The following is a 57,671-nucleotide window of genomic DNA, read 5'->3' on the forward strand; positions in this document are numbered from 1 at the left end:
TGCTTGAATATTTTAGTGTCAATATCTACTCATCTTCTCTTCTGAATGACGAACGCTTGCTGTCTCCGCTTGCCAAGAACGGGCAGAAATACTACAAATACCGGATAGACAGTGTGATGGGCGATCCCAATAATCTCGACTACCGGATACGTTTCATTCCCCGTACCAAGAGCGACCAGCTGGTGGGCGGCTATATGATTGTCAGCAGCAATGTATGGAGCGTGCGTGAAATACGTTTTTCGGGACGGTCGGAACTGATTACGTTTACTTGCTGGATCAAGATGGGGGAAGTTGGAAAGAAAGATGAGTTTCTCCCGGTGCGTTATGATGTGGAGGCCCTTTTTAAGTTCCTGGGCAATAAGGTGGACGGCAATTATACCGCTTCGTTGGACTATAAATCAATAGAACTGAAAGAAAGAAAGGTTCGGAAGAAGGAGAAGAAAAAGTATAATTTGTCGGAATCATTCTCCTTGCAGTGTGATACGAATGCCTATAAAACAGATGCTTCCACGTTTGGCGTATTACGTCCCATTCCTTTGAGTGACAGAGAAAAACAACTTTATAAGGATTACGCATACAGACGGGATACCGTGTCGGTGCAACGAAAATCCAAGAGTCAGGCTTTCTGGGGAACGATGGGCGACCTGATGGTGGAAGATTATAAATTCAACCTGTCCAATATCGGAAGTGTCCGCTTCTCGCCGTTTATCAATCCGCTTTTGTTCAGTTATAGCGGAAGCAACGGATTATCATACCGACAGGATTTCCGTTACAACCGGATTTTCAGAGGCGACAAGTGGCTCCGCATCGTACCCAAACTGGGTTATAACTTTACACGGAAAGAGTTCTACTGGTCGCTGAATGCTGACTTTGAGTACTGGCCGCAGAAACGGGGCTTTTTCCGGTTGAGTGTGGGTAATGGTAACCGTATCTATAGCAGCAAGATGCTGGACGAACTGAAAGCGATGCCGGACAGTATCTTTAACTTCGACCTCATCCATCTGGATTATTTCAAGGACTTGTATTTCAACTTCCGTCATAGTTTTGAAATTACCAACGGACTGGATATCAGCCTCGGTTTCTCGGCACACAAGAGAACAGCTGTCGAGAAATCCCGTTTTGTGATTACGGGTGACTATCCAATGCCTCCGCCGGAATTTATGGAACGCTTCAGAAATACCTATATCAGCTTTGCCCCGCGCATCCGGGTGGAATGGACTCCGGCGCTTTATTATTATATGAACGGAAAGCGTAAGATCAATCTCCGCTCTGACTATCCGACATTTTCGGTGGACTATGAACGGGGAATAGAAGGAGTATTTAAAAGTACCGGAGAATATGAACGGATAGAATTCGACCTTCAACATAAGATTCAGCTGGGGCTGATGCGAAATATTTATTATCGTTTCGGCTTCGGGGCGTTTACCAATCAGGATGAACTGTACTTTGTGGACTTTGCCAATTTTGCCCGTCATAATCTGCCGGTAGGGTGGAATGATGAAATCGGTGGTGTGTTTCAGGTGCTCGACGGACGTTGGTACAACTCCTCCCGCCGCTATGTACGCGGACATTTCACTTACGAGGCTCCTTTCCTTATTCTCCGGCATTTGATGAAATATACCCGCTATGTGCAGAACGAACGTCTTTATATCAGTGCGCTCTCTATGCCGCATCTCCAGCCATATCTGGAAGTGGGTTATGGTATCGGTACGCATGTCTTTGATGTGGGAGTATTCGTCAGCAGTGAGAACTGGAAGTTCAGCGGGATCGGATGTAAATTTACTTTCGAGTTGTTTAACCGATAGTTTTTTCTTCATAACAGTTGCATAATGTATAGAAAATACATATCTTTGTGAGGAAGAGGATGAGGAAAAATTTAGCAGAAAAGAGGTGTAGTCGCCTCGCAGGCACAGGTATTTTCCTGGAAAATAAATCTCTGGTATAAATACCTCTATTTATTTTAGTAAAATCTCATCCTCTTCTTCTCCTTTTTATATATGTAACAACAAGATGGACGGAATTTTAATTACGATACTTATTGTTACCGGTTTTCTGATTTATAAATTGATTTCTTCGAGCCGGAAACAGGAAGGATACAAGAGATGGAAAGCAACAGGCAGCGGTAATACTACTAACGAAGAGACTTCCAAAAACAAATGGGAACATGGAGCCTGGCTCAGGCATGCTTTAGGAGTAGTCACTCCTAAAATGAGAACATGTCCTGTATTTGATGAAGAGGCGGTGGTGTGGTGTGCCAATCTGTTGGGAATAGAGGTGATGAGGTTGAAAGAGATACTACAGGATGTCTCTTCGCATTATCGGGAGTTCTGGATCAGAAAGCGGAGAGAAGGATACCGTATGATCTCTGCTCCGGACAAGGAACTGAAAGCCATTCAGGATACTATTTATCATCGTATATTACTGTCTGTAAATGTGCATCCTGCCGCTACGGGATTCCGGCGTCAGCATTCCATCGTCGATAACGTCCGTCCTCATCTGGGAAAACGCTGTGTCTTGAAGACGGATATCCATGATTTCTTTATTTCCATACGTAGTCCGAGGGTGAAAAAGACTTTCGAAAAGATCGGCTATCCGAAGAATATATCGAAAGTGCTGGGCGAGTTGTGTTGTATGCGTCGGCATTTGCCGCAAGGAGCGTCTACCAGTCCGGTACTGAGTAACATCATCGCTTATGAGATGGACCGGAAACTGGCGGCGATGGCGGAAGAATTCGGGCTGACTTATAGTCGTTATGCCGACGACCTCACCTTTTCGGGCGATGTCTTTCCGAAAGAGCAGGTGCTTGCGCGGGTAAAGGAAATCATCAGGGAAGAGAAGTTTGAACCGAATCATCAGAAAACTCGTTTTCTGAATGAGAATGACAGGAAGATAATCACGGGCGTATCCGTCAGCTCCGGTGTGAAGCTGACCATTCCTAAAGCCCGAAAGAGAGAGATTCGCAAGAATGTCTATTTCATTTTGACAAAGGGGCTGGCGGAACATCAACGCAGAATCGGCTCCCATGATCCTGCCTATCTGAAACGGTTGATAGGGTCGCTTTGTTATTGGCGTTCCATAGAACCGGATAATACGTATGTAGCTGATTCTATTGCTGCTCTGAAACGTTTGCAGAAGGGGTATTGACGGGTGGCGGCTGTTTGTGTCTGCCTTACCGTGTTAATCGATGATCGTTGCCCTTCCGTTTTCAACTTTGGCATAATTCCTTTTTACCGCTTCCTGAATCCCTCTGAGCATGGATGCTTCGATGTTTGACCCCATGTGTGTGAAGCCGAATACTTGTGCGCATGCTTTTGCCAAATCGGGTAAAGGCAGGCTGATGGAATTGATTAATATTTGTTGGATGGCATTGGCTATTTCTTCGGGTGGCAGATCCGCTGCATCTCGGTCGGAATCGGGACGGTACTCTGAATAAGAACGGTATTGCGCTTCATCTTTCCAGCAGAAGATAAGCCCGTCATGTTCTATGCGGTAAAGATGTAATGTGTCGAATATTATTTCCAATTGAGCATCTATTCGTGGTCCTACACGGTTGACTCCCCATTCGGATATGATTTTCTTTCCAAGTAAGGTTTTGCTGATCGGGGCTTCATTTTCTATTATCTTTTGGACTTGGGAGACAATAATAGGATTATTTCTTTTAGCGAAGATGTCGTCGGCAGCGTACAGGAACGGACGTATTTTAGTATTATTATAATTTTGTACGGAGATAAAAGAAAAGTTTGTGTATACGCATGCAGATTTTAGCTGCATCGGCGTTTCCTGCACATTCTTTTCTCTTTTTTCTTGTTCCTTTTTTACTATAACCGGTTTCTCCGCTTTCATATCCTGAGCAATCGCTGCTTGTATAGACGCCATCACTTCATCCGGCTTTTCCCACCAGTCCATCGTCCATATACGGCAGATATTCCATCCCAGTGCTTTGAGTACATTGTTTTGAACAATTTCCCGGTCACGGACAGTCTTGGTACGTCTGTAGTTCTTTCCGTCACAGATAATACCTAATTGGTAGTTGGACGGGGTTTGAGTATCGACAATGCCAATATCGATCTTATATCCGGAACAGCCTATATCAGTATGTACGGTATATCCCAAAGAACGTAACTTGTCGGCAATAATCTTTTCGATAGAAGTTTCTTCTTCCGAGGTCCGAATATTAGTCGAGGTATTCAGTATGCGCTTGGTTCCTTTCTCCGCATATTCAAGGAAGCGTTTCAGCCCGGCTACTCCGATAGAAGAAGTTCGGTTCAGATCAATCATGTCCGATCTCAGCGTAGAAAAGATGATCATTTCGTATCGGGCACGGGAGACGGCTACGTTTAACCGTCTTTCACCTCCCGCACGGTTCAACGGACCGAAGTTCATGCTGACGCGCCCTTCGGCATCGGGACCATAGCCGACGGAGAACAGTATCACATCCCGTTCGTCTCCTTGCACATTTTCAAGGTTCTTGATGAACAGGGGTTCTTCACATTCCAGCGCAAAGGTTTCCAGTTCAGGATGAAAGGCGAAGAGATCGGATAGCAAATCTTCTATCAACGCCTGCTGAACCACGTTGAAAGTAACTACCCCCATACTTTTTCTCCTTAATTTTTCGCTCCTCAGCCTTCTCGCTATTTCGTCTACTATGGCTTGCGCTTCCGCTTGGTTCTGACGGGATTTTCCTTTGTCATAATAACCGTCTACGGCGACCATTCTGACTTTCGATTCAATATTGTCCGGTGACGGGAAAGTCATCAGCTTATTATCGTAATATTCGGAGTTACTGAAAGCGATAAGACTTTCGTGTTTGCTTCGGTAATGCCACAGCAGGTATTTGGAAGGGATAGAGAGAGCGAGGCAATCGTCAAGGATACTTTCCAGATCTTCCATCTCGATGTTGTCTTCGTCAATGGTATTAACGGAGAAGAAGCTGGTAGGCGGCATCTGTTTGGGGTCGCCTACGATAACTACATTCTTGCCTCGGGCGATGGCACCTACCGCTTCGTAAGTCGGCATCTGTGAAGCTTCGTCGAAGACGATCAAGTCAAATTTCTCTGCATCGGCATCGATATATTGGGCAACCGATATAGGACTCATCAACATACACGGACACATACGGGACAGTAGGATAGGTATTTGATCGAATAGCTTGCGGATGGATATTCCGCGTGCATTATTGCGTATATTCTTTTGTAATATTCCGACTTCTGAACTTTGAATGGCTTCGTGGGTGAAGGACGGAATGTTGGAAGCCAGTCTGGCGAACAGTTCCTTTTTGGTAATGTCCTCGAAGTTGGCGGATACCTGCTTGTATTTGGTTATAATATCATTGAATATCTTGCCGTTGAATAATTCCAGCGTCGGTTCTTTGGCGATGATATAGTGAATAACGGCTTGGTAGAAACTCTTGCGGAAGCTGCTGGTGAGTAAATCCGTAGGAATATTCTTTTCCTTATATTCTTCTGCGATAAATCCGAGACCCAGCTCGTTCAGTTTGTTGTAGGATTGAAGCCATTGATACCAGTCTTTGAGTTTGTCCAGATTTTCTTTCCATATTCCGGCTTGCTGTAGGGCGATGCCGATCCAGTCGGCGGAGTTTGTATAAAGCGTCTCTACGGTTATGCCCAGAGTGGTGGAAAGCCGTTGCTCGGTTGCCGTAAGCGTGTCGACCAGCTGATACAATTCATTCAGAGAATGAGAATGGATATCTCTGAATGTCCGGATACCTTCTGTCAGTTGTAACGCTAAGTTCTGTTTGATTCGGGATGTTTTCGCCACATCTTTTGAATAACTCAGTAACAGGGAATGAAGCGAAGATACCTCATGGATGATCTGATCGATGATGGGCCACTCTTCATCTCTTCCGAATCTTCCGAATAAAGAAGGCAGCTTGGCGGCGTATCTGTCTGTAAAATCAAGCTCTTCCTGATACCGGATGACCTGATGGAGCAAAGGCTGGACTGTCTCTGGCTTTACCGGTTGCAGAGCGTAAGGACGAATCACCTTTTTTATTTTTCTTTGTCCGAAATATCGTGGGAGAAACCATTGGGCGGATACCCGATTCCATTCGGCCAGCATGGGGCCGGCGTTTATCTTCAGTACCTCTTTGGTGAATCCGTTTTCTATTTCTGCTTTGATTTCATCGCGTTTCCTGCCGTGTTCCGTCACTTTCCGGTACTCTTCTAGCGTTTCATTTAATAAAGGAGTGGTCAGCAGTTCGGGCGTCAGTTCCGGAATATCGAGTATTTTTCGGATAATGGCGCTGATTATATTGAAATCCTTGCGGGTGGGATGAATGTCCGTATTTTCCAGTAAAGCGGAAAAGACAGGCTGTTTCGATTGTATGGCAGTCAATAAGCCGATGAAAGTGGCGAGCGTTTGTAAGGCTTCCTCTTTGATGGCGGACGAATATTCCCGAATGAAAATCCCTGTCAATGGGTGAAGATACGGGTGGCCGCAAGCATTGGCGGTACTGACCAAAGATTCGATGGCATCTTCCCAATGTGAGAATCGGTCTTTGTCCAGATTGTCCAGATAAGATGACGGGATATCGAAGCAGGGTTCAACGTCTGTTAACTGGTAGTGGATGATCGCATCATAGAGGGAAAGTCCGAAAGGATATTCCTTGTGTAAGGCTTCGATGTATTTGTTTAGTTCCGTTCGTAACTTCAGCAGGCGTTCGGCTTCCTTCCTGAACTCTTCGGGAGGAGTTCGTCTGATGATTTCGGTTGTCTCCTTTAGTTGCGAGATGACAGTGGATTTCTTTGTCTTGTTGGAGTGAATCTCCAGACAGAACGGGGCAAGCCCTATGGCCGCCAGTCTGTTTTGGACGACGGAGAGGGCTGCCATCTTCTCGGCAACAAATAAGACTCGTTTACCTTTATAAAGCGCGTTGGCGATGATATTCGTTATCGTTTGGGACTTTCCGGTTCCCGGAGGGCCGTGCAGGATAAAAGTCTTGTCGTGCACCGCTTCATAAATCGCTTCCAGCTGAGATGAATCGGCAATGATGGGCAGCACAATATCTGCCGGAGATAACTGCCTGTCCATGTAGGCGGCATCCACTTCTTCCGCAGTTACGTCCCATTCGATCTTTCCGTTGATGAGGCTGGAGACCACCTTGTTTTGAGTCAGTTTGTGAGCATTGTTGTGGATGTCGTTCCACATGATAAACTTGTTGAAGGAGAAGATACCTAGAATAGCCTGTTCCTCCACATCCCATTTGCGCTGATTCTTGATGCAGTGCCGGATGATGGAATAAATCAGTTTTACGTTGATTCCGCTTTCGTCCGTCGGAAGCGGATCAAGTCCCGGTACGGAAATGCCGAAATTCTGACGAAGCATTTCTAATAAGGTGATATTCATCATCGTTTCTTCTTCCCGCGAACGAATCACATACCCCTTGGCGGCTGACTTGCGGATGATTTCGACCGGCAGCAGCAATATCGGTGCATAACGGGGACGCTCGCTGGAAGGCGTTTCGTACCATTTCAGAAGTCCGAGAGCCAGATAAAGCGTGTTCGCTCCGTTCTCTTCGATAGAAGTACGGGACGAACGGTACAGGTGAGTCAGTGCTTTGCCCAAGTCATTCTCCGGCAAGTAAAAACGTAACCTTTTCTGTGAAAGCTCCGAATTAACGAAGTCGGCTATCGGATCCGATTCCGGTATGGAAGAATAAATGCCAAACTCCATCGCCGGATTCTCCCATTCGGCGGGACGGTGGAGGATACGAAACTCATCTCCTTCCGCCAAGGCGTCTTCCAGACAGGCAAGGTTTGCCGGAATCAGCTGAAGAGTATTCTTTGTAATCCGGATATTCAGCAAGTTGTTGCGCAGACTCAAATCCAGCAGTCTTCTTTCCCAAAGCAACTGTTTGGTGAGGACTGTCTGAGTTTCGCTGCCCGACAAATCATATGGATTCACGCTTTGCGGAGTGGCGTGCGTGGTATTTCTGTTCATATCCTCATCTTCCTTTATTTCCCATACTTGTCCGTTCAGTACGCGCTGCGGGATCGGGCGGACTCCCGAATGCCTGGCCCTTCTGATGTCGATGGCGAGGATGAAACTGCCCGGATCGCTCAGTTTGCCGTTAGCGCTTTTCACAGCGTTGTCGAAGTCGACATTATGTCCCATATTCATGCAGGTGGTTTCTACCAGTGTAATGTCGTAGATTCCTTCGGCGGTTCGTTTGGTCAGTAAGGATACATCGTCGATGGCAGGGTCCGGAAAGGTTTCCGGCACCAGCCAGCCGCCTGCGAAAGCATGCCCTTTGGTGATGACGATGAGGGCATTCAGTCCGATGGATTCGAGGCAGGAAGCATAAAGCAGTGCCATATCCAGACAAGTTCCGAGCTTTTGTGCCAGTACGGAATCTATCAGACGGACACGCTGCCCGTGCTCTTCGAAGCTGGCGGGAATGGTGCTGTAAATAATCTGCTGTTCGGTGAGGGCGGTGTAGATAGCTGCCATCTGCTTTCTCACACGGTCCGGATTGCGGCTTTGGTATTCGTCCAGTGAAGGAGTACCGGTCCACTGTTCCAGAATGGCGGCGGCTCTCTTGATAATAGGAGTGAGCACGGCATGATTCGGGGTGATGAATGCTGCCAGCATCTCGGGGAATATATTGATTCCGCCCCATTGGTCGTATGCCAGAATGTCGATGGGGTAGGTCTGGGCAAAGATCGTTTCCGCCTCGGAGCGGATTTCTATTTTCAGACTTCCCGACATACGCTCGGTCAGCTGGGCGAAATAATTGGCGGACAAGACCAGGCTGAACGATTGCAGACACACGGAATTATTGGCGGGAATCGCTTCCATCATCACAGGAGTGATACTGCCGAAGTCGGGCTCGGCCGTGATTTGTACCTGAATGTTTCTGAAGGGTTCGGACGTCATATTTTCAATCGAAAGCTGATGGATGACCGATACTTTGTTTTGCTGCATCGCGAAATTAATAAGTGGCAGATAATCAAACTGCACCCTGATTTTGTCCAATGTTCCGTTCATGTTGAAAGTCGTATAATATTAGTTTTGCAATATTACAAAAAATACGGATATCACCATCTTTTCTTTGGGTATTCTTTTGTCGGTCAAGAAAATATTCCTACCTTTGCGCCCGATTTATAGATAATATAATGTCTTATTCAATTAAAGTATTAAACAATTTATTTATTAATGGAAAACTTAAAGAACGTAGCTCCTATTGAGGACTTCAACTGGGATGCTTATGAAAACGGCGAAGCTGTAACAAGCGCAAGCCACGAAGAACTAGAAAAAGCTTACGACGGTACGCTTAACAAAGTGAACGACCGTGAGGTTGTTGACGGAACCGTAATCGCAATGAACAAGCGTGAAGTAGTTGTGAACATCGGTTACAAATCAGACGGTATCATTCCTTTGAATGAGTTCCGTTACAATCCGGACCTGAAGGTAGGTGATACTGTAGAAGTATACATCGAAAACCAGGAAGACAAAAAAGGACAACTCGTTCTGTCACACAGAAAAGCCCGCGCTACTCGTTCTTGGGATCGCGTTAACGCTGCTCTGGAAAATGAAGAAATTATCAAGGGATTCATCAAGTGCCGCACAAAGGGTGGTATGATCGTAGACGTATTCGGAATCGAAGCATTCTTGCCGGGTTCTCAGATCGACGTTAAACCGATCCGTGACTATGATGTATTCGTTGGCAAAACAATGGAATTCAAAGTGGTTAAGATCAACCAGGAATTCAAAAACGTTGTTGTATCTCACAAGGCTCTTATCGAAGCTGAACTGGAACAACAGAAGAAAGAAATTATCGGCAAGCTCGAAAAAGGACAGGTTCTTGAAGGAACTGTTAAGAATATCACCTCTTACGGTGTGTTCATCGACTTGGGTGGCGTAGACGGTTTGATCCACATCACAGACCTTTCTTGGGGCCGCGTTAGTGATCCGAAAGAAGTGGTTGAACTGGATCAGAAGCTCAACGTTGTTATCCTTGACTTCGATGACGAAAAAGAAACGTATCGCTCTTGGCTTGAAGCAACTGACTCCGCACCCATGGGATGCTCTTGACACTGACTTGAAGGTAGGTGACAAGGTGAAAGGTAAAGTGGTTGTTATGGCTGACTACGGTGCATTCATCGAAATCGCTACAGGTGTAGAAGGTCTGATCCACGTATCAGAAATGTCTTGGAGCCAGCACCTGCGTTCTGCTCAGGACTTCATGAAGGTGGGCGACGAAGTAGAAAGCTGTAGTTCTGACTTTGGACCGCGAAGAACGTAAGATGTCTTTGGGTATCAAACAACTGAAACAAGATCCATGGGAAACTATCGAAGAAAAGTATCCTGTAGGTTCCAAGCATACTGCAAAAGTACGTAACTTCACTAACTTCGGTGTATTCGTAGAAATCGAAGAAGGTGTTGACGGCTTGATCCACATCTCTGACCTTTCTTGGACTAAGAAAGTAAAACACCCGTCAGAATTTACTCAGATTGGTGCTGACATCGAAGTTCAGGTATTGGAAATCGACAAAGAAAACCGTCGTTTGAGCCTTGGTCACAAGCAACTCGAAGAAAATCCTTGGGATGTATTCGAAACAGTATTCACTGTAGGTTCTGTACACGAAGGTACTATCATCGAAATGTTGGATAAGGGTGCTGTTGTAGCTCTTCCTTACGGTGTAGAAGGTTTCGCAACTCCGAAACACCTTGTAAAAGAAGACGGTTCACAAGCTCAGTTGGATGAGAAACTTGAATTCAAAGTGATCGAGTTCAACAAGGACGCTAAGAGAATCATCCTGTCTCACAGTCGTATCTTCGAAGATGTAGCTAAGGCTGAAGAAAGAGCAGAAAAGAAAGCTGCTTCCGGTGCTAAAAAGTCTTCTAACAACAAGAGAGAAGATGCTCCGATGATCCAAAACCAGGCTGCTTCAACTACGCTGGGCGACATCGACGCTTTGGCTGCTTTGAAAGAACAGTTGGAAGGAAAGAAATAATCGTTATTTCTATATAATGGAAAAGCGCTCCGATTATCGGGGCGCTTTTTTTGTTTTGCCATGATAGCGCAAATACCAAAAAACTTGTGTACATTTGTGCCGCTATGGAGAAATTCGAACTACATATACTTGGATGCGGTTCTGCTTTGCCCACCACTCGCCATTTTGCGACATCGCAGGTTGTGAACTTGCGTGAAAAGCTTTTTATGATTGACTGTGGGGAAGGAGCGCAGATGCAGTTGCGTCGTTCCCGCTTGAAGTTTTCCCGCTTGAATCATATCTTTATTTCCCATCTTCATGGCGATCATTGCTTTGGACTGTTAGGACTGATTTCTACCTTCGGTCTGTTGGGACGAACGGCAGACTTGCATATCCATTCACCCAAAGGACTGGAAGAACTGTTTGCTCCCTTACTTTCTTTCTTTTGCAAAACGCTGGCCTATAAAGTCTTTTTCCATGAATTTGAGACGAAGGAGCCGACGCTGATCTATGACGACCGCTCGGTGGCTGTGACCACCATTCCTCTGAGACACCGTATTCCTTGCTGTGGTTTTCTTTTTGAAGAAAAGCAGCGTCCCAATCATATCATCAGAGATATGGTGGATTTCTATAAAGTACCCGTTTACGAACTGAACCGGATCAAGAACGGAGCGGATTTTGTAACTCCCGAAGGAGAAGTCATTCCGAATCATCGTCTGACCCGTCCTTCTGCCCCTGCACGAAAATATGCTTATTGCTCCGATACGATTTACCGACCTGAGATCGTGGAGCAGATAAAGGGGGTAGACCTTCTTTTCCACGAAGCCACCTTTGCTCAGACCGAACAGGTGCGGGCAAGGGAAACTCATCATACAACTGCTGCACAGGCCGCACAGATTGCTTTGAATGCTGAAGTGAAACAATTAGTCATCGGACATTTTTCCGCCCGTTATGAGGACGAGTCTGTATTGTTGAATGAAGCGGCGGCTATCTTCCCCCAAACGGTTTTGGCAAGAGAGAATATGTGCATAACCATAAATAACTATACAGATACGAGAGACTATGACCCCTTATAACGAACGTGAGGTTCTGAAACTCCTTCAGGAGGAGAGTACACAGCGGAAAGGATTTGAGTTGATTGTGGCGCAATACAGCGAGCAGTTATACTGGCAGATCCGCCGGATGGTACTGTCGCATGAAGATGCGAACGACCTTCTGCAAAACACCTTCATCAAGGCATGGACAAATATTGACTATTTCCGTGCCGAGGCGAAGTTGTCTACGTGGCTCTACCGTATTGCGCTGAATGAATGTCTTACTTTTCTGAACAGGCAGCGTGCTACAACGACGGTGGCTATCGACGATCCCGAAGCGGCGATTGTGCAGAAGCTGGAGAGTGATCCCTACTATTCGGGCGATCAGGTGCAGATGTTATTGCAAAAAGCATTGCTTACCTTGCCCGAAAAACAACGAATGGTGTTCAATCTGAAGTATTATCAGGAAATGAAGTACGAAGAGATGTCAGAAATCTTTGGAACTTCAGTCGGAGCGCTGAAAGCCTCCTATCACCATGCGGTAAAGAAAATAGAGAAGTTTTTGGAAGAAGTAGATTAAACCTTTTAAAGCAGACATCGTCTAATCAAAAGAGAGGAGAAAAACGTATGAAAGAAGAAGATACCCTATTGAAGAAAATCGGAAAGGAGCATTCCTTCAAAGTGCCCGACGGTTACTTTGAAAATCTGACTTCAGAGGTGATGAACAAACTTCCTGAAAAAGAGAAAGTCGCTTTCAAGGAAGAGCATGTTTCGACATGGACGAGATTGAAACCATTATTCTATATGGCGGCTATGTTTGTAGGAGCTGCCCTGATTATCCGGGTAGCGTCATCAGACCATAAACCGGTGGCAGATGATATAGCGGTGGCAGTAACGGCTATGGAAGCGGATACGGAACAGGTATCCGACGAGATGATTGATGTTGCGTTAGACCGTGCGATGTTGGATGATTATTCGTTATATGTCTATCTGAGTGACGCGAGTGTAGAATGATTTATTAAAACAGATTGAATAAGAAAATGAAGAAACTAATCGCTTTAGTCGTTTTGTTATGTGGCTTTATGCCTGTTCTTTGGGCTGCCGATGGATGTGACCAGCATTTGTCCCGTGAGGAATTCCGGAATAAACAGAAAGCGTTTATTATTGAGCAGGCCGGATTGACCAAAGAAGAGGCTGCCAAATTCTTCCCGGTTTATTTTGAACTGCAGGAGAAGAAGAAGAAACTGAACGATGAATCGTGGAGTTTAATGCGTCAAGGTAAAGACGACAAAACAACAGAAGCCCAGTACGAAGAAATTGTAGCAAAGGTATGTGACAACCGTATCGCTGCCGACCGTCTTGATAAGTCTTATCTGGACCGGTTTAAAAAGATACTTTCCAATAAGAAGATATTCCTTGTTCAACGTGCGGAGATGCGTTTCCATCGGGAAATGCTGAAAGGCATGAACCGCAAGGACGGAGGAAATGATCCGAAAAGGAAGAAATAAAACGGAGGCTCTGTTTGGATGAAACGGACGTTCTGTCAGAGTAAATCAGAGGCTCTATCCGCATAGGATAGAGCCTCTGATTTTTGTTTCCGGATGTATCTTTGTTGCTTTACTAAAAGAGTAGACCATTGGAAGTGGGAATAACAGAGTTTGGACAGGTATTATATCCATTCCATAAGGAAGGAGGATGGTGTTACAGTCCTTTTCTCTTAGCTTCGTTCCAAATAGCGTCCATCTCCTCAAGAGACATATCTTTGAGGTTTTTCCCTTCTTTAATCGTATGTTCCTCCAGGTAGTTGAAACGGCGGATGAACTTTTGATTGGTTAGTTCCAAAGCATTGTCCGGATTGATTTTGTAGAGGCGTGCCGCATTGATGAGGCTGAACATGACGTCACCGAATTCGGCTTCTGCTTTCTCTTTGTCCATGTTGGCTACCTCTGCTTGGAATTCTCCGATTTCTTCTTTTACCTTATCCCATACCTGTTCCCGTTCTTCCCAGTCGAAGCCTACATTGCGGGCTTTGTCCTGAATGCGGTAAGCCTTGATGAGTGAAGGGAGTGCAGCGGGAACACCGCTTAATACACTTTTGTTTCCGTCTTTTTCTTTCAGTTTCAGCTGTTCCCAGTTTTCGGATACCTGTCCGGCAGTCTCAGCTTTTACTTCTCCGAATACGTGAGGATGGCGGAAAATCAGTTTGTCGCACAACTTGTCACAGACATCTTTGATGTCGAAGTCTCCTGTCTCCGAACCGATCTTTGCATAGAATGCTACGTGTAGCAGCACATCTCCCAACTCCTTGCAAATATCTTTTTTGTCATCCCTCATCAAGGCATCACAAAGCTCGTAAGTCTCTTCTATAGTGTTGGGGCGCAGACTTTCATTCGTCTGCTTGCGGTCCCACGGACATTTGACCCGAAGCTCGTCGAGGATGTCCAGAAAGCGGCCGAAGGCTTCCATTTGTTCTTCTCTTGTATGTATCATTCCTTTGATTTTTTTTATAAATAATGTTGCAAAGATAATGCTTCCTTGTCTTTTATAGCCTTAATCGGTACGAAAACAGAAGCAAGGGCGCTAATAAAAGTCTTTTTATTGGTCTGATGCGGTTTTCGCTTTCCATACTTGATACGAAATCAACAGCCCGATCACTTCCGAATAGTTTTTTCTTCCGCTTTCTATTTTGTTTCCTTTCAGGTAGAGGTCGTATATCCAGTTTTGAACATCACCGATCAACGGACTGTATTTAGCCATCCAGTATTCCTGATTCTTTTTCGCCAGTTCTATAATCTCCGGTCGGATACGGTTGATTATATCGGCGTATTCTTTTTCACTCAACAGTCGTCGGGCATTCCCCAGTACATGATTCAGAATCGAGAAGTAGCCGCTGAAACGGATTCCCTTTATTTGTGAACGGGTACAAACCTGATAGGCATAGAAATTGGCCTCTGCCTCGCTCGAAATTCCCAGCAGATGAGCCAGTTCGTGAGTGTACGTTGCCGGATAGTTGATGGGGAGCAAGTCTCCGTTTAAGGTGAATTCGCAGAAGAAAGGCCCCATGCTTCCTGTCACTCCGACCATTGATATGAATGGGGTGAAAACCATCGTCTTGACCCGTGGGTTGGGAAATGGAGGGTGGTGTACTCCCAGGCTGTCGCTTAATTGATTGTAAAGTTTGACAGCTTCGTCACGTACCTGTTCCTCATGGATTCCTTTTACGGGAACAAACGAACTGTTCAGTGAGTCGATATAGTTATCCACAAACTCTTGAAAAATCTCCGGTGTGTAAGCTGTATAAGGAATATGCGTACGCTGGTAAAAGTTTGGCTGCGAATAGTTTAACCCCCACGCGAGGTAGAACCATACGTAAACCCATAACAGATATTCCCCGTCACGTAGCAGAATCCTTTTCCACGGCAGTTTCTTGCGGATACGGGCATAAAAAGGATAAACGATGACTCCCGTGATACTCCCGAAAATAAATAGATCCCCTATGGCAAAAGGGAATAAGTTGGAGAAGAATGACAAAACGCGGGAGATGACAGGATAAACGGTTTGTGAATACAGGTTTCCCAACGCGGGAATCGACTGTGTCATCCATACCAGAAGCAGCAGTACTCCCAGGAGTATATATCTAATTATCAGTTTCCGTTTCATCATCCGTTCAGATTTTAGTCAACAAAAATATGCATTAAATAAACGTCACGCGAAAAAATACCTCTATATTTGCAAAAAAACTGTTAAACGAAAGATGGCTACCGTAGAAGAAATTGAAAAGTATTGCCGGAATTGCGTGTCACGTGATTTCGTGAATGGGAAAGGGCTTGTTTGCAAACGTACCAGAGAGCTTCCTGACTTTGACGAAGAATGCGAAAACTTCGAGAAGGATGAAGAACTGTTGAAGATGGCTCCTCCCAAGCCCGACGACTTTCCGGTGTCAATGACGGAAGAAGAACTTCTCGCCGAAGAAAATCTTCCCAAAGGAGTGCTGTATGCATCCGTCGCGTGTATCTTGGGGGCGGTGGCATGGAGTCTTATCTCCGTTTCTACAGGTCTTCAGATGGGATATATGGCTATCGGAGTCGGATTCATGGTCGGTTTCGCCATGCGGCAGGGGAAGGGGATACGTCCCGTCTTCGGTATTTTGGGAGCGGTATTGGCATTGATCAGTTGTGTGTTGGGTGATTTCTTATCCATCATCGGCTTTGCTGCCAAGGATTATGATATGACGTTTTTCGAAGTGCTGACGGGAGTCGATTATGGCGAAATCTTTTCTGTCATGGTGAAGAATGTGGTGTCGATGTCCGCCTTATTTTATGGAATTGCTGTTTATGAGGGATATAAATTATCTTTCCGGGCACAGAAACATCCTGTGGGTGGTAAGATTTGAATTAAAATTATTAATTTTGCAGCCGTTATTTTTTGAATATACATTATCATATACATAAAGAAACATGGAATTAGCAAGTAAGTACAATCCCGCTGACGTGGAGGGAAAGTGGTACCAGTATTGGCTGGAACACCGTTTATTCAGTTCGAAACCCGATGGTCGTGAACCTTACACCATCGTCATTCCGCCCCCGAACGTCACCGGTGTGTTGCACATGGGACACATGCTTAATAATACCATTCAGGATATTTTGGTTCGTCGTGCCCGTATGGAAGGCAAGAATGCCTGCTGGGTGCCGGGAACTGACCACGCTTCCATCGCTACCGAAGCAAAAGTTGTAAACAAACTCGCTGCCCAGGGCATCAAGAAGACAGACCTGACCCGTGATGAGTTCCTGAAACATGCCTGGGACTGGACAGAAGAGCACGGAGGCATTATCCTGAAGCAGCTCCGCAAACTGGGTGCATCCTGTGACTGGGACCGCACCGCCTTCACTATGGACGAGGAACGCAGCGAAAGCGTATTGAAAGTATTTGTAGACCTGTACAACAAAGGATTGATTTACCGTGGTGTCCGCATGGTAAACTGGGATCCGAAAGCGTTGACTGCCCTTTCCGACGAAGAAGTGATCTACAAGGAAGAGCACGGAAAACTGTTCTATCTCCGCTATAAGGTGGAAGGTGATCCGGAAGGCCGCTATGCAGTAGTAGCAACGACCCGCCCCGAAACAATCATGGGCGATACGGCAATGTGCATCAACCCCAACGACCCCAAGAACGCATGGCTGAAAGGAAAGAAAGTCATCGTTCCGTTGGTAAACCGTGTTATCCCTGTCATCGAGGACGATTATGTGGATATTGAGTTCGGTACCGGTTGTCTGAAAGTAACTCCGGCCCACGACGTAAATGACTATATGTTGGGTGAAAAGTATAATCTGCCCAGCATCGACATCTTCAACGATAACGGAACATTGAGCGAAGCTGCCGGATTGTATATCGGTATGGATCGTTTCGACGTCCGCAAGCAGATAGAGAAGGACCTCGATGCTGCCGGATTGCTCGAAAAGACAGAAGCCTACACAAATAAAGTAGGTTACTCGGAACGTACCAATGTAGTGATCGAACCGAAATTGTCTATGCAGTGGTTCCTCAAAATGCAGCATTTTGCCGATATGGCATTGCCTCCGGTAATGAACGATGAGTTGAAATTCTATCCTGCCAAATATAAGAATACATACCGCCACTGGATGGAGAACATCAAAGACTGGTGTATCAGCCGCCAGTTGTGGTGGGGACATCGTATTCCTGCTTACTTCCTGCCGGAAGGTGGCTATGTGGTAGCCGTCACTCCCGAAGAAGCGCTGGCAAAAGCCAAAGAGAAAACAGGAAACGCCGCTTTGGCGATGGATGATCTTCGTCAGGACGAAGATTGTCTGGATACTTGGTTCTCTTCCTGGTTGTGGCCTATCTCCCTGTTTGACGGAATCAATCATCCGGGTAACGAGGAAATCAGCTATTACTATCCGACCAGCGACTTGGTGACCGGACCGGATATCATCTTCTTCTGGGTGGCACGTATGATCATGGCGGGCTACGAATATGAAGGAAAGATGCCGTTCAAGAACGTTTACTTTACAGGGATCGTTCGTGACAAACTGGGACGTAAGATGTCCAAGTCACTCGGCAACTCACCCGACCCGTTGGAACTGATCGACAAATATGGTGCCGATGGTGTCCGTATGGGAATGATGCTGGCAGCTCCCGCCGGAAACGATATTCTTTTCGACGACGCACTCTGCGAACAGGGACGTAACTTCTGCAGCAAGATATGGAACGCTTTCCGTCTGATCAAGGGCTGGACGATTGACGATAATATTCAAGCTCCGGATGCCGCTAAACTGGCTGTCCACTGGTTTGAATCCAAGCAGAACGAAGTAGCTGCCGAAGTAGCGGACTTGTTCAGCAAATACCGTCTGAGCGAAGCATTGATGGCTGTTTATAAATTATTCTGGGATGAATTCTCTTCCTGGTATCTGGAAATGATTAAACCGGCTTACGGACAGGGAATTGACCGTACCACTTATAGCGCTACTCTCTGCTTCCTCGATAACCTGTTGCATCTGCTTCATCCGTTTATGCCGTTCATCACAGAAGAATTGTGGCAACAGATGTACGAACGTAATGCGGAAGAAGGAGAAAGTCTGATGGTAAGTGCATTGAGCATGGATACTTATGTAGACACCGCATTCGTTGCACAGTTTGAAGTTGTCAAGGGAGTTATCAGTAATATCCGCAGCATCCGTCTGCAAAAGAACATAGCTCAGAAAGAACCGCTTGACTTGCAGGTGCTGGGCGAAAATCCGGTTGCAGAGTTCAATGCGGTGATTCAGAAGATGTGTAACCTTTCTTCCATTACAGTGGTAGAGAGCAAGGCGGAAGGTGCTTCTTCCTTCATGGTAGGAACTACCGAATACGCTGTGCCACTAGGCAATATGATTGATGTAGAAGCCGAAATCGCCCGTATGGAAGCTGAACTGAAACATAAGGAAGGATTCCTGCAAGGTGTATTGAAGAAACTCAGCAATGAGAAATTTGTCAATAACGCCCCCGCAACCGTTCTCGAAATGGAACGTAAGAAGCAGGCCGATGCGGAAAGTATCATCAGCTCTTTGAAAGAAAGCATCGCAGCTTTAAAAAAGGCATAATGAACTGATACATAAAAATATGTAATGGAGAGGCATCCCGATAGATTTGGGATGCCTTTCTTTTTAAAAGATAAAAATAATACTATCTTTGCTTCCACTTTTAATCACACAGCAAAATGAAACAATTACTGCGAATATGCTTAACAGGTGCGTTCTTTCTTCTTTTCGAAGGACTCCTCTCCCCTATGTTGGCAGATAATGGGAAATCAGATAAAGAAATATTAGTTTTGAATTCTATTAACTTCAACCTTCCTTGGGCCAGAAACTTCTATTGGTATGTGCACGATGTTCTTCAGGAACAGGGAATAACTGCCAGAGCGGAATCATTGTCTGTCCCGGCCTTGCAGGATACGATGGAGGTAAATGCGGTCATCGAGCATCTGCGTCAGAAATATCCGCTTCCTCCTGCCGCTATTGTGATAATTGGTGATCCGGGTTGGATTGTCTGTCGTCCTTTATTTGATGACCTATGGAAAGATGTTCCGGTGATCATAACGAACTCCCGTGACCGCCTGCCTGCTACCTTGGATATTCTGCTCTCTCATGCCCCGTTGAATGAGACCAACAGCGTCCCCGCCCAAGAGTGGAGAAAAGGCTACAACCTGACTACCCTGAAACAGCATTACTATGTGAAGGAAACCGTTGAACTGATCTATAGCCTGATACCTGATATGGATCGCCTGGCATTTATCTCGGACGATCGCTACATCAGTGAAGAAACCCGCGGAGACGTGAAAGAAGCTGTTGAAAAGCATTTTCCAAACCTGCCTTTAGAATTGCTTTCTACCACTCACTTGTCAACAGAAATGCTTCTGGACACCTTGCGCAGCTATAAAGCAAACACCGGAATTATTTATTATTCCTGGTTTGAGTCGCATAATAAAGAAGATAATAATTATCTTTTTGATCATATTCAGGAGATTATCACCAATTTTACGTCCTCTCCCTTGTTCCTGCTTTCTTCCGAAGACCTGTCCAATAATACTTTTGCAGGAGGCTATTACGTTTCTGCAGAATCATTCGGCGATTCCTTACTTGAAATTATTGACCGTGTGTTGCATGGAGAACAGGCGGAGGACATTTCCGAAAGTATAGGAGGGAAGGCGAGTGCCTACCTCTGTTATCCGGTGCTGGAATCCTACAATATTCCCTATCACCTTTATCCTGAACGAGCTGTTTATGTCAACGAACCTAAAAGTATATTTCATCAATACTGTGTTGAAATCCTTTCCTGTTCCATTTTCCTTCTTATTTTGATAGCAGCGATCGCCTATTATATACGTATTCTTCGCAAGGCATACACTCGTCTGAGTGAGGCAATGGAAAAGGCGGAGCAGGCGAATCAGTTGAAATCCGCCTTTCTGGCTAATATGAGTCATGAAATCCGCACTCCGTTGAATGCGATTGTCGGCTTCTCGAATATGTTGCCGGATATAGAAGATCGTAAGGAGATGCGCGAATATGCAGACATCATCGAAACAAATACCGACTTGCTTCTTCAACTGATCAATGATATTCTGGACATGTCCAAAATCGAAGCCGGCACTTTTGACTTCTGTCCGTCATTGATAGATGTCAACCAGACGATGGAAGAAATCGAACAGAGCATGAGGCTTCGCTTGAAAAAAGAAACTGTCACTCTTACTTTTACCGAACGTCTGCCGGAATGTACCCTTTATACAGATAAGAATCGTTTGATACAACTGATTTCCAATTTTGTCATCAATGCTATTAAATTTACTCAGACAGGTTCTATCAGAATGGGATATCGTCTGAAGGATGCCAATACAATTTGCTTTTATGTCTCGGATACAGGCTGCGGCATGTCAGAAGAGCAATGCAAGCATGTATTCGAAAGGTTTGTGAAATACAATCCTTTTGTTCAGGGAACAGGTTTGGGACTTTCCATTTGTCAGATGATTATCGACCGGTTAGGAGGGACGATTGGGGTTGAATCGGAAGAAGGCAAAGGCTCTACTTTCTGGTTTACGCTGCCCTATCAGCAGGAATAGCATCGTATTTGTCTTCTTATCCTTTATGATTGTTAGTTTTATGTATTGCAGACTTCCAAGACTTTGGTCAGCTTATTACGATGAGACAATATTCTCACCACAATGAGAAAAAATTCTCAATGCAATGAGAAAAGATTCTCACTGCGATGAGAAAAAGTTCTCACTGTGGTGAGAAATAATTCTCATCATGATGAGAATGGTTGAGAATTTATGATCTGTATCAGCTTGTACTATAGATAAATACAGATTTACTATTTTCTGTTTTATAGCTTTAATTGATAGAGCAAAAAAGAACTTTACCTAAAAAGAGACCGTTTTTCTCTATTTAGTTGAAGGATGGTATAGATTTAATAGGTACGAATCCAATTTATTGGAAGGAGTCACTTATATTAAGGAAACAGTAAAGGAAGCAGCAATGGCAGATAATCTTTTAAATCGATGCGTAATTGTTTGAGTGCTTGCTGAATACGATAATCTACAGTCTTTGGAGACACTTCCAATGTTTCTGCAATTTCTTTGTAGCTCATATCCCGGAAACGATGCATAACAAATGCTTGCCGATAACTTTCCGGTAATGCAGTAACCGCCTCTTCAATACGTTTGGTTAGCTCTTTAATTTGATAGAAGTCCATATCCTGTATCATCTCTTGCATTTCTTCATAGAAACGCGTATCAGCACGTTTGATGGCATCAATGTGTGCAAGCTTATTTAAAGCCTTGTGATGTACCATTTTAAAGAGATAAGAACTTAATGATGATTCAATAATTAGGTTTTCCCGGTTTTCCCATATCCATAGAAGGGAGTCTTGCACAATTTCTTCTGCATCGTGAAAGTCAACATATTTATGACCATAGGCACATAGCACTGCATAGTATTGCCTGAATAGCATTTCAAAGGCTTTTAGGCCTCCACGCTGTATTTCAGATAATTGAGGGTCATTCCTCTTTATGCGTAGTTCCTTCATTTATTAAATTCTAATTTGCTGCAAATATAGCTTTTTTATAATAAAATAAAGATTTTCTGAAAAAAATAAGGTTTTCGTTTAGGAATGTCATGGTTTGGTCTTGTCATATAATAAAAGGTAGAATAAAGGATGAAAGAATTAGATAATAATAGAATAGAAGAATTGCTTCCTCGTTATTGTGAGGGGAGGTTGAGCGAGGGGGAACGTCTGGAAGTGGAAGCGTGGATGGACGAGTCGGAGGAGAATAAACGAGTTGCTACTCAGACTTTTGCTCTTTATTTGGCTGTGGACACGGTTCAGGTAATGAAGAAAGTTGATACGGAGAAAGCTTTACTGAAAGTAAAGGGAAAAATGTCGGACCGTGAAGTGAGAAGGATAGTGTGGTGGGAGTGGGCACAACGTGCTGCTGCAATTCTATTTATTCCGCTTCTTACCTTATTTATATGGCAGAATTGGAAAGGGGATACTGGTGAGGTAGCGGAGATGATGGAAGTTAAGACTAGTCCTGGAATGACCACTTCGTTGACATTACCCGATGGTACAATTGTTTATTTGAATTCGGAATCTTCTTTGTCTTATCCTTCTCGCTTTAATGGAGATTTCCGTAAAGTGACGTTAAGTGGTGAAGCATACTTTGAAGTGGCCAAAGATCCGGAAAAGAAATTTATCCTTTCTATTACACATCAATCACAGATAGAAGTATTGGGTACATGTTTCAATGTGGAAGCATATGAACAGAATACAGAGGTTATTACAACTTTGATTGAAGGAAAAGTAGATTTTATGTTCGAGAAAGATGCTGGGGTGAAACATGTGTTCTTATCTCCAAGAGAGAAGCTGGTGTATGATTCGGAGACTGATAAAGTCCACCTTTATAAAACTTCGGGAAAATCAGAATTGGCTTGGAAAGATGGAGAAGTTGTTCTTGATAATACACCTTTGGAAGAAGCATTATGGATGCTGGAAAAAAGATATAGTGTGAAATTTGTTATTAAGAACGAAAAACTGAAGAGTAGTTCGTTTACGGGAACCTTTACAAATCAACGTTTGGAGAAGATCCTGGAATATTTTAAAGTATCCTCCAAAATACGTTGGCAACATATCAATGATGATAAGGATGGAAGTGACAGAAAAAAAGAGATAATAGAAATTTATTGATTAACCTTTAACAATTTAGTAGTATGAAAGCAAAACCCACTTAGAAAAAAGTATGGGAAGATTTTGGCAGATCTCCCCATACTAAAATGAATCAATTGAAAATGCTTGTTGGCAGACAAGCATAGTTAACTCATTTTCAACTTAAATCAATACAAAATTATGCAAAACAATTTTAGCATCCAAGTTTTAAGGGTGGTAAAGTCTTTTTGGCTAACCTCGAAAAAAATCCCACGTACTATGAGACTGGTTATTTTATTCTTATTTTGTTTTGTCGGATTAACTAATGCGACAGATAGTTATGCCCAATCTGCAAAGGTTACGATGAATGTACGTAATCAGACAGTTGAGGATGTATTAAGAGCGATAGAGAAGCAAACAGAATTTAGTTTCTTCTACAACAATGCTCATATAAATTTGAAACGGTTGGTGACAATCTCCGCTAACCGTAATGATATCTTTAAAGTTCTTGACGAAGTATTTAAAAATACGAATGTAGAATATAAGGTAATAGATAAAAAGATCATTCTGTCCACGGAGTTGGCATCTGTCGAACAGGCGCATCAGGAAAAGGTAAAAGTAAGCGGACGAGTTGTGGATGCGGCAGGTGAACCGGTAATCGGTGCCAGTGTGATAGAAAAAGGCTCCTCCAATGGCACGATCACTGATATGGACGGTAATTTTACCCTGAATGTCGGTTCAAAAGACGCCATTCTTGAAATTTCTTATATTGGTTATCAAGGACAGTCCCTGAAAGTAACTCCGGGAAAGACGCTGTCGGTAGTATTGAAAGAAGACACACAGAGTCTGGACGAAGTGGTAGTAGTTGGTTTTGGTGTACAGAAGAAAGCGAACCTGACCGGCGCGGTATCTCAGGTAAAGATGGATGATGTACTGGGGAGTCGTCCTGTTGTAAATGCCATGAGTGCTTTGCAGGGTGCGATGCCGGGACTTCAGATTACTCCTAATAATGATGCTGCCGGTCCGGGACAGAGCAAATCATTCAATATTCGTGGTACGACTTCCATCAATGGCGGTGGTCCGTTGGTGTTGATAGATAATGTTCCGGGGGATATCGATATGTTGAATCCCGAAGATATCGAAAGTGTTTCTGTGTTGAAAGATGCTGCTTCGGCCGCTATCTATGGTGCGCGTGCCGCTTTCGGTGTAATACTTGTGACTACAAAGAAGGCGAAGAAAGGCGACGGGTTTCATGTCAATTATAATAATAATTTTGGTTTCCAGAGTTCTATCAATCGTCCGGAACAGGCTGACGGGCTGGAGTGGATGCAGGCTTACCTGGACGGCGAGTTCAATGCCGGTAAATACTACACCGGGCAAGATATCAAAACATGGATGAACTACCTGACCGAATATCGTAAGAATCCGGGTAAATTCCAGACTACCGGAGACGGGGTATATGTAGACCCGGAAACAGGATTGAATTATTATCTGAATGAGAAAGACCTGTATGCCAATATGCTTGATGATTACGGTTTTCTGCAAGCACATAATGTGTCATTGAGTGGTGGTACTGATAAGCTGGCTTATCGTCTGTCCCTTGGTTATAATAGCGAGCAAGGTATTTTGATCACCGATAAAGACCGCTACAAACGTTTGTCGGGTAGTGCCTATATTTCTGCCGAAATCACCTCGTGGCTGACTCAGTCTGTAGATATACGCTATGCTCAGAGTGACAAGAATATGCCTGTGACTTCGGATAAGACCGGATTGTATGATATGCGTTTGCCGGTTGTATATCCCGAAGGCTCCCTGACTTTGCCTGACGGCACCAGCCTGATGACGAATACGCCTTCCAACGTTTTGAGAATGGCAACGGATAACAATACAATCAGAGACAATGCCCGTATCCTGTCAAAAACGGTATTGAAACCATTGAAAGGGCTTGAAGTGGCATTTGAATATACATTTGACAAGACATGGAGTAATCAGAATGTGAATAAGGCTTCCATTGATTATACAACGGTTGAGCTGGCAAAAATACAGACTGCCACTACTTCTTCTCTGGAGACGACTCACCAAAGTACTGATTATAATGCCATCAACCTGTATGCTAATTATAGATATTCATGGAATGACACGCATAACTTGTCATTAATGGGCGGCTTCAACCAGGAATCCAGTGACTGGAAGAAATTGTATACTTATTCTTATGATATGATTAACGAGAAGTATCCGTCACATAGTACGGCTACCGGTGAGAATAAGGTTATTACAGATGATCATCGCGTGTATACCGTGCGTGGTGCTTTCTATCGTGTTAATTATGATTATAAAGGCAAATATCTGTTTGAGACCAATGGTCGTTATGACGGCTCGTCTAAATTCCCGAAGAAAAATCGTTTCGGTTTCTTCCCTTCTGTATCTGTGGGTTGGAACATTGCTCGCGAGAACTTTATGAAACCGGTTGCAGGTGACTGGCTAAGCGATCTGAAACTTCGCGGAACCTGGGGGCAAATAGGTAATCAGGGTATTGATCCTTATAAATTTGTTCCGACTATGTCGCAAGTGGAAAAGAAGGATGTGGCATGGTTGGTGAATGGAGCGAAGCCGCTGACTTTGAATGCTCCGGGACTGGTCAGTGATAGTTTTACTTGGGAAACGGTAGAAACATTGGACTTTGGTTTTGATATAACTGCCTTGAACGGACGTCTGCAAAGTACTTTCGACTGGTATCGCCGTGATACGAAAGATATGCTTGCTCCGGGAGCTGAGTTGCCGTCAGTGGTAGGTGCTTCCGCACCTTTGCAGAATACCGCCGACTTGCGTACGAAAGGCTGGGAATTATCATTGACCTGGAGAGATAGAATCGGTGCATGGGGCTATAATGTAGGCTTCAATCTTTATGACTCTAAAACAGTCGTTACCAAATACCATAATGAATCCAAGATTATCCTGAAAAGTGATGGCACGAATAATTATTATGAAGGATATGAAATCGGTTCTATCTGGGGGTATGTAACGGATGGTTACTATACAGCCGATGACTTTGAAGATACAAATACCTGGAAATTGAAAGAAGGGGTGGTGACAGTGGATGGAGTAAGTCCGCGTCCCGGCGACATCAAGTACCAGAATTTGCGTGATGATGGATCGAGTACGAATCGCATTGATACGGGAGACGGAACCTTTGACAATCCGGGAGACCGCAAGATAATCGGTAATAACTCTTTGCGTTTGCAGTATGGTATAAACCTGGGAGTCAATTACAAAGGATTTGATCTGAGTGTTTTGCTGCAAGGAGTAGGTAAACGTGATGTATGGATCAGTGATGCACGCCGCTGGCCGTTTAATTCCGGACAGTTTGGTTCACTCTTTAAAGACCAGCTGGATTATTGGAAACCGGTAGATTCTGCCAATGGTGATTGGACGGCAGCCAATCCGAATGCGGAATATTTCCGTATTTACGGGCAAGGAAACAACTCCGGTTACAATACACGTGCGCAAACGAAGTATCTGATGAATGGCTCTTATCTGCGTGTCAAGAATGTGACTTTGAGTTATAATTTCCCGAAGAGCTGGTTAGCACCTATTACATTAACGAGTTTGAAAGCGTTCGTAAGTTGTGAGAACCTTCACACATTTACTAAGCTGATGAAGGGTTATGACCCGGAACGCCTGTCTTGGGGATATCCTTTCTATCGTACGATTTCTTTTGGTTTTAATGTTACTCTTTAATTTATAATTGGTTATGAAAAAAATAATATATACTATGCTTGCGGCAGCAGCTATCGGGTTTACTTCATGCAACGATAGTTTTATGGAACGCTATCCGGATACTTCGTTGACGGAGCAGACAGTGTTCAGTAATTATAATACTTTCAAGACCTATGCCTGGGGATTATATGGAGTATTTACAAATACTAATATCCTGCGTATTCCCGGAACAAACGGAGCCTATGCCAGTGCCACATCCTATACAAGCGATATTTATGCAGGTTATCTGATGCGTCGTCAGGGTGACGGTAATCCGTATGCTTTTCAAAATGTATCCAGTTCGTCATCGGGCAATGGATGGGCATTCAGTTTCGTCTATCGGGTCAATGTCATGTTGGCAAATATCGATAACTCAGGGATGACGGATGCGGACAAGGAACATTGGCGTTCGGTGGGATATTTTTTCCGTGCCTATTATTATTCGGAACTGATAGCTCGTTTTGGTGATGTGCCTTGGGTAGATCGTGTACTGGGTGATTCGGATACGGAAATAGCATATGGCCCCCGTACCCCTCGCAAAGAAGTTGCCGATCATGTATTGAACGATTTGATATACGCTGAAGAGCATATAAAAGAAGACGGTGACGGTGAAAATACGATCAATGTGCATGTTGTCCGTGCTCTTCTTTCCCGTTTCTGCCTTTTTGAAGGTACATGGCGTAAATATCATGCTTTGGGGGACGAAGATAAATACTTTGATGCTTGTATCACTTATTCCAAGAAGCTGATGGATTCTTATCCCGAACTGAACAGTGATTGGGGAGAGATGCTGACATCTGACCTGAAAGGAATGAAAGGCATCATTCTGTATAAGGAATATGTAGAAAAAGAACTGACTAATTATGTACTGACTCATGTTGAACGGACATCCACCCATAATGTGGAAATGCCGCAACACATCATCGATATGTATCTTTGTAAAGATGGTAAAACGATTCATAACAGCTCGGAATATGAATGGTCGCAGGATGGGGATAATAGTATGAATGCTACCTTCCGCAATCGTGACCTTCGTCTGCTAGAGACTGTAGCTCCCCCTTATAAGGTGATCCCAAGTGCCGATAATACCAGTTGGGAGTATACTTCTGATCCCAAGGACCGTGAGTTTATGGATATCATGGGCATTACCCGTTACACAGGTTTCGGGGGCGGAAATGGGGAAGCCGGTAAACATAAAGTGTTCCCATTGATGAACTGGTCTGCTGCTATATTGAAAGGGATGCCTCACTTCTTCACCAACAATGGCGGACAAGGTTTCCTCGTAGCCCGTAGCGGTAACTATGTGTACAGATACTATAATGTATGGGATAATTCGAAAGAGAATGAGGGGACCTCAGATGTACCTTTGTTCAAGATTGATGAAGTGATGTTGAATTATGCTGAGGCTAAATTTGAAAAAGGTGGTACAGGTGCCGAGGGCTTCAATCAGACTGTTGCTGATCTTACTATCAATAAGTTACGCGATCGGGTGGGAGTTGCGCATATGAAAGTGGCCGAGATAAATGCCGGATTTGATCCGAAGCGCGACCAGACCGTAGACCCTGTATTGTGGGAGATTCGTCGCGAGCGCATAGTAGAATTGATGGGTGAAGGATTTGGGTTCTACGATGTGCGCCGCTGGAAAAAAGCACCTTGGTTTATCAATAAGATACAGTATGGTCAATGGGCTACTAAAGAGCAGATTGGCGATTCCGGACAGTTTGTTGATCTTGAAAAAGGATACGCCGATACAACAGGAAAGAAAGAAGGTTTTATCTATATGTATAATGATCCTTTGGTAGCAGGTAAAGGTTGGTTAGATAAGTATTATCTGTATCAGGTGCCTACTAATGAAATCGCATTAAACCCAGAACTGGCCCCCAATAATCCGGGATGGGAGTAATAATTAACTGAAACACAAATTGAAAGAAGATGTGCAAATAACTGTTTGACACATCTTCTTTCTTTATTAGAGCCAATGCTATATCTTTCCGACTTTTCATATATTGGAGGTTATTTAATGTGTATCAGTATAAAAGAACTACATTTTATTTTCAGTAATCGGAAATTTGAAATATATTTAGGGGTTCAAACGCTCAAACACATTTGATGACCCTTAAAAAAATAATGACTATGAACATGCGTCTTCTATTACTTTTATTATTTGGTTCTGTTGTTATGTATACAAGCTGCCAATCTACGTCTGCTCCAATTGATTCATTGGCGGCACGTGTGACGGAGAATACGTCGAAAGATCAAATCCTTTTCCGGTTGGTTACTGATGAAGCCGATCCGGCAAAGGACTACTTTGAGATAGACTTCAAGGATGGCAAAGTGCTGATAACCGGAAACTCCGATCTTTCACTGGCTACGGGCTTGAATTGGTACCTGAAATACGTAGCAGGTATTCATCTTTCGTGGAATAATCCCTCGCAGAAATTGCCGGAAGTACTGCCTCTGCCTCAAAAGAAAATCCGACAGGCGACGGCTATGAAGAATCGATATTACCTGAATTACTGTACCTATTCCTACTCCATGGCTTTCTGGGACTGGGAACGCTGGGAGAAAGAAATAGACTGGATGGCGATGCACGGCATCAATATGCCTTTGAGTATAACAGGGATGGAGGTTGTCTGGTATAATCTGCTGAAGCGTATCGGATATACGACGGAGGAGATCAATGAGTTTATTTCCGGTCCTGCCTTTATGGCATGGTGGCAGATGAATAATCTGGAAGGATGGGGCGGACCGAATCCCGACAGTTGGTATCGGTCAACAGGAAGCACTGCAAAAGAAGATCATTGCCCGAATGAGGGAGCTGGGCATTGAACCGGTATTCCCCGGATATGCAGGAATGGTCCCCCGTAATATCGGCGAGAAACTGGGGTATCAGATTGCCGATCCCGGTAAATGGTGCGGTTTTCCTCGTCCGGCCTTTCTTTCTACGGAAGATGAACATTTCGATTCATTTGCTGCCATGTATTATGAGGAGTTGGAGAAACTGTACGGAAAAGCAAAGTATTACAGTATGGACCCCTTTCACGAAGGAGGAAATACGGAAGGAGTAGACTTGGCAAAGGCGGGAACTTCTATTATGGGTGCTATGAAGAAAGCGAATCCGGAGGCTGTGTGGGTGATGCAGGCATGGCAGGCGAATCCGCGGGAAGCGATGGTCAACACGCTCGATTCCAGTGATTTGCTGGTACTGGATTTGTATAGTGAGAAACTTCCGCAATGGGGTGATCCGGAGTCGATGTGGTATCGGGAGAAAGGTTTCGGCAAGCATGACTGGCTCTATTGTATGTTGCTTAACTTTGGCGGTAATGTCGGTCTGCATGGACGGATGGAGCAGTTGGTGAATGGATATTATAACGCCTGTGCACATGTCAACGGGAAAACCTTGCGGGGGGTAGGAGCTACTCCGGAAGGAATCGAGAATAATCCGGTGATGTTTGAATTGCTGTATGAGCTTCCTTGGCGGGAAGAACGTTTTTCACCGGATGAATGGCTGCAAGCGTATCTGAAAGCGCGGTATGGAAATGATTTGTCACCGGAAGTAGCGGAAGCATGGCGTGCGCTGGAACATACAGTTTACAATGCTCCGAAGAATTATCAGGGAGAAGGGACAGTCGAATCCTTGTTGTGCGCCCGTCCGGGATTTCATCTGGACAGAACGTCGACATGGGGATATGCCAAGTTATTCTATTCACCTGATTCAACGGCAAAGGCAGCCCGCTTGTTACTTTCTGTTGCAGATCAGTACAAGGGAAATAATAACTTTGAATATGATTTGGTGGACGTGGTGCGTCAGAGCCTGGCAGATAAGGGGAATGTGCTGCTTGAAGAAATTTCTCAGAGTTATGATCGGAAAGATAGGGATAGCTTCGGGAAACAGACACAACAGTTTCTGGAGTTAATATTAGCTCAGGACAGTTTGCTGTCCACCCGAAAGGAGTTCTCGGCGTCTTCATGGCTGAATGCCGCACGTTCTTTGGGAACCACGGAAGAAGAAAAGAAACTTTACGAATGGAATGCTTCTGCGCTGATCACGGTTTGGGGAGACAGTATAGCTGCTAATCAGGGAGGTCTGCATGATTATTCCCATCGGGAGTGGAGCGGGATTTTGAAAGACTTGTATTATCAACGTTGGAAAACTTTCTTTGAGCAGAAACAACGGGAGTTGGACGGCAAACTTGGTGAATCAGCGGAAGAACCGATTAATTTCTATGGCATGGAGAAAGCATGGGCGGAGAAAAACAAAACAGCTGATTCATCAGATCATAAGTTACAAAATGTAATTGAAACGGCAAAATCTGTTTATCGGACAGCGATTGAAGCAAAGTAATTTATCTACCTACACTGCTCCGGCTTTTTAGTCAGCGCTGATAGGGAAACTTGGGTTTGTACGAATCATATAAAACGAAAAAAGAATAATCGGAAGTAAACAGGGGAATACCTTTTACTTCCGATTATTCTTTTTATAAATGATAATTGCTTCAGCAAGGGCATGCCGGGCAATCGAACATATTTATTTCTCCAACAAATTTTTCAGAAACTCGTCCAGTTCTTTATCCAGTCCTTTCAGCAGTTCGTCATCCACAAGCAATGTATCGTCATCTATCAGCAACAATTCTGCAACTGTTTCCTTATCTTCATCTACCAGTACGAATGAATAAGGCTTTAATATTGTTACTTTATCGAAGTCTCCTGCATCTTTCATTCTGCAAAGGATACTTTTCAGGTTGGGCTCTACATTTTCCATGAAATCATCTCCATCGTAAGTTGCCCACTCTTCAATCATTACATTAGCCAATTCCTCGTCATCGTCGTTATAAATAGTGAGTTGTCCCGATGTTTGGTCCGGTTGTAAATGAATATCTGTTACGGCTGTCTGGTCGCAGCCACATACATATTTGCCGGCTGCCTTTTGGATAGCCGATTCGATGGTAGACAGAGATTGTTGGCTCAGTTTCATAGGTTCTTCCTTTTTGTTACCTCAAAGGTATAAAAAAATAATAATCAATGCATGATTTCCTTAAAAATCATCATTAAATCGCTCCATTTGCATTTTTAGCTTGGGCAATTGACTGTTACGTTCCTTTAATTCATTTGCATAAAGGGTTGTAAGGTAGTAATTCGGTATATCGTCAATGGTGGCGTACGCCGCATTTTCGGGAATGTTTTTCTTATCTACTTTTTGGGCAAGTTGCTGTGCTTTGACTGCCCATTCTTCTGCTTTTGCCAAGCTGTCCTTCATCTCATAATAAACAGCGATATTGAGGGCAGCTTTCATCTTTTTCTTTTCCTTCTTGGTTCCGTTGTACACTTGTTCCCAAAGTTCGAAAGCTCTGTCCCATGAATTTTCACGGACAAAGATTGCCGCGTCACGCATCTGTACGGAGCCACCGGTGTACAAGTATCGTTTGCCTGTTTTCCAGAAAGGGAGTAACTGTTTGACAGGGATAGTCCCTGCAAATTCAGAAGCTTCCCGTAACATCTGTGCATCAGGTATCATGTGTGCAAATGTTTCTGTTACCGATCCTCCGTATTCTTCCCAAAAGATACTGTCGGTGGGGTGTAGCGTAGTCATCGGTTTGCTGCGCGAGGGCAGGTATACCTTCACCGTCGGGTAGGCTTTTACATCCACTGTCCCCAGGTAGCAGTTAAAATCACGGATATAACGAACCGTTTTGGTCGCTTTGAATTGCAGGTTTTCCATTGCGATGATACAGTCCACTCCCAAGTCTGATGTCAGCTGTTGGACTTCCTCCTGACTCAATGTACTTTCACGAAGAAACTTGTCATTGGCCCGTAAAGCGGAATCACAGATCACCACTACATCAAAATAGTTCTGATGCGCGATTTCTTCCGCCAGCGATTCAGCCGCAATCTTAACGTTACCATTTGCATACGCTGTGGCGTGGCTTATTTCGGGTACGTTTTCTTTCGGCTTTTCGGTCTGTGTGATCAGCTTGTTATCCGGTTCGGTGCTGGTGTTATTCACGATAGCCACTTTACGGAGTTGAGAAGGGAAAGTCATATCTCCGGGCTGCATATAGTCAATAGAAATCTGCTCCAGGCTCTGACAGCTGCCGAGTGCCAACAGTAGCAGAGAAACAAATGCCAGTGAATAGAATTTTGCCATAGTCTTGATATCTTTAGTAGTTTAAGCAAAAGTACTATTTTGGATGAATAAAAGAAAGCCTCAAACAGTTTTTAACCGTTTGAGGCTTTCTTTTAGATTATAATCTTACATCGGACTGCTGTTAAGCATTCTGTCCGTGGCAGTTTTTATATTTCTTACCGCTTCCGCATGGGCAAGGATCATTGCGTCCTACCGTCTTTTCCGCACGGATCGGTTCGCGTTTTTGTTGCTCGCGAGTATCCTGACTGGCAGCAGCCTGCTGGTTCGGATCACTGAGGTCTTGTTTCTGTTCACGATACTTGCTCATATCCTGACGTTGCTCGGGAGCAGCCTGGCGTACTTCTACGCGGCGTGGCTGTTGTTCGTCTGCCGGAGCTTCCTGTACAGGGATCTGTCCGCGCATCAGGATGGAGATAGTCTGGTTATTGATCTTGTTCACCATAGCGTCAAACAGTGTTACGGATTCCAGTTTGTAGATCAACAGCGGGTCTTTCTGTTCGTAGCTTGCGTTCTGAACAGAGTGTTTCAACTCATCCAGCTCACGCAGGTTTTCTTTCCATGCTTCGTCGATAACGTGCAGCAGGATAGACTTTTCGAAAGCTTTCACCACCTCCTTTGATTCGGACTCGTAAGCCGCTTTCAGATTACAGGAGATGTTATACATCCGTTTTCCGTCTGTGATAGGAATCAGAATGTTTTCGTACATATGTCCCTGGTTTTCGTATACTTGTTTGATGACCGGATTAGCGATTTGTGCCAGGCGTTCCGTTTTGCGTTTGAAGTTTTCCATGGCAATGTTGAATGTCTTTTCTGCCAACGTATCCTTCTTTTCATTACGGAATTCTTCTTCGGTGAACGGAGTTTCCATAGCCAATGTCTGGAGCAGTTCCATCTGACAGCCTTCGTAGTCATTGTTCTCGATCGCATTCGCGCAACGGTCCCAGATCATATTAACGATATCCATACCGATACGTTCACCCATCAGGGCGTGGCGGCGTTTGGTGTAAACAACGGTACGTTGCTTGTTCATCACGTCGTCATATTCCAACAGACGTTTACGGATACCGAAGTTGTTTTCTTCCACCTTCTTCTGTGCACGCTCGATAGAGTTGGAGATCATCTTGTGCTCGATCATTTCGCCTTCCTGGAAACCGAGTTTGTCCATTACACTGGCAATACGGTCGGAAGAGAACAGACGCATCAAGTCATCTTCCAGTGACACGAAGAATACAGAAGAACCCGGGTCACCCTGACGTCCTGCACGACCACGCAACTGGCGGTCTACACGACGGGATTCGTGACGTTCCGTACCGATGATGGCCAAACCGCCTGCGGCTTTTACTTCCGGGCTCAGCTTGATGTCGGTACCACGACCTGCCATATTGGTAGCGATGGTCACTGCACAGCTGAAACCGGCTTTTGCAACAATTTCAGCTTCTTTCTGGTGCAACTTCGCATTCAGTACGCTATGTTCGATCTTACGCATGGTAAGCATTTTGCTCAGCATTTCGGAGATTTCTACCGAAGTCGTACCTACCAGTACCGGACGTCCTGCCTGCACTAGTTTTTCGATTTCTTCGATAACGGCTTTATACTTTTCGCGTTTGGTTTTGTAAACGCGGTCGTTCATATCCTTCCTTGCGATCGGGCGGTTAGTCGGGATAACGACTACATCCAATTTGTAGATGTCCCAAAGTTCGCCTGCTTCCGTTTCGGCAGTACCGGTCATACCGGACAGCTTGTGATACATACGGAAGTAGTTCTGCAAAGTGATCGTTGCGAATGTCTGCGTTGCGGCTTCTACTTTCACACGTTCCTTCGCTTCGATAGCCTGGTGCAATCCGTCGGAGTAGCGGCGGCCTTCCATGATACGTCCGGTCTGCTCGTCTACAATCTTCACCTGTCCGTCGATCACAACATATTCGTCATCTTTCTCGAACATGGTGTAAGCCTTCAGCAACTGGTTGATGGTGTGTACGCGCTCCGATTTGATGGCGTAGTTAGTCAGCAGCTCATCTTTCTTTTCCAGCAGTTGTTCGTTGGTCAGGTTTTGATTTTCCAGTTCGGAGAGTTGTGCGGCGATATCCGGCAGCACGAACAATGTCGGGTCTTCGGAGTTACCGGTGATCAGGTCGATACCTTTATCTGTGAGGTCTACGCTGTTCAGTTTTTCTTCGATGACGAAGTACAACGGTTCGGTCACTTCGTGCATACGCTTGTTGTTCTGCTCCATGTAGATTTCTTCGGTCTTCAGCATGCCGGCTTTGATACCCTGTTCACTGAGGAACTTGATCAATGCCTTATTCTTCGGAAGACACTTGTGGCTACGATAAAGGGCAAGGAATCCTTCTTCCACTTCCTTCTTGTCGTTGGAGGCAATCAGTCGTTTGGCTTCGGAAAGGTATTTGGTTGCCAATACTTTTTGAGCTTCTACCAGACGTTCTACCAGCGGACGAAGCTGTTCGAACAGTTGGTCGTCGCCCTTCGGTACCGGACCGGAAATAATCAGCGGAGTACGGGCATCGTCAATCAATACCGAGTCAACCTCATCGACGATAGCGTAGTTGTGCTGGCGTTGAACAAGGTCTTTCGGGCTGATAGCCATGTTGTCACGCAGGTAGTCGAAACCGAATTCATTGTTGGTACCGAACGTGATGTCGGCAAGGTATGCCTGACGACGGGCATCGGAGTTCGGCTGATGGCGGTCGATGCAATCTACGCTCAAACCGTGGAACATATAAAGCGGGCCCATCCATTCGGAGTCACGTTTGGCAAGGTAGTCGTTCACGGTTACTACATGCACACCGTTTCCGGTCAGCGCGTTCAGGAATACCGGAAGGGTAGCAACGAGAGTTTTACCTTCACCGGTTGCCATTTCCGCAATCTTACCTTTGTGCAGAACGACACCACCGAACAGCTGAACGTCGTAATGAATCATGTTCCATACCGTATCATTGCCGCCGGCATTCCAGTGGTTCTGGTAGATGGCCTTGTCGCCTTCAATGCGTACAAAGTCTTTGGTGGCAGCCAGATGGCGGTCGAATTCAGTCGCGGTTACTACGATTTCTTCGTTTTCCGTAAATCGTTTGGCAGTTGCTTTGACGATAGAGAAAGCTACGGGCAATACTTCTTCCAGTGCTTTCTCGTATTTTTCGAGAATTTCTTTCTCTATCTTATCTATTTGTGCAAAGACTTCTTCGCGGTCTTCCAGTTCGGTGCTTTCGATGCTCGCTTTAAGTTCTTCCACTTTAGCGCGTTCGTCAGTAGCCGATTCGCGGATGTATTTTTTGAGTTCTTCCGTTTTGGCACGGAGGGCATCGTTGTCCAGTGCTTCAATCTCCGGGTAGGCAGCTTTGATCTTTTCTACCCAGGGTTTGATTTCTTTCATGTCTCGTGTGGATTTGTTTCCGAAAATCGAGCTTAAAAATTCATTAAATCCCATGTTATATTATTTAGTTTATTATTATTTCTTGATTGTCTGCACGGTGCTTTTTCCATATATAAATCCGCGCAAAGTTACATTAAAATGCTGATTTATTTATGTTTTTCGCATGGTTTTTGTGAGGAATCTTTTACCGAAGATCGGTAATAGGAGCCGAAGAAGAAGCATTGGGAGCCCGTATGCGCATGAAATGAGCCAGTGTAGGCGCAATATGGTCGATTGTTACAGGTGTCTGAATGATGGCCGGTTTCACGGAGTGACCCATGAAGATCAGCGGTGCGGGGATATAGGAATGACGTACCACCTTGTTCTCGTTGCCGTTTTCGCTGACGATAGTCCATCCCGGCAACACGTCGATCACGAGGTCGCCGGAACGCTTGCGGTGATAGCCGTTGCGTATTCTGTATATTTCCGGAGTCCATGAACCCAGGAGAAGCCGGTGGGCGGAATATGCCTCATTTACTCCGCTGAACTGCATCAGGAAGTCGGCAGACTTTTCCTGCACTTCTGTCAGGTTCAGTTGCTTTTGTTCCAGTAACTTGTGGTTCAGATAGATTTGCTGGTCGTGATAGGCTTCTACATATTTTCCTTCGCCGTAAGTGGCCATCAGAAACATGTTCAGCAAGGCGGTGCAGCGGTTGAGGTGAAACTCTCCGGTCGGTATTTTGTACAGTCCCGAATCCGTCGATTCGCTGTCCGTATATCCGGTGGAAGTGACGAAGATAAGCACATTCTGCAAGCCTACTTTCTTGTCGAGCAGGTCAAGCAGGTTGGCGATGCTGCGGTCGAGGCGTACATAAGTGTCCTGTATTTCCATGGCACACTCTTGTACGGACTTGTGCGCATAGTTGCCTGCATAATAAGTAAGTGCCAATAAGTCAGTAATGTCATCCATGCCGACCGAACCTTTGCCGATTGCTTCTTCTGCGAGGGCATTTACTTCATCGTTGACGAACGGGCTGGTGATGAAACGGCGGAACTTATTGTTGCGGTCGTCGTCAAATTTATATTTGAACACTACGTCCCGCCAATCTGGCAGGAAAGTGTACATACCACGTGGGAAAACCGGTTCCCATGTGACGCTGGAGATGCGGGAGTCGATGGCCTGACGGTCGTTATATTGGCTTGCCCACCAGGGGAATTCGCCATAATAAGTCGTTCCGCTCCATTTTCCGGTCGTGGGATTGATCCAGAACGCTCCGTTTCCTGCATGTCCGGCAGCGAAAATGGCTGCGTCGCAGAAAGGGGCGATGGCGTATACGATACCTTTGCCTTGTGTCGCTATTTTCAGTTCGTCGGCAATGGTAGAGGTTAATAATTTGGTAGGGGCACAGGTCTGATCGGTGTAATAACCCATGAAGGCCGCATCGTCCGTACTGTTGACAGGGCGTAGGGTGGCTACATCCATCCATCGGTTGGAAATGATCCCGTTGACGGAAGGCGTTGATCCGCTGTAGATGGCTGCCATGGCAGAGGCACGGTCTACACCGCTGAATGTATATTCTGCATTGTGGAATACTCTTCCCTCTTTCCAGAGGCGTTTGAAGCCTCTCTCGCCGTAGAGCGACGAAAAAGTTTCCAGATAGTCCGTACGCAACTGGTCAATCGTGAGTCCTACCACAAGTTTAGGGGCAGTAGGCAACGACTGAGCTTGTAGCCCGGTGAAGGTCAGTACGGTAATCAGGGAAGTTAGTAGTCCTTTCATTATTTCTTTTTAGAGGTCAATATCAAATTGCTCGCTGAACGTATCAGCAAACAGAGTGCCAAAGGTACAACAGCTAAGTCAAATCTCTGCGGAATTAGCGGAAAAAGCACCATAAAAAGTGTTAAAACGACTAAATTCAGCGTCAAATACCAGCATTTCTTTCCTTTTCGGACACAATAAATGATGTATGGAAGGATCAGAAGCTGTCCCGGATGGAATACCAGCAATAAGAAATTGGAGCTGACAGCCGGATGTTCGGAGAATAGGGCGAGGAAGGCCAGCACACAGCCCACGATGCCTGCGGCACCGAATAAAATAAGGTCGACACCCCAGAGTCCTGTCCTTTTGCGGATGCTGTAGATAGTAGCAGCTGCGGTAAGTATAAAAAGCAGGAGGGAACATTGGAACGGGGTGGGCATCCAACCGCCTTCTTCTTCCTCGGGAAGGGCGTCTACGATCAGCTCCTTGCCGGATACGAGCGGACGCTGAACCGAATCATGGACGATTTGGGCGCCTGCGAAAGCATCCATCAGGTAAAAGGGGGCAAACATCATTTGGCGTTGCGTGATGGGGCGGTCTGCTTCGCTGCCGATGCAGAGGTCGATGCCGAAGCGGGCCCACGGATGGCCTTTGCAGTATTGATGTACGATATCGCGGAAAGATAGCGAACCGTCTTGCGGCTCTGCGGGATATATTACCTTTCCGTCAATGCTTTCTTCTATTTTATCGCGCGGGCGTGTAGCGCAGTTGTCATAAAAGAAATTATACCGGTAAACTCTGTTTTCGGGAAGATAGTTTTCTTGCAGTAGTCGGATGAGTTCCGCTTTTTCTTCTTTGCTCAGGTTGAGTGTCTGTTGCCAGACGCTGCGCCCGTCGAAGGCATATTCCGCCGCGAAACGGGCGTAGTCGGTAGCTCCCAGCTGGTAGTCTGTCTCACCGAGTGAAAAACGGAGGATGAAGTTGGGAGTATTGAAGCTGAATAGTCCATAGTTGAATACGGCATCTATTCCGTTGGCCGGATCTTCGTAGCGGATGGCTGTATGTCCGAACAGGGAGTATATTTCTTCACCGGGGGCGCAAGTCAGCAGGCTGAGGCGGATGGAGTCGTTGCCAGAAGCTATGGCTTGTCCGTTTGAAAAGATAAGCAGATAAAGAGTCAGTAATGGATATAGAATTGTCCGTTTCATCAGAAATGCCCGTTTATTATTTTGGTGGCGAATATACGAAGAATAGTTGGATTGTAGAAACGGAGGCTTCGTTTTATCCAAACAGAGGCTTTGTTTTACCCAAACAGAGGCTTCGTTTCACCCAAACAGAGCCTCTGATTAGGGTAAATAGGGCCTCTAAAAGCGTTCTTTTTTTCTTATAAAATGTGGAACGCTGAACGGAACACTTTGAAACTCTTGTAACTGATTGATACATAGAGAAATGTCGCGTAAGGAAAAATAACTATGAAACGCAAAGCGGTACCATAATAAGGGATAACTAATAAATTATATATTTAAAAATATATAGTTCGATTTTGGCGTTTGGGGCGATATTTGAAATGAAAAAAGAAGATAATTCCTTCTGTATGCTTCAACTTTTCTTTTTTTACTTTACCTTTGCGCCGCTAAAGACGAAAAGTATTGAACTTAATTATCGACATAGGAAATACGACAGCGAAAGTTGCCCTCTTCAATGGAAGTGAGATGGTGGAGGTGTTGACCGAATCCAATCAATCATTGGATAGCTTGGAGGCTCTTTGCTCCAAATACCGGATTGAGCGGGGGATTGTAGCTACTGTCGTCGATTTGAACGAACGGATACTTGCCGAACTGGCTGCTTTGCCGTTCCCCCTGTTATGGCTCAATCATGAGACTCCGTTGCCGGTAGGTAATCTGTACGAAACTCCCGAGACATTGGGGTACGACCGGATAGCTGCTGTAGTGGGTGCCAACGAGCAGTTTCCTCATAATGACATCTTGGTCATTGATGCAGGCACTTGCATTACTTATGAGTTTATTGACTCGAAAGGACAATATCATGGCGGTAATATTTCTCCCGGCATGCAGATGCGCTATAAAGCGCTTCACCAGTTTACCGGACGCTTGCCGCTGATAGACTCCAACGGGCGCAAACTGCCGATGGGAAGGGATACGGAAACTGCCATCCGTGCAGGGGTGCTGAAAGGAATGGAATATGAAATTTCAGGTTATATTGAGGCTATGAAGCATAAATATCCTGAACTTTTGGTTTTTTTAACGGGCGGAGATGACTTTTCTTTTGATAGCAGCGTAAAAAGTGCCATCTTTGCAGATAGATTTTTAGTGTTGAAAGGATTAAATAGAATTTTAAACTATAATAATGGTAGGATTTAAACACACGATTTGGGCGCTTTTGCTCATGATGGTTACCGGAACGGCAATCGCTCAAAATAATACAAACTCTCCTTACACACGATATGGCTATGGCGACTTGTCCGATCAAAGTTTCGGAAATAGCAAGGCGATGGGTGGAATTGCTTTCGGACTCAGGGATGGAGCACAGATCAATCCAACGAATCCTGCTTCCTATACGGCCATTGATTCGTTGACGTTCCTGTTCGAAGGGGGTGTCAGTTTACAGAATATGAATATTAGTGGTGGTGGCCTGAAGTTGAATGCCAAAAACGCCAGTTTCGATTATCTCGCTATGCAGTTCCGGTTGGCTCCGTGGATGGCGATGAGTGTCGGATTGTTGCCATATTCTAATGTGGGGTATACGGTGTCTGATAGTCAGACTACGGACAATGGTTTGGCATATAGCAGAAGTTTTACCGGCGACGGTGGTTTGCATCAAATGTACGTTGGTGCTGGTGTAAAAGTACTTAAGAATCTCTCTGTCGGTGTGAATGCATCTTATTTTTGGGGAGATATAACCCGTACAAGAGGAATGTTCTATCCGGGAACATCTTCTTATGATTCCTATCAGCGAAAAATGGTAACCTCGATTTCTGATTATAAATTGGATTTCGGTGCACAATATACACAGGCTTTGAATAAAAAGAGTTCTTTGACGATTGGTGCTGTATATTCTCCTAAACATAAGTTGAATAATGATTATACGTCAATTGTAATCATGGGAGCATCTAGTTCAAGTTATGGAACTGAATATAAGGATGTCTTGGATGCTACATTTGAATTACCCAATACCTTTGGAGTCGGATTTACATATAACTATGACAAGCGTTTGACAGTTGGTGCAGATTATAGCTTACAGCAATGGTCAAAAACTAATTTTGGCGTAGTAACAAGTGACGAGAATGTACGTCAGGACTTTAATGAAACTTTCACTTATTGTGATCGTACAAAAATATCAGTAGGTGCGGAATACATTCCTAATTTGATAGGACGTTCCTATTTCGCCCACATAAAATACCGTTTAGGAGCTTATTATACGACGCCGTATTATAAGATTGATGGGAAAAAGGCTTCACGTGAATATGGTGTAACTGCCGGTTTCGGTCTGCCTGTTCCCCGTTCGCGTTCCATACTTAGTATCAGTGGACAGTTTGTCCGTGTAAAAGGATTGGAGACGAACATGGTGAATGAAAATATCTTCCGCGTGAGTATCGGGCTTACGTTCAACGAACGTTGGTTCTTCAAGCGTAGGGTAGAGTAATAAAAGTGAGAGAGAGAGAATAGACGATATTATATAAACAACTAAAATTTAGATACAATGAAAATTAAAACGCTTGTGGCTATGTTGTTCCTTTCGGCTGGAGCAACCACTGTGGTGGCACAGGATGCGTCTAACTGTAACTCAAACAGTAGTATTTCGCATGAGGCTGTGCGTGCAGGAAATTTTAAAGATGCGTATACTCCCTGGAAAGCTGTGTTGGAAAATTGTCCCACACTCCGTTTTTACACTTTTACTGACGGATATAAAATCCTTAAAGGCTTGATGGCCCAGATTAAGGATAAGAATAATCCTGAATATCAGAAGTATTTTGATGAATTGATGAATACGCATGATTTGCGTATGAAATACACAGAAGAATTCCTTGCAAAAGGAACTAAAGTGTCTTCTGCTGACGAAGCACTGGGTATCAAGGCTGTAGACTATATTGCTTTGGCTCCGAAAGTAGACGCTAACCAAGCCTATCAATGGTTGAGCCAGTCTGTAAATGCAGTGAAAGGCGAATCGGCAGCTGCTACGCTTTTTTATTTCCTTCAGATGTCATTGGATAAACTGAAAGCTGATCCTAATCATAAAGAACAATTTATTCAGGATTATCTGCTTGCTTCAGAATATGCTGACGCTGCTATTGCTGCAGAAACTAATGAAGCAAAAAAGAAAAACTTTATGGGTATCAAAGATAACCTCGTGGCTTTGTTCGTAAACAGTGGTACTGCTGACTGCGAATCTCTGCAAAGTATCTATGGCCCGAAAGTAGAAGCTAACCAGACAGACTTGGCTTATCTGAAAAAAGTAATCGATATCATGAAAATGATGAGATGTACAGAAAGCGAAGCTTATTTGCAAGCATCTTTCTACGCTTATAAGATAGAGCCAACAGCTGAAGCTGCTACAGGATGTGCTTATCAGGCATTCAAGAAAGGTGATATTGATGGTGCTGTGAAGTTCTTTGACGAAGCAATCCAATTGGAAACTGACAACGTGAAGAAAGCAGAAAAGGCATATGCTGCTGCAGCTGTATTGGCTTCTGCTAAGAAATTGTCTCAAGCCAGATCATACTGTCAGAAAGCAATTAGCTTCAACGAGAACTATGGTGCTCCTTATATCCTGATTGCTAACTTGTATGCAATGAGTCCTAACTGGAGTGATGAGTCTGCATTGAATAAGTGTACTTACTTCGCTGTAATTGATAAACTGCAACGTGCAAAAGCTGTTGACCCAAGTGTGGCTGAAGAAGCAAACAAGTTGATTGGTACATATTCCGGTCATACTCCACAGGCTAAAGACCTATTTATGTTAGGTTACAAACAAGGCGACCGCATCACTATCGGTGGCTGGATCGGAGAGACTACAACGATTAGATAAAATTTATGTTGCGAAAACGAAGTAACCGTTTGTTGCATAAAAGCATAAGCATAACAATTGCCTTCGGGGCAATTGTTATGCTTCTTTCATTTTCTTCCTGCGGCGGTAAGAAGAAGACTGTAGGTGATGCTATTACTGAGCGTGACTCATTACCAATGATGAAAACGTTGGGAGTTACAACCCTTATTTCTGATTCGGGAGTGACACGTTATCGGGTGAAGACGGAAGAATGGTTGATGTTCGATCGTAAGAAGCCTTCTTATTGGGCTTTTGAAAAAGGAGTTTATCTGGAACAATTTGATTCTATCTTTAATATTGAAGCCAGCATCAAGGCAGATACCGCTTATTATTATGATAAGCAGAAACTCTGGAAACTGATAGGGAATGTAGATATACAGAACCGGAAAGGGGAGCGTTTCAATACCGAGTTGCTTTATTGGAACGAAGCAACTCAAAAAGTCTATTCCGACAAGTTTATACGTATCCAGCAGCCGGATCGTGTAATTACCGGACATGGTTTTGACTCCAATCAGCAAATGACCGTTTATGTCATTCAGAATATTGAGGGCATTTTCTATGTTGACGAAAATGGGGGAACTGCTCAACCGGAAGTAAAAGCATTGCCGCCGGATTCGACGAAAAAAGATTCTGTGAAATAAACTATGAATATTTATATCTCTTTACTCATCACTATGGCTTTCTCCGCTTTCTTCTCAGGAATGGAGATCGCGTTTGTCTCAGTAGATAAGTTGCGCTTTGAAATGGAACGTAAGGGAGGAATCACATCCCGTATTCTTTCCATCTTTTTCAAGAACTCGAACGAATTTATCTCTACCATGCTGGTAGGAAACAATATAGCATTGGTTATCTATGGTATATTGATGGCACAGATCATCGGTGATAATCTGTTGGCTGGTTTTATTGATAACCACTTTCTGATGGTGTTGGCGCAGACCGTCATCTCTACTCTGATTATTTTGGTGACTGGAGAGTTTCTTCCTAAAACATTGTTTAAGATCAATCCCAATCTGGTCTTGAATGTTGCCGCTATTCCGCTTTTTATTTGTTATGTCATTTTATATCCTGTCTCGAAGTTATCTTCCGGTTTGTCTTGCCTTTTTCTTCGTATATTCGGTATGAAGGTTAACAAAGATGCTTCGGACAAGGCTTTCGGAAAAGTCGATCTGGACTATTTCGTGCAGAGTAGCATCGATAATGCTGCGAATGAAGAAGAATTGGATACGGAAGTGAAAATCTTTCAAAATGCACTTGATTTCTCAAACATAAAAATACGTGACTGTATCGTTCCACGTACCGAAGTCGTTGCGGTCGACCTTACTACTTCGTTGGATGAACTCAAGAGCCGTTTTATAGAATCCGGGATCTCGAAGATCATTGTGTATGACGGAAATATCGATAATGTGGTCGGTTTTATCCATTCATCGGAAATGTTTCGTGATCCGAAAGACTGGCGCGATAACGTGAAAGACGTGCCGATCGTACCCGAAACGATGTCTGCCCACAAACTGATGAAGCTGTTTATGTTGCAAAAGAGGACGATTGCCGTGGTCGTGGATGAGTTTGGAGGTACATCCGGCATTGTATCGTTGGAAGACTTGGTAGAAGAAATATTTGGTGATATAGAAGATGAACATGACAATACTTCCTATATCTGCAAGAAGATTGACGAAGATGAATATGTTTTGTCCGCCCGTCTGGAGATAGAAAAAGTCAATGAAATGTTCGGACTTGATCTGCCCGAATCGGACGACTATCTGACGGTAGGCGGATTGATACTGAACCAATATCAGAGCTTCCCGAAACTGCACGAATTGGTACGTGTCGGCCGTTATCAGTTTAAAATAATCAAGGTGACAGCGACAAAAATAGAACTTGTACGCTTAAAAGTCATGGAATAATGGCGATAACCGTGAAATTTTTAGCTAATAAATAGAAGCATATTAGCATTTTTTGTATCTTCGTGCGCTAAAATGACAATAGAAAGAAATAATAATAAACATAAATCGTATTAATCAAAATGGCAACATTACAAAACATTAGGTCGAAAGGACCTCTATTGGTGATTGTTATCGGTTTGGCGCTGTTTGCTTTCATCGCGGGTGACGCGTGGAAGGTGATGCAACCGCACCAGGCACATGACGTAGGTGAGGTGAACGGAGATGCTCTTTCCGCTCAAGAGTATCAGAATCTGGTAGAAGAATATACCGAAGTGATAAAACTCTCCCGTGGAGTGACTGCACTGAACGACGAACAGACCAATCAGGTGCGCGACGAAGTATGGCGTTCCTACGTTAATAACAAACTGGTTGAGAAAGAAGCAAAAGCATTGGGACTGACAGTTTCTGCTGCTGAAATTCAGGATATCCTGAAAGCAGGCGTGCATCCGTTGTTGCAACAGACTCCTTTCCGCAACCCGCAGACCGGTGCTTTCGATAAGGATATGCTCAATAAGTTCCTGGTAGATTACGCTAAAATGAACGAATCTCAGATGCCGGCTCAGTATGCAGAACAGTACAACAACATGTACAAATACTGGTCATTCATCCAGAAGACATTGGTTCAGAGCCGCCTGGCAGAAAAATATCAGGCATTGGTAGCAAAAGCGCTTCTTTCTAACCCGGTAGAAGCACAGGACGCTTTCGACGCAAGAGTGAATCAATATGACTTGTTGATGGCTGCCGTTCCTTATTCTTCTGTAGTAGATTCTACAATCGTTGTGAAAGAATCGGAACTGAAAGACCTTTATAACAAGAAGAAAGAACAGTTCAAGCAATATCAGGAAAGCCGTGATATCAAGTACATTGATGTTCAGGTGACTGCAAGTGCGGAAGACAGAGCTGCTATCCAGCAGGAAGTAGACGAAGCTACTGCACAGTTGGCTACTACAACAGATGACTATACTTCTTTTATCCGCTCTGTAGGCTCGGAAGCTCCTTATGTAGACTTGTTCTATAATAAAACAGCTTTCCCGTCAGATGTAGTTGCCCGTCTGGACTCTGCATCCGTTGGTTCTGTTTATGGTCCGTACTATAATGGTGCCGACAATACTATTAATTCATTCAAAGTGGTTGCAAAAACAGCTGCTGCCGACTCAATCGAGTTCCGTCAGATTCAGGTGTTTGCAGAAGACGCTTTGAAGACAAAAGCCTTGGCGGACAGTATCTATACTGCTATCAAAGGCGGTGCTAACTTCGCAGATCTGGCTAAGAAATACGGTCAGACGGGTGAGACTAACTGGATGAGCTCTGCACAGTATGAAGGCGCACAGATCGATGGTGACAACCTGAAGTTTATCTCTGCTATCAATAATACAGGCGTGAACGAAGTAGTAAACCTGCCGTTGGGACAAGCTAATGTAATCCTACAGGTGACTAACAAGAAAGCTGTGAAGGATAAATATAAAGTAGCTGTTGTGAAACGTGAAGTTGAATTCAGCAAAGAAACTTATAACCGTGCTTACAATGACTTCAGCCAGTTCATCGCTGCCAATCCTACTGCTGAAAAGATGATCGCTAACGCTGAAGAAGCCGGATACAAACTGCTTGACAGAAGAGACTTGTATAGCTCAGAACACACTATCGGTGGTGTAAGAGGTACTAAAGAAGCATTGAGATGGGCGTTTGCCGCTAAACCGGGTGATGTTTCCGGTTTGTATGAATGTGGCGAAAGCGACCATATGGTTGCAGTAGCTCTGGTTGGTGTTACTCCGGAAGGATATCGTCCGCTGAAAGCTGTACAGGATCAGTTGAGAGCTGAAATCGTTAAAGATAAGAAAGCCGAAAAGATCATGGCTGATATGAAAGCTGCCAATGCAACTTCTCTCGACCAGTACAAGGCTATGCCCGGCGCAGTCAGCGATTCTTTGAAGCTGGTTACATTTGCCGCTCCCGCTTATGTCTCTGAATTGCGCAGCAGCGAACCGCTGGTAGGTGCTTATGCTTCTGTGGCTGAAATGAACAAACTGAGTGCTCCAATCAAAGGTAATGCCGGTGTATTTGTGCTTCAGATGTATGGCAAAGACAAACTGAGCGATACTTTTAACGCTAAAGATGAAGAAGCTACATTGGCTAATATGCACGCACGCTTCGCAAGCCGTCTGATGAACGACCTGTATCTGAAAGGAAAAGTGAAGGATACACGTTACCTGTTCTTCTAAGATTAGTCGTAAAAACGATAACTGCAAAAGGTCGTTCCATGCTTTGGAACGACCTTTTTTGCTAACTTTTACATCCTTGCTATACGGAAATCGACTTTATTTCCTTACATTTGCAAATATAAACCATGAACAGAAAGAATGATGTCTAAATATCCCCTCTTAGGAATGACGCTTATAGAGCTGCAGTCACTGGTGAAACGTCTGGGAATGCCGGGCTTTGCAGCCAAACAGATTGCATCCTGGCTTTATGATAAGAAGGTGACTTCGATTGATGAAATGACTAACTTGTCGTTGAAATACCGGGAGTTACTGAAGCAGAACTATGAGGTAGGAGCTGAAGCTCCGGTGGAGGAAATGCGCTCTGTAGACGGTACGGTGAAATACCTGTACCCTGTGGGCGAGAATCATTTTGTGGAGTCGGTGTATATTCCGGATGATGAACGGGCGACTTTATGCATTTCTTCGCAGGTAGGCTGCAAAATGAACTGCAAGTTCTGTATGACCGGGAAACAAGGCTACTCTGCCAACCTGACCGCCCATCAGATTATCAATCAGATTCACTCCTTGCCGGAACGGGACAAACTGACGAATGTCGTCATGATGGGAATGGGCGAACCGCTCGATAATCTGGAAGAGGTGTTGAAGGCATTGGACATACTGACAGGGTCCTATGGTTATGCATGGAGCCCGAAGCGGATTACCGTTTCAACTGTCGGATTGCGGAAAGGATTGCGGCGCTTTATCGAAGAAAGCGACTGTCACCTTGCCATCAGCCTGCATTCTCCGGTGACCGCCCAGCGTGCGGAACTGATGCCGGCGGAGAAAGCCTTTTCTATCACGGAAATGGTGGAACTGTTAAAAAACTATGATTTTAGCAAACAGCGTCGACTTTCGTTTGAATATATTGTTTTTAAGGGGCTTAATGATTCGCAAGTTTATGCCAAGGAGTTACTCAAACTGCTTCGCGGACTGGATTGCCGGATTAACCTGATCCGTTTCCATTCTATTCCGGGAGTAGCCCTTGAAGGAGCCGATATGGATACGATGACCCGTTTCCGTGACTATCTGACTACGCACGGGCTTTTCACTACCATTCGTGCTTCGCGGGGAGAGGATATTTTTGCGGCATGCGGTATGCTGTCGACTGCGAAACAGGAGGAAAATAATAAAAGTTAATATAAAAATCGAACATCATGAAAAAGTACTTTTTTTATTTAAGCATGGCTTTGGTAGCCTTCGTAGTTGCTTCTTGTGGATTAAAGGGGAATCATACCTCTAGCGGTCGTCCGTATGAACTGTTGGTTGTAGTAGATGCGGGAGTGTGGGACCGTGCCGCCGGAAGGGCCTTGCATGATGTGCTTGATTCTGACATGCCGGGACTGCCCCAGTCGGAACCTTCTTTCCGGATTATGTATACTTCACCGAAGGACTATGATTCTACGCTGAAGTTGATCCGTAATATTGTGATAGTAGATATAAAAGATATTTATACCAAAGGTACTTTCAAGTATGCGAAAGACGTTTATGCTTCTCCACAGATGATACTGACCATTCAGGCTCCGAACGAAGAAGTGTTTGAGAAGTTTGTCGAAGAAAACAAGCAGACGATTATCGACTTCTTCACTCGCGCTGAAATGAACCGTCAGATTACTTTGCTGGAGGAAAAGCACAACAACTTTATCTCAAATAAGGTAGATAGTCTGTTTGGCTGCGATATCTGGATACCTTCCGAACTGAATAACTCCAAGACAGGAGAGGACTTCTTCTGGGCATCTACCAATACAGGCAGCGCGGATCGCAATTTCGTGATGTATTCTTATCCTTATACTGACAAGGATACATTCACCAAAGAATACTTTGTTCATAAGCGCGATTCTGTGATGAAAGCCAATATCCCCGGATATAAAGAAGGCGTATATATGTCGACAGACTCGTTACTGACCGATGTTCGTCCGATCAACGTGCACAATGACTACACGATGGAAGCTCGTGGATTGTGGCGCATGAAGGGTGACTTCATGGGTGGCCCGTTCGTTTCCCATACTCGTCTGGATCAGAAGAACCAACGTATTATTACAGCAGAAATATTTGTATATTCACCCGATAAAATGAAACGCAATCTGGTTCGCCAGATGGAAGCATCTCTTTATACGCTGAAACTTCCGCAAGAAGCTCAGCAGAGTCAGATTCCACTGGGGGTAACCAGAGAAGCGGAACCAACTAATAAATAAAAACATGGAAGAAAACAAAATAAGAATCGGCATTACCCAAGGAGATATCAACGGGGTAGGTTATGAAGTGATCTTGAAGACATTCTCAGACCCTACCATGCTTGAGCTATGTACTCCGATTATCTACGGTTCACCTAAAGTAGCGGCTTACCATCGTAAAGCACTGGATGTACAGGCTAATTTCAGCATTGTCAACACAGCTTCCGAAGCCGGATACAACCGTCTGAGTGTAGTGAACTGTACAGATGACGAAGTGAAAGTGGAATTCTCCAAACCCGATCCCGAAGCAGGTAAGGCTGCATTGGGTGCTTTGGAGCGTGCCATAGAAGAGTATCGTGAGGGGCTGATCGACGTCATTGTGACAGCTCCGATCAACAAACATACCATTCAGTCGGAAGAGTTCTCTTTCCCCGGGCATACGGAGTATATTGAAGAACGTCTGGGCAATGGAAACAAGTCACTGATGATCCTGATGAAAAACGATTTTCGTGTGGCTTTAGTAACGACGCATATTCCGGTAAGGGAGATTGCTACAACAATCACCAAGGAACTGATTCAGGAAAAGCTGATGATTTTCCATCGTTGTCTGAAACAGGATTTCGGTATCGGTGCGCCCCGTATTGCAGTGCTTTCACTGAATCCTCATGCAGGAGACGGCGGACTGCTGGGTATGGAAGAACAGGAAATCATTATCCCTGCCATGAAAGAAATGGAAGAGAAAGGGATCATCTGTTACGGTCCTTATGCTGCGGACGGTTTTATGGGTTCGGGCAATTATACTCACTTTGACGGAATCCTTGCTATGTATCATGATCAGGGACTGGCTCCGTTCAAAGCCCTGGCTATGGAAGACGGTGTGAACTATACCGCCGGACTGCCGGTTGTACGTACCTCTCCGGCTCATGGAACAGCCTATGACATCGCCGGTAAAGGACTGGCCAGCGAAGACTCTTTCCGCCAGGCTATTTATGTAGCGATTGATGTATTCCGCAACCGCCAGCGCGAGAAAGCGGCACGGGTAAACCCGTTGCGGAAGCAGTATTACGAGAAACGGGACGATAGTGATAAACTAAAACTGGATACAGTAGACGAAGATTAGAAATAAGTAATAGGTAATAGGTAATAAGTAATAGGTAATAAGTATTACCGTTGTCCTATATATCCGCAAGGTTATTACTTATTACCTGTTACTTATTACTTAATATTAGGATAGATGACAAAAGCAGAGATACAACAAGTGAAACAGCGTTTCGGTATTATTGGCAATACCGAGGCTTTATCACGTGCCATAGATGTTGCCATTCAGGTAGCGCCTACCGATTTGTCTGTGCTGATTACCGGAGAAAGTGGTGTCGGAAAAGAAAGTTTTCCACAGATCATTCATCAATATAGCCGGAGAAAGCATGGGCAGTATATTGCTGTCAACTGTGGTGCCATACCGGAAGGTACGATCGATTCCGAACTGTTCGGACACGAGAAAGGAGCATTTACCGGTGCTATTGGTGAGCGGAAAGGATATTTTGGAGAAGCTGACGGTGGAACTATCTTCCTTGATGAAGTGGGAGAGTTGCCGTTGCCTACACAGGCGCGTCTGCTCCGTGTACTTGAAAGCGGTGAATTTATCAAGGTAGGTTCATCCAAAGTGCAAAAGACGGATGTACGTATTGTGGCAGCTACCAACGTGAACTTGACACAAGCCATTGCCGAAGGACGCTTCCGGGAAGATTTGTATTATCGGTTGAACACGGTGCCTATTCAGATACCACCTTTGCGTGAGCGTGGAGATGATGTGCTGTTGTTGTTCCGTAAGTTTGCCGCAGACTTTGCCGAAAAGTACCGGATGCCGGCTATCCAGCTGACGGAAGATGCCAAGAAGATATTGCTTGCTTATCCGTGGCCGGGAAACGTCCGGCAGTTGAAGAACATCACAGAGCAGATTTCGATTATAGAAACAAACCGTGAGATAACGGCTGCGATTCTGCAGACCTATCTTCCGGCACAGAATACCCAACGCCTTCCGGCACTGTTCGGCACACGCGAGAGCAAGAGCTTTGAGAGCGAACGCGAAATACTATATTCTGTCTTGTTCGATATGCGTCAGGAAGTGGCGGAACTGAAGAAGATGGTGCACAATATGATGGCCGAACGTGCGGGACAAGTCGGACAGATGGGACAGGTAGTAGCTACTCCGGTAGTGACAACGACGCACCAGCCTTCCGTGCCGGCCATTATCCATGCTGTGCAGCAACCGTCTGTTTGTCCCAAAGAAGACGATGACGATATTCAGGACACGGAAGAATATGTAGAAGAAACCCTTTCGCTCGATGAAGTGGAAAAAGAAATGATACGTAAAGCGCTTGAGAGGCATCATGGTAAGCGGAAAAGTGCGGCGAAGGATCTGAATATCTCCGAGCGTACCCTTTACAGAAAAATAAAAGAATATGAATTGGATTAAGAAAATAGCACGACCGCTGATATTGGTTGTTTTACCGGCAGTCATCATCGCCTGTAGTGTGTCCTATAAGTTTAATGGCTCCTCTATCAATTACGATAAGGTGAAGACTATTTCGATTGCTGATTTCCCGATTAAGTCGGAGTATGTGTATGCTCCGCTGGCTACCAAGTTCAATGAAGACCTGAAAGATATCTTCATCAGACAGACCCGTCTGCAACTGCTGAAACCGAACCAGAATGCGGATCTGCAGATTGACGGTGAAATTACGGGCTACAACCAGTATAACCAGGCAGTGTCTGCCGATGGTTACTCTTCGGAAACGAAGCTGACCATCACGGTCAATGTACGCTTTGTCAACAACACAAATCACGCCGAAGACTTCGAACAACAATTCTCAGCTTTCCGTACCTATGATTCCAGCCAGCTGCTGACAGCCGTACAGGATGGATTAATAGCGGAAATGAGTAAAGAGATAACCGACCAAATATTTAATGCAACTGTAGCAAACTGGTAATTTAATGACTTCTGTTAACTTGCAACAATGGATTCAGCATCCCGAGACGCTGAATAGGGATACTTTGTACGAACTGCGCAACCAGCTCGCGAGGTATCCGTATTTTCAGTCGCTCCGGTTGTTGTATCTCAAGAACCTGTATATTCTCCACGACATTAATTTCGGTGCGGAACTGCGGAAAGCCGTTCTGTATATTGCCGACCGACGGAAACTGTTTCATCTGATCGAAGGCGAACGCTTCGCTGTCGAATCCCAGAAGAAAGGGCTGCCTCTCTCTGAAGTATTGAAAGATGAGCCTACCGTCGACCGGACACTGGCTCTGATCGATGCTTTCCTTTCGACGGCTCCCGAAGAAGTAACCAGTCAGACAAGCTTTGATTACTCCATGGACTATACGGCATACCTTCTCGAAGAGACATCTGTCGCCGACGAGCCGGCAGAGGCAATGCCCAAGCTGAAAGGACACGAGCTGATTGACAACTTTATCGAAAAAAGCGAGACTGATCCAGTCGTATACCTGAAACCTTTGAGGGAAGAAGAGAAAGCAAAGGCAGCTTCTTCCGCTGAAACAAACGAAACGGGCAGAACAGACGAAACAACTGAAACCAACGCCATAGAAGAGGAAGATGACAGCTGTTTCACAGAAACTTTGGCCAAAATCTACGTAAAACAGCAACGATATTCGAAAGCTCTTGAAATAATTAAAAATTAAGCTTGAAATATCCAAAAAAAAATGCTTACTTTGCAGACCAAATCAGATTTTTGGAGAAATTGATTATTAACGCTAATTCAAAATAACTAAAAATGTACTTATTATTCATTATCTTAATGGTGATTGCAGCCTTGCTGATGTGCTTCATCGTGCTGATTCAGAATTCAAAAGGAGGCGGACTTGCTTCTGGTTTTTCTTCATCAAACGCTATCATGGGTGTGCGCAAGACTACAGATTTTCTGGAAAAAGCAACTTGGGGTCTGGCTATCTTCATGGTTGTGATGAGCGTTGCTACTGCTTACGTTGTTCCTTCTTCTTCTGCAGCTAAAGATGTATTGTTGGAACAAGCACAGAAAGAACAACAAACCAACCCGTATAATATGCCTACCGGTACTGCTGCTCCTCAGACAGATGCTACTGCTCCTGCAGAGTCTGCACCAGCAACGGAAGCTCCGGCTACTGAAACTCCTGCTCCTGCAGCAGAATAATTCAGTGACAGGATATTCGGTTTAAACTTATTGAGTGAACGGGCTTTTTGACCCGTTCTCTTCATTATAGGCGCGAATTACGCGAATTACAAGAGATTCTAATAGAATCGTGTAATACGTGTAGTTCGCGCCTGTCTTTATTATTGGGCCCGGTCTGCTCTTCTTCATACAGGAATATCCGGTCAGATGTCCTTTTTCTTATAAAATGTTCTCCTTTTTTAGTAAAACAAATGATAATTAGTTAACTTTGTTGCCCGTTACGAGATTATTAACTCCTTTTAAATATTACAATGACAGAACAATTGAAACAAAAGCTGAATGACTCCGCAGTGCTGCGTTGGAGTGTTCTAGCATTAGTCGCTTTTACCATGTTGTGCGGCTACTTCCTCACAGACGTTATGTCTCCTCTGAAACCCATGCTTGAAAAAGAACTTCTCTGGGACAGTTTAGATTACGGTTTTTTCACCAGTGCTTATGGCTGGTTTAATGTATTCCTGCTGATGCTCATCTTTGGTGGTATCATTCTGGATAAGATGGGAGTACGCTTCACCGGAATGGGTGCCTGTTTATTGATGGTGTTCGGTTGTGGATTGAAATATTATGCTATTACTACTACTTTCCCGGAAGGTGCGATGCTTTTCGGATTCAAGATGCAAGTCACATTGGCTGCATTGGGTTATGCTATTTTCGGTGTAGGAGTCGAAATTGCGGGTATCACCGTTTCGAAGATTATCGTGAAGTGGTTTAAAGGCAAAGAGATGGCTCTCGCTATGGGACTGGAAATGGCGACCGCGCGTATTGGAACGACTTTGGCCATGGTGCTTACCGTTCCTTTGGCAGACTTCTTCGGGTCTACGGATGAGAGCGGCGTATTCCATACCAATATTCCCGCTCCTATTCTGTTCTGTCTCGTCATGTTGTGCGTAGGTACCATCGCATTCTTCATCTATACTTTCTACGATAAGAAACTGGATACTTCACTGGATGCGGAAGGACTGGAACCGGAAGAACCTTTCCGCATGAAAGACATTGTCTATATCATTACCAACAGAGGATTCTGGCTGATCGCATTACTGTGCGTATTGTTCTATTCGGCTGTATTCCCCTTCATCAAGTATGCGGCCGATTTGATGGTACAGAAGTACAATGTTGATCCGAAACTTGCGGGAACGATTCCCGGATTGCTGCCGATTGGCGCGATCATCCTGACACCGTTGTTCGGTTCATTGTATGACCGTATCGGTAAGGGAGCCACGCTGATGGTGATCGGGTCGGTGATGCTGATTTTCGTACACACGATGTTCGCTCTTCCTATTCTGAATATATGGTGGTTTGCAACGGTGATCATGATTATTCTGGGATTTGCTTTCTCATTGGTTCCTTCGGCAATGTGGCCTTCGGTTCCGAAGATTATTCCGGAGAAACAGTTGGGAACGGCTTATGCGTTGATCTTTTGGGTACAGAACTGGGGATTGATGGGCGTGCCTTTGCTGATCGGATGGGTGTTGAACTCTTATTGCAAAGGTCCGGTTGTAGATGGTGCACAGACTTATGATTATACCTTGCCGATGGCTATTTTTGCTATGTTCGGTGTACTTGCCCTGATTGTTGCCTTGATGCTGAAAGTGGAAAACAAGAAGAAAGGCTACGGACTGGAAGAAGCAAATATTCAGAAATAATCACAGTATATATTCTATCTGAAAAGATATAAAAGAGAAAAGATATGGCTACGAAAGAGAAAATAAACCTCCTGGAGGTGATCCCTTGTCGTAACGAACATATTAAAGCTGAACAGGAAGGGGAGACTATTGTGCTCTCCTTCCCTCGTTTTAAACGTTCGTGGATGAGTCGTTATTTATTGCCGAAAGGAATGTCCAAAGATATTCATGTGCGTCTAGAAGAACACGGTACGGCTGTATGGAACCTGATAGACGGGCAGCGGACGGTTCGTGAGATTATAGAAAAACTCGCAGACCACTTTCAATATGAAGCAGGCTACGAGTCTCGTGTATCTACCTATCTTTCCCAATTACAGAAAGACGGATTTATTAAATGGATAATTATCCATTAAAAAAGATTGCCCACAGGAGGACAGCACATCCTATCAGTACGCCCATAATGATGAGCGTTCCCCATACGAAATAGCTGTTATCTTTTTCTTTTTCTTTTCCGAATCCTTGATGATGCGTTCCATCTCTTCCGGAGTCGTATCCGGCAGAAGATAAGGGTCGTTGTTTCTTCTAAGTCGCCCTAACTTGTCATTTCTCCGTTCACGGCGTAAGCGGGAGGCTTCTTTGCCGTCTTTCAGCCGACGTATCATGTCGAGCATATGTCCTTCGCCACCCATCGTTTTGTTTTTTTAGAGGTTTTATTTGCTTTCTTCTCTATCTACTTTCAGTAGTCCACCGGTCACCGGATCAAAGTAAACTTTGATGGTCGAGTTCTTGTTGAATAATACCGGAGCAAGGTATTCTATGATACCGAACTGAGTAACAGGTATTTCTCCTTCATACAATTTCTTTTTGCCGTCCGTCAGCGTCACCATTGCCTGTCCCGGTACGTTATAAGCAATGCCTTCCATCTCTTTCTTCTTTTTCCCGTCCTCTTGCGGAATCTTCACCGTTTTCAGGTCTTTCAGACTGATGTAGAATGGAGTGCCTGCCAAATCGTTGTTGGCAACTATACCCAGCTTCTTTGAAAAGCGGAAAGCTACCTCATTGTCGAATTCCTTATCCGGAGTGAGGCGGACAGTAAATGTCTTTTCTTCTTTATTGCGGACTCCCGAAAACATCTCGGTCATGGCTTCTTCCTGAAGATTCAAGTTGTCGAGCATGATTTTGAGCTGTGCGCCGTCCGAAGGCATATTATCTGCTTGTCCGCGCAATAATGCGTTTTTACTTTCGCGGATATTATAGATTTCCTTTGCTACCAGTTCGGCCATCTTGGCGGTTGAACTTGCCATCAGAATTTCTTCTGTGAGAAAGTCGCGGGGATTGGCTTTTTGTTGGGGAGCAACGGCATTGTTTGCTGCATTCTTTGCATTGTTGCTGCTGTAGGGGACGTTGATTGATTTGATAAGACCCTCTTCAGTCAGTTCCATAAGAGGAGCTACGGTTTTGTCTTTCAGTTTGACGAAATAAGTAGCTTCGCTGTTTGGTACACCTACAGGTTTCACTTTGACACTGTTCAGTTCCCAGTATTCTTCGGGTTCGGCAGAGACGTTGGTCAGTCTCAGGTAGCGGTCGGCGTATTTGCTGAATTCACCCGGCTTATAGTTGACTTTGTTTGCTTTTATTTCTATTTCTATCTGGGTTTTGGGGAGGGCGTACACTACTCCGTAGTCTTTTCCTCGCGTCACTCCTGTCAGCACTTCGGTCTGCGCATAGGCGGAAGTTGCCATTAGTAGTCCTGTTGCTATGATTAACTTTTTCATATTCGGTTCTTTTTAGCTGATTTTGAAAAACAAAGTTAATGAAGTTATTGAATAAACCGTAAGTTCTTAACTTTTATTCGCTTACAAGTCGCCATGCCGTCGGCAGACAGGTGACGATATCACTTGCGATTAATCCGATCATGCCCTGTTTTTTCTGGGCGATGTCTCCGGCCAATCCGTGAATGTAAGTACCGATCTTTGCGGCGTCTTCGGCGGGATAGCCTTGCGCAAGGAGTGCAAGGATTACTCCTGTCAGTACATCTCCGCTGCCTCCTGTTGCCATACCGGGATTACCGGTTTGGTTGAAGTAACATTTGCCTTCGGGGGTGATAATGGCGGAATAAGCTCCCTTCAGAATGATATGTACTTTGGCAGTGTGCGCCAGTTCGCAGGCTTTCATGAGTCGTTC

At 44.6% G+C, this 57,671-nt stretch carries 37 protein-coding genes and 4 pseudogenes (1 of these 41 running past the window's edge); 29 read left to right on the forward strand and 12 right to left on the reverse strand.

The features are described 5' to 3' along the window. Positions 1-1,805: DUF5686 family protein (locus HMPREF9007_RS21610; RefSeq protein WP_008760015.1), on the forward strand; the 1,805-nt coding region annotated here is incomplete at its 5' end. A gap of 205 nt (positions 1,806-2,010) precedes the next feature. Further along, a complete protein-coding gene (locus HMPREF9007_RS21605; RefSeq protein ID WP_008760016.1) occupies positions 2,011-3,144 on the forward strand; it encodes a retron St85 family RNA-directed DNA polymerase in 1,134 nt (377 codons plus the stop codon). 33 nt (positions 3,145-3,177) lie between these two features. Here HMPREF9007_RS21605 and HMPREF9007_RS21600 read toward each other — a convergent pair whose 3' ends face one another. Further along, positions 3,178-9,006, reverse strand: a complete 5,829-nt coding sequence (locus HMPREF9007_RS21600; protein ID WP_008760017.1) for a DUF3320 domain-containing protein — start codon at positions 9,004-9,006, stop codon at positions 3,178-3,180. 168 nt (positions 9,007-9,174) lie between these two features. On the opposite strand from HMPREF9007_RS21600, the pseudogene rpsA reads away from it, so the two are divergent. The 5 genes and pseudogenes from rpsA (at position 9,175) to HMPREF9007_RS21575 (ending at position 13,497) form a co-directional block, all read left to right on the forward strand. Beyond that, a pseudogene (gene rpsA, locus HMPREF9007_RS21595) lies at positions 9,175-10,976 on the forward strand (30S ribosomal protein S1). A gap of 104 nt (positions 10,977-11,080) precedes the next feature. Beyond that, entirely contained in the window at positions 11,081-12,031 is a 951-nt protein-coding gene (locus tag HMPREF9007_RS21590) for a ribonuclease Z (RefSeq protein WP_008760018.1), read from the forward strand. Then, positions 12,018-12,569 carry an RNA polymerase sigma factor gene (locus tag HMPREF9007_RS21585; RefSeq protein ID WP_008760019.1) on the forward strand — a complete coding sequence of 184 codons (552 nt, stop codon included), beginning with the start codon at positions 12,018-12,020 and terminating at the stop codon, positions 12,567-12,569. Before HMPREF9007_RS21590 ends, HMPREF9007_RS21585 begins: the two co-directional genes overlap by 14 nt. Before the next feature lie 47 nt (positions 12,570-12,616). After that, on the forward strand, positions 12,617-13,003 hold the full coding sequence (locus HMPREF9007_RS21580) for a hypothetical protein (RefSeq protein ID WP_008760020.1): 387 nt from the start codon (positions 12,617-12,619) through the stop codon (positions 13,001-13,003). A 26-nt stretch (positions 13,004-13,029) separates the two neighbouring features. After that, complete coding sequence (locus HMPREF9007_RS21575; RefSeq protein WP_008760021.1) at positions 13,030-13,497, forward strand: hypothetical protein; 468 nt, start codon at positions 13,030-13,032, stop codon at positions 13,495-13,497. A 193-nt stretch (positions 13,498-13,690) separates the two neighbouring features. Here the strand turns inward: HMPREF9007_RS21575 and mazG are convergent, their stop codons facing one another. Then, the gene (mazG, locus tag HMPREF9007_RS21570) at positions 13,691-14,479 is read right to left on the reverse strand and encodes a nucleoside triphosphate pyrophosphohydrolase (RefSeq protein WP_008760022.1); all 789 of its coding nucleotides are present in this window, start codon (positions 14,477-14,479) and stop codon (positions 13,691-13,693) included. Between the two features lie 105 nt (positions 14,480-14,584). Next, a complete protein-coding gene (locus HMPREF9007_RS21565; protein ID WP_008760023.1) occupies positions 14,585-15,652 on the reverse strand; it encodes a DUF3810 domain-containing protein in 1,068 nt (355 codons plus the stop codon). Positions 15,653-15,743: 91 nt separating this feature from the next. Between HMPREF9007_RS21565 and HMPREF9007_RS21560 the strand changes: the two genes are divergently transcribed. From HMPREF9007_RS21560 to HMPREF9007_RS21550, 3 genes are all read left to right on the forward strand, one after another. After that, a complete protein-coding gene (locus HMPREF9007_RS21560) occupies positions 15,744-16,382 on the forward strand; it encodes a hypothetical protein (RefSeq protein WP_008760024.1) in 639 nt (212 codons plus the stop codon). Positions 16,383-16,446: 64 nt separating this feature from the next. Further along, positions 16,447-19,086, forward strand: coding sequence for a valine--tRNA ligase (locus HMPREF9007_RS21555; RefSeq protein WP_008760025.1), 2,640 nt, complete (start codon positions 16,447-16,449; stop codon positions 19,084-19,086). A 116-nt stretch (positions 19,087-19,202) separates the two neighbouring features. Further along, positions 19,203-21,098, forward strand: a complete 1,896-nt coding sequence (locus tag HMPREF9007_RS21550) for an ATP-binding protein (RefSeq protein WP_008760026.1) — start codon at positions 19,203-19,205, stop codon at positions 21,096-21,098. 389 nt (positions 21,099-21,487) lie between these two features. Here the strand turns inward: HMPREF9007_RS21550 and HMPREF9007_RS21545 are convergent, their stop codons facing one another. Next, positions 21,488-22,063, reverse strand: coding sequence for an RNA polymerase sigma-70 factor (locus HMPREF9007_RS21545; RefSeq protein WP_008760027.1), 576 nt, complete (start codon positions 22,061-22,063; stop codon positions 21,488-21,490). Positions 22,064-22,192: 129 nt separating this feature from the next. Here HMPREF9007_RS21545 and HMPREF9007_RS21540 point away from each other — a divergent pair, with 129 nt between their 5' ends. The 4 genes and pseudogenes from HMPREF9007_RS21540 to HMPREF9007_RS21525 all read left to right on the forward strand — a co-directional run bounded on the left by HMPREF9007_RS21540 (position 22,193) and on the right by HMPREF9007_RS21525 (position 31,280). Continuing rightward, positions 22,193-23,221: a FecR family protein gene (locus tag HMPREF9007_RS21540; protein WP_008760028.1), complete on the forward strand. Its 1,029-nt coding sequence runs from the start codon at positions 22,193-22,195 to the stop codon at positions 23,219-23,221. 237 nt (positions 23,222-23,458) lie between these two features. Then, complete coding sequence (locus HMPREF9007_RS21535; protein ID WP_032850066.1) at positions 23,459-26,917, forward strand: TonB-dependent receptor; 3,459 nt, start codon at positions 23,459-23,461, stop codon at positions 26,915-26,917. A gap of 34 nt (positions 26,918-26,951) precedes the next feature. Continuing rightward, positions 26,952-28,838, forward strand: coding sequence for a RagB/SusD family nutrient uptake outer membrane protein (locus HMPREF9007_RS21530; protein WP_016268340.1), 1,887 nt, complete (start codon positions 26,952-26,954; stop codon positions 28,836-28,838). Between the two features lie 230 nt (positions 28,839-29,068). After that, positions 29,069-31,280, forward strand: a pseudogene (locus HMPREF9007_RS21525) (alpha-N-acetylglucosaminidase). A gap of 183 nt (positions 31,281-31,463) precedes the next feature. On the opposite strand, the gene HMPREF9007_RS21520 reads toward HMPREF9007_RS21525, so the two are convergent. The 5 genes from HMPREF9007_RS21520 to HMPREF9007_RS21500 form a co-directional block, all read right to left on the reverse strand. Further along, on the reverse strand, positions 31,464-31,910 hold the full coding sequence (locus HMPREF9007_RS21520) for a hypothetical protein (protein ID WP_008760031.1): 447 nt from the start codon (positions 31,908-31,910) through the stop codon (positions 31,464-31,466). A gap of 60 nt (positions 31,911-31,970) precedes the next feature. Next, positions 31,971-33,080 carry a DUF6340 family protein gene (locus HMPREF9007_RS21515; protein WP_008760032.1) on the reverse strand — a complete coding sequence of 370 codons (1,110 nt, stop codon included), beginning with the start codon at positions 33,078-33,080 and terminating at the stop codon, positions 31,971-31,973. 121 nt (positions 33,081-33,201) lie between these two features. Continuing rightward, entirely contained in the window at positions 33,202-36,522 is a 3,321-nt protein-coding gene (secA, locus tag HMPREF9007_RS21510; protein WP_008760033.1) for a preprotein translocase subunit SecA, read from the reverse strand. 130 nt (positions 36,523-36,652) lie between these two features. Further along, positions 36,653-38,227, reverse strand: a complete 1,575-nt coding sequence (locus HMPREF9007_RS21505; RefSeq protein ID WP_008760034.1) for an alkaline phosphatase family protein — start codon at positions 38,225-38,227, stop codon at positions 36,653-36,655. Further along, positions 38,227-39,414: a DUF4105 domain-containing protein gene (locus HMPREF9007_RS21500; RefSeq protein WP_032850067.1), complete on the reverse strand. Its 1,188-nt coding sequence runs from the start codon at positions 39,412-39,414 to the stop codon at positions 38,227-38,229. Before HMPREF9007_RS21500 ends, HMPREF9007_RS21505 begins: the two co-directional genes overlap by 1 nt. Positions 39,415-39,855: 441 nt before the next feature. Between HMPREF9007_RS21500 and HMPREF9007_RS21495 the strand changes: the two genes are divergently transcribed. The 15 genes and pseudogenes from HMPREF9007_RS21495 to HMPREF9007_RS21425 all read left to right on the forward strand — a co-directional run bounded on the left by HMPREF9007_RS21495 (position 39,856) and on the right by HMPREF9007_RS21425 (position 55,900). Next, positions 39,856-40,587 (forward strand): type III pantothenate kinase, encoded by a 732-nt coding sequence (locus HMPREF9007_RS21495; protein ID WP_008760036.1) that lies wholly within the window; start codon positions 39,856-39,858, stop codon positions 40,585-40,587. Then, positions 40,574-41,869 (forward strand): outer membrane protein transport protein, encoded by a 1,296-nt coding sequence (locus tag HMPREF9007_RS21490; RefSeq protein ID WP_008760037.1) that lies wholly within the window; start codon positions 40,574-40,576, stop codon positions 41,867-41,869. The genes HMPREF9007_RS21495 and HMPREF9007_RS21490 overlap by 14 nt, the downstream gene beginning before the upstream one ends. Positions 41,870-41,926: 57 nt before the next feature. Beyond that, the gene (locus HMPREF9007_RS21485; protein WP_008760038.1) at positions 41,927-43,252 is read left to right on the forward strand and encodes a hypothetical protein; all 1,326 of its coding nucleotides are present in this window, start codon (positions 41,927-41,929) and stop codon (positions 43,250-43,252) included. 5 nt (positions 43,253-43,257) lie between these two features. Further along, complete coding sequence (gene lptC, locus HMPREF9007_RS21480; protein WP_128567774.1) at positions 43,258-43,911, forward strand: LPS export ABC transporter periplasmic protein LptC; 654 nt, start codon at positions 43,258-43,260, stop codon at positions 43,909-43,911. 3 nt (positions 43,912-43,914) lie between these two features. After that, on the forward strand, positions 43,915-45,171 hold the full coding sequence (locus HMPREF9007_RS21475; RefSeq protein ID WP_008760040.1) for a hemolysin family protein: 1,257 nt from the start codon (positions 43,915-43,917) through the stop codon (positions 45,169-45,171). A gap of 119 nt (positions 45,172-45,290) precedes the next feature. Further along, positions 45,291-47,429, forward strand: coding sequence for a peptidylprolyl isomerase (locus HMPREF9007_RS21470; RefSeq protein WP_008760041.1), 2,139 nt, complete (start codon positions 45,291-45,293; stop codon positions 47,427-47,429). A gap of 141 nt (positions 47,430-47,570) precedes the next feature. Then, on the forward strand, positions 47,571-48,605 hold the full coding sequence (gene rlmN / locus HMPREF9007_RS21465) for a 23S rRNA (adenine(2503)-C(2))-methyltransferase RlmN (RefSeq protein WP_032813593.1): 1,035 nt from the start codon (positions 47,571-47,573) through the stop codon (positions 48,603-48,605). A 17-nt stretch (positions 48,606-48,622) separates the two neighbouring features. Next, positions 48,623-49,660 (forward strand): DUF4837 family protein, encoded by a 1,038-nt coding sequence (locus HMPREF9007_RS21460; protein WP_008760043.1) that lies wholly within the window; start codon positions 48,623-48,625, stop codon positions 49,658-49,660. A 4-nt stretch (positions 49,661-49,664) separates the two neighbouring features. After that, on the forward strand, positions 49,665-50,759 hold the full coding sequence (gene pdxA, locus HMPREF9007_RS21455; protein ID WP_008760044.1) for a 4-hydroxythreonine-4-phosphate dehydrogenase PdxA: 1,095 nt from the start codon (positions 49,665-49,667) through the stop codon (positions 50,757-50,759). 114 nt (positions 50,760-50,873) lie between these two features. Continuing rightward, the gene (locus tag HMPREF9007_RS21450) at positions 50,874-52,115 is read left to right on the forward strand and encodes a sigma-54-dependent Fis family transcriptional regulator (protein ID WP_008760045.1); all 1,242 of its coding nucleotides are present in this window, start codon (positions 50,874-50,876) and stop codon (positions 52,113-52,115) included. Next, positions 52,102-52,629 carry an LptE family protein gene (locus HMPREF9007_RS21445; protein WP_008760046.1) on the forward strand — a complete coding sequence of 176 codons (528 nt, stop codon included), beginning with the start codon at positions 52,102-52,104 and terminating at the stop codon, positions 52,627-52,629. The genes HMPREF9007_RS21450 and HMPREF9007_RS21445 overlap by 14 nt, the downstream gene beginning before the upstream one ends. 4 nt (positions 52,630-52,633) lie before the next feature. Next, positions 52,634-53,427: pseudogene (locus HMPREF9007_RS21440) on the forward strand (tetratricopeptide repeat protein). A 6-nt stretch (positions 53,428-53,433) separates the two neighbouring features. Next, positions 53,434-53,829: a preprotein translocase subunit SecG gene (secG, locus tag HMPREF9007_RS21435; protein ID WP_008760047.1), complete on the forward strand. Its 396-nt coding sequence runs from the start codon at positions 53,434-53,436 to the stop codon at positions 53,827-53,829. Between the two features lie 290 nt (positions 53,830-54,119). Then, positions 54,120-55,508, forward strand: coding sequence for an MFS transporter (locus tag HMPREF9007_RS21430; protein WP_008760048.1), 1,389 nt, complete (start codon positions 54,120-54,122; stop codon positions 55,506-55,508). 44 nt (positions 55,509-55,552) lie between these two features. Beyond that, positions 55,553-55,900: a PqqD family protein gene (locus HMPREF9007_RS21425; protein WP_008760049.1), complete on the forward strand. Its 348-nt coding sequence runs from the start codon at positions 55,553-55,555 to the stop codon at positions 55,898-55,900. Here HMPREF9007_RS21425 and HMPREF9007_RS21420 read toward each other — a convergent pair. The 3 genes and pseudogenes from HMPREF9007_RS21420 to HMPREF9007_RS21410 all read right to left on the reverse strand — a co-directional run. After that, a pseudogene (locus tag HMPREF9007_RS21420) lies at positions 55,890-56,176 on the reverse strand (hypothetical protein). The gene HMPREF9007_RS21425 and the pseudogene HMPREF9007_RS21420 overlap by 11 nt on opposite strands. 21 nt (positions 56,177-56,197) lie before the next feature. Further along, positions 56,198-57,262, reverse strand: a complete 1,065-nt coding sequence (locus HMPREF9007_RS21415; protein ID WP_008760050.1) for a DUF4831 family protein — start codon at positions 57,260-57,262, stop codon at positions 56,198-56,200. A 73-nt stretch (positions 57,263-57,335) separates the two neighbouring features. After that, on the reverse strand, positions 57,336-57,671 hold the 3' end of the coding sequence (locus tag HMPREF9007_RS21410; protein ID WP_008760051.1) for a bifunctional ADP-dependent NAD(P)H-hydrate dehydratase/NAD(P)H-hydrate epimerase. It continues 1,176 nt past the right edge of the window; 336 of the gene's 1,512 nt are visible here — the last part of the coding sequence; the start codon falls outside the window, past its right edge; its stop codon occupies positions 57,336-57,338.

Source organism: Bacteroides sp. 1_1_14 (genome assembly GCF_000162515.1).
GTDB classification, from domain to species: Bacteria; Bacteroidota; Bacteroidia; order Bacteroidales; family Bacteroidaceae; genus Bacteroides; species Bacteroides thetaiotaomicron.

What these genes read in the sequence shown, in the direction of transcription:
- HMPREF9007_RS21585 (WP_008760019.1), top strand. Translation starts at nt 12,018, where the DNA reads ATGACCCCTTATAACGAACGTGAGGTTCTGAAACTCCTTCAGGAGGAG.
- HMPREF9007_RS21580 (WP_008760020.1), top strand. Translation starts at nt 12,617, where the DNA reads ATGAAAGAAGAAGATACCCTATTGAAGAAAATCGGAAAGGAGCATTCC.
- HMPREF9007_RS21560 (WP_008760024.1), top strand. Translation starts at nt 15,744, where the DNA reads ATGGCTACCGTAGAAGAAATTGAAAAGTATTGCCGGAATTGCGTGTCA.
- secG (WP_008760047.1), top strand. Translation starts at nt 53,434, where the DNA reads ATGTACTTATTATTCATTATCTTAATGGTGATTGCAGCCTTGCTGATG.
- HMPREF9007_RS21550 (WP_008760026.1), top strand. Translation starts at nt 19,203, where the DNA reads ATGAAACAATTACTGCGAATATGCTTAACAGGTGCGTTCTTTCTTCTT.
- rlmN (WP_032813593.1), top strand. Translation starts at nt 47,571, where the DNA reads ATGTCTAAATATCCCCTCTTAGGAATGACGCTTATAGAGCTGCAGTCA.
- HMPREF9007_RS21545 (WP_008760027.1), bottom strand. Translation starts at nt 22,063, where the DNA reads ATGAAGGAACTACGCATAAAGAGGAATGACCCTCAATTATCTGAAATA.
- HMPREF9007_RS21600 (WP_008760017.1), bottom strand. Translation starts at nt 9,006, where the DNA reads ATGAACGGAACATTGGACAAAATCAGGGTGCAGTTTGATTATCTGCCA.
- HMPREF9007_RS21490 (WP_008760037.1), top strand. Translation starts at nt 40,574, where the DNA reads ATGGTAGGATTTAAACACACGATTTGGGCGCTTTTGCTCATGATGGTT.
- secA (WP_008760033.1), bottom strand. Translation starts at nt 36,522, where the DNA reads ATGGGATTTAATGAATTTTTAAGCTCGATTTTCGGAAACAAATCCACA.
- mazG (WP_008760022.1), bottom strand. Translation starts at nt 14,479, where the DNA reads ATGATACATACAAGAGAAGAACAAATGGAAGCCTTCGGCCGCTTTCTG.
- HMPREF9007_RS21425 (WP_008760049.1), top strand. Translation starts at nt 55,553, where the DNA reads ATGGCTACGAAAGAGAAAATAAACCTCCTGGAGGTGATCCCTTGTCGT.
- HMPREF9007_RS21460 (WP_008760043.1), top strand. Translation starts at nt 48,623, where the DNA reads ATGAAAAAGTACTTTTTTTATTTAAGCATGGCTTTGGTAGCCTTCGTA.
- HMPREF9007_RS21470 (WP_008760041.1), top strand. Translation starts at nt 45,291, where the DNA reads ATGGCAACATTACAAAACATTAGGTCGAAAGGACCTCTATTGGTGATT.
- HMPREF9007_RS21565 (WP_008760023.1), bottom strand. Translation starts at nt 15,652, where the DNA reads ATGATGAAACGGAAACTGATAATTAGATATATACTCCTGGGAGTACTG.
- pdxA (WP_008760044.1), top strand. Translation starts at nt 49,665, where the DNA reads ATGGAAGAAAACAAAATAAGAATCGGCATTACCCAAGGAGATATCAAC.
- HMPREF9007_RS21450 (WP_008760045.1), top strand. Translation starts at nt 50,874, where the DNA reads ATGACAAAAGCAGAGATACAACAAGTGAAACAGCGTTTCGGTATTATT.
- HMPREF9007_RS21485 (WP_008760038.1), top strand. Translation starts at nt 41,927, where the DNA reads ATGAAAATTAAAACGCTTGTGGCTATGTTGTTCCTTTCGGCTGGAGCA.
- HMPREF9007_RS21535 (WP_032850066.1), top strand. Translation starts at nt 23,459, where the DNA reads ATGAGACTGGTTATTTTATTCTTATTTTGTTTTGTCGGATTAACTAAT.
- HMPREF9007_RS21590 (WP_008760018.1), top strand. Translation starts at nt 11,081, where the DNA reads ATGGAGAAATTCGAACTACATATACTTGGATGCGGTTCTGCTTTGCCC.
- lptC (WP_128567774.1), top strand. Translation starts at nt 43,258, where the DNA reads ATGTTGCGAAAACGAAGTAACCGTTTGTTGCATAAAAGCATAAGCATA.
- HMPREF9007_RS21475 (WP_008760040.1), top strand. Translation starts at nt 43,915, where the DNA reads ATGAATATTTATATCTCTTTACTCATCACTATGGCTTTCTCCGCTTTC.
- HMPREF9007_RS21530 (WP_016268340.1), top strand. Translation starts at nt 26,952, where the DNA reads ATGCTTGCGGCAGCAGCTATCGGGTTTACTTCATGCAACGATAGTTTT.
- HMPREF9007_RS21505 (WP_008760034.1), bottom strand. Translation starts at nt 38,227, where the DNA reads ATGAAAGGACTACTAACTTCCCTGATTACCGTACTGACCTTCACCGGG.
- HMPREF9007_RS21605 (WP_008760016.1), top strand. Translation starts at nt 2,011, where the DNA reads ATGGACGGAATTTTAATTACGATACTTATTGTTACCGGTTTTCTGATT.
- HMPREF9007_RS21575 (WP_008760021.1), top strand. Translation starts at nt 13,030, where the DNA reads ATGAAGAAACTAATCGCTTTAGTCGTTTTGTTATGTGGCTTTATGCCT.
- HMPREF9007_RS21520 (WP_008760031.1), bottom strand. Translation starts at nt 31,910, where the DNA reads ATGAAACTGAGCCAACAATCTCTGTCTACCATCGAATCGGCTATCCAA.
- HMPREF9007_RS21515 (WP_008760032.1), bottom strand. Translation starts at nt 33,080, where the DNA reads ATGGCAAAATTCTATTCACTGGCATTTGTTTCTCTGCTACTGTTGGCA.
- HMPREF9007_RS21500 (WP_032850067.1), bottom strand. Translation starts at nt 39,414, where the DNA reads ATGAAACGGACAATTCTATATCCATTACTGACTCTTTATCTGCTTATC.
- HMPREF9007_RS21445 (WP_008760046.1), top strand. Translation starts at nt 52,102, where the DNA reads ATGAATTGGATTAAGAAAATAGCACGACCGCTGATATTGGTTGTTTTA.
- HMPREF9007_RS21415 (WP_008760050.1), bottom strand. Translation starts at nt 57,262, where the DNA reads ATGAAAAAGTTAATCATAGCAACAGGACTACTAATGGCAACTTCCGCC.
- HMPREF9007_RS21430 (WP_008760048.1), top strand. Translation starts at nt 54,120, where the DNA reads ATGACAGAACAATTGAAACAAAAGCTGAATGACTCCGCAGTGCTGCGT.
- HMPREF9007_RS21555 (WP_008760025.1), top strand. Translation starts at nt 16,447, where the DNA reads ATGGAATTAGCAAGTAAGTACAATCCCGCTGACGTGGAGGGAAAGTGG.
- HMPREF9007_RS21540 (WP_008760028.1), top strand. Translation starts at nt 22,193, where the DNA reads ATGAAAGAATTAGATAATAATAGAATAGAAGAATTGCTTCCTCGTTAT.